The following is a 57,671-nucleotide window of genomic DNA, read 5'->3' on the forward strand; positions in this document are numbered from 1 at the left end:
TCAGAGGAATGGATTTCAGGATGTCGTCAAATGATTGCTGCTGCATGTCTCACCTCTCAAATGCCGAGTGGAATAGACGCACGAAACAGTATAGTCAGAGATGACAACACTTAATGTGAACAGAGCCCAGTCGTTTCGTGACAACTGGAGCACCTTAACACCACATGAAAAAATGGGTTTATTGACTACATTACAAAACGTCGAACTCCATACTGATGAGTTATTTGCTGCATGTGAAAAAGGTTTATCAACAAAAAAACCAAGAAAATGGAAAGAGAGACTACAAAGGCTGCTAGAACAATCGCATTCGTTACTCGACAATATCACTCAGCTAGAGAGTGATACAAGCAAGGATCCAGCCTATCGCTCTGATCATGAAATAAGAGTACAGGATATTGAAAAAACAAAAAACAGCCTAACAACACTTATTTCACAGATAGAACCATTAGTTCAACCGTCAATAGCCCCCACAGCAAAAACAGAACCGAGTAAAAAGACTGATACAGAAAAACCTACTCATACTTTAGATGATGACCTACAGCAAATAGAAGTCATTTTGAAAAAGAAAGAAGAAGAACTAAAAACAATCAAACTAACACAAACCACTGCGATTAATATTGATGAAGTACTTTTAGAAACCCATCGATCTCCTGATGAAATTCATCAACTAGAACAAACTTTTAATCGAAGCATCACTAAAAAAAGAGGTAAATTCACCGAGAGAATTGGGAAAATTGTTCATTTATTGAGTTGTGCATATAAAATCCACGTATCTCAAGAGTATGACATGACTGAATTATGCCAGAATCACTTACACAGACTGGAAATTAAAGCTGAAAGAAATCAAACTTTTTCACGTTTATGGTTTATCTACGCTCACGTAGAACAACTTCAAAGCCAATTCCCACAAATCATGCATCATTTATCTGACATCAAAGAACTGTTTACTGATGATGCATTCAAAAATGCTTGTAAAGTCGCATACGACCTCACAAAAGAAGCTTGTAAACTAAAAGAATCTGAGGCTGAAAAATTAGCCAATATTTTACAAATAACCTTAGAAACTTATACTTTAATTTTTGAGGCTAGAATTAACCACGACATTGAACGGGTCATATATTTAGCTGATTTATTACATCAGACCATGAAAGCATTAGAAAATACAACATTACACCGCTCTGATTGGTATCTAGAAATCTACCAGAAACATCTATCCTATATCATTGATCTTCCAAACTATTGCGAGGTTTGTTTTCATAATAATTACATAAACTCCGATTGTGACCAGACCATTTTCGCACTAGAAAATATCGCAGAAAAAATTGGCATTGAGAAACTGACAGACATACTGAACAAAACCTGTAATGTATTATATAAACGTGGAAACATTTTATTTACTTCACATATCATTATCTGGCAACTCAACAAAAAAATACAACACCCTGGCATCAAAATTTCATTACTAGAAAATACGCAAGAGCTCTATGTAAAACTGACATGGGATCAAACCAAGCATGGCACACAATTCATGGTAGATCACAAGGAACCGTGTGAATTTATGCTTATGCAGGCAGAAACAAAACTTGCACTTGGAAATGCAATGAAAAAGTTTATGATCATGAAAGATGATTATTCCTTTTGGAAAGATGCATTAACATTAGAATCAGATCAATCTAACCATGAATTTTGGATGCAGCGTTTTAACCAGTTCCAACCTGATGCTCACATAGCACAAATTAGAGACTATCTATCAACCTTAAGCAATCAGGAATCAGAATTAACAAAAGTATTTGATTTTTCAGAAAGTCTTATCAATGAGGAATTATCCGCTCAATCCGTTCATGAAACACTAGAAAAACTTTCCGTAGAAAAAACATTAACTCTATTGCATGATACATACTGCAAAATAAAGACAACAGGATTATTGCAACAAAAATACCGCAATCCATCACTAGAAGCGGCATCTGTTCTTGTTAGACATAGTGAAGTACTTCAAGGCATCGGCGACCAAATTTCTCCTGACTACCACACAAACCACGGACAAATCAAAGTGCATCTTCATGCAGCTATAACTGCATACAAGCAGGCCTTATTCATGGAATTATTTTACTATAAGATATTTAAAATACATTTTTCTGAGCAATTCACAGAATTTTATAAAAATACTGATATACCACAACCGAATCCGTCAAGAGTGTTATCATTATGGCAAGCACTGTCTAGAACTCTATTAGAGCTAGACCGTATTGGAGCAGGCAGCAGCGTTGAATATTGCCGCTTCGTTGAGGACACCTTTAGGGACTATCATGAGGAACTTTTTCAACTTGCAACCAAGCAGCCCGGTTTTATCAACGAAAATCTAGACTTTCTTCAGCATAGAGTACGCTGTCTATGTATCGCAGGCCATGATCAAGCATCACTATCAACCTTAAACATATTGCTAAGTGTACTGCCAAAACACCCTGATGGAGTTAAATCTTTGGAAAGGCATTCAAACCCACTACCACCAGGTTTTCTTGATCGCCAGTTCGATCAATGCAGAAGGTATATGAGAAAACTGCTTCAGGCTGTGCAAGAGCAGCCTGTAAATGTGTTAGAAAGTGCCAAAGCATTGGTTGAATTCACCCATGAATTTACAGAAACCCTACAGGCACATGACGTACTCACAAAGGGTTCGTCTTGCCCTGTTAGACTCCAAGCGCAAACTGCTGCTGCCTGCAGCAAAGAGCTAGCAGATACTCGTAATCTATGCCTTGAATACCAACCTTATTTAGCAGGATTAGAAGAAATTCAAAAAAATCTTCAAACTGCTCAATTAAGGACTATCAAAACATTTCCAACTGACATTGAAGATATGACTACAAACATTCAGCAATTTTCAGTTGATGATATTTTAAATATGCTAAATTACTCACTAGATAACATTACAGTTTTTGAAACTGTATTTACTAGGATAACCAATATCAAACCACAACAGCCTACTCATCCATTACCATTAAGAATCATCCAGGATAATTTATTATCACTATCTCAATGCACACAGGACTTCCATAAAAACTACACCTGTCTACACGAACATCTTTGCCAAACATACCAGTACACAGAATTTAAAAATGATTCCGGCGACCACATTGTCAATCTAACAGGAATGATTCAGCGCCTAGGAAAATTATCACTTAACATCCATAATGCTATTGTAAAAATTTCTGAAGTAACAACAGATATATTATTAAATCACAACATGCCACTTAGAGAATGCTATTATAATATAACAACTTTTAGCAACACTGCAGAATGGCTAAAAATCTTATTAAGAATGCCATCAAAAACCGCTAAAAAAACCCAATACACCTTAGTAATACAACCACTAAAAGACCATTTAAAAATCACAAGAGAACTCATAGATAAAGATACTCGACTCTCTAAAACATCACTTCAAAGAAAACCTCGATTTTTGCTCAATACCATTCACATTTTTACACATCAAGTTCCTGACTTACTGATAGCTTGTGATGCTCTATCATCCTATCTTACGTGTTTTAGAAGGGGAAAACCGTTTTTTGATGACGAAAGAAACTGTCCAACTCGTGAAGAGCTAAAAGACACCTGTCAATCCATAATGGAAATCATTAAAGAAAAGCAAAGAGCATGCTCAAAAAAAATACCTAATAGCCAGGAACATTCTTATCAGCAGACTCTCCATCAAATAGTAACATCATTTACATCCTCAATTGACATGTGTGATTCGCTTGCAAAAGATATGCAGCTTGAGCATAGAAATTTATTTAGCAGAGTGATCCCAGTATTAGCTTTACAAAACTTAAGAAAATTTCAAGAAGATTTAAATCGCAGGCTGTTGCACTACAAAGCAACATTACGTGCTCAAGTCAGGGTGACACATAATAGATTATTTTCAGAAGAGCTGGCGCCAGATAGTACTGACAACTAATACTAGATGATAATAAACGTCTTTAATAAATCTCTATTATAACTGCAAACACATCCATAACAATATAATTTCTACTTTGCCTGCCTACAAAAAATTGTCAGAATTACCGACAGTGTACTGAATAAGAAGTAAAACCATGTCACATCAGCAAAACCCAACCTTGGGGGTACTCTTTGGTATCGCCACAGCGGTGATTGGCAGCCTCGCAGGCGCTGCCACTAAACATCTTGCCAGTTCCGTTTCCGTTGCCCAGATTGTCTGTTTCCAATACCTGCTCAGCTGCCTGATTTGTACACCCTGGATTGTTAAGCACGGGCTGAACGGGCTCAGGACACAGCGTATTGGTCAGCACCTGATCCGAGGACTCGCAGGCTGGGCCTGTTTCTATACCTACTATCTGGCACTGGCTCATACGCCCTTGGTTGATGCTGTCCTCCTACGCAATGCTGCGCCCCTTTGGGTTCCGCTGGTTGTGCTCTGCTGGAGTAGAATCATGGTGCCACGCAACCGGTGGCTCCCGATGGGCATCGGTTTTATAGGTGTGATATTGGTCTTGCAGCCAGGTAATGATGATATCGGCTCATGGCATCTTATCGGTGCATTATCAGGGCTGACACTCGCTATTTCCATGGTGGGCACACGCCGGCTTTCTGAAACAGAACCCACCCAAAGAATACTTTTTTATTATTTTTTCATTTCATTTCTGACCAGCGCACCTCTGGCTGCCCATAGCTGGCAACCGATTGCCACCGCTGACTGGCCACTGATGTTTTTTGTCGGCATTTCAATTTACCTGCTGATGTTCTTCTATACCAAGGCCTACAGCTACGCCCCAGCCAGCCTGATCTCGCCCCTGACGTATTTCAGCGTGGTCTTTGCCGGGCTGCTTGGCTGGCTCATCTGGGGCGACAAACCCGGCATGTTGAGTCTTGCCGGCATGAGTCTGGTGATCATCGGTGGACTGCTAACCGTCCTTCTGGGTAAAAAACCATCCTCAAAGTAGGTAAACTATTGTCACGGACTCGTGTCACTGAATAGCTCAAATCCGCATGGCGGCTTCCAACAACGGGTTGGCGCCAGTAAACTTAGCGCTTTTGCAGGAACCGCGACAAGGAATGACTACTCACCAATACATTATCGCCTGGGCCGTCTACCTGGTTGGTGCCCTGGGTTGCCTGGCTGTCTGGTGGCGCATGACACGCCCCTTCGGCCAGGGCTTTCCACGCCGCTTTCTCCGTATGATTGCCGCCTTTGCGATCCTGACACCGGCCATATCGAATCCGGGCATGGGGTTTCTGGGTCCTGCCCTGCTGGTCTGTCTCTTCGATGGACTCTCCCATGGGCCGGAGGCCATGCTGCGTACAGCCCCTCTCGTGCTGATCAGCCTGCTGGTTGCAACGCTCCTGGCGGCGCTTGGCGGCCTGTTTATCAAACCCCCGAAAGACGATCGCAACACGGAACAACCGAAGAACACCAACCGGCCTCGCAAAGAACCTGCTCTGTAAGCTCGTTGTTGATACTATGACAACCGGTTTTACGTGCGCTCTGGCGATTCATTAGCACTGTAGACAAGAAGTCCCGAAGTACGGATAAATCATCATGTGTGAACTGCTTGGCATGAGCGCCAATGTGCCAACCGATATTTGCTTCAGCTTCACTGGCCTGATGCAACGTGGCGGCCGTACCGGCCCCCACCGTGACGGCTGGGGTATCGCCTTTTATGAAGGAAAAGGTGTTCGTGAGTTCCGGGACCCAAACCCGAGCTGTGACTCAGAAATCGCCAACCTTGTACAGAATTACCCGATTAAAAGCCACATCGTCATCAGCCACATCCGCCAGGCCAATGCCGGCCGTGTCTGCCTGGAAAATACGCATCCTTTTATGCGGGAATTGTGGGGGCGTTACTGGACCTTTGCCCACAATGGCCAACTACCGGGCATTAGAAGCAAAGCATTGAAATATTACTTACCGGTCGGCACAACAGACAGTGAGCATGCTTTCTGCTGGCTGATGGATCAGATTCGTGAACGGTTCCCCATTCCCCCCAAACGTCATACGACACTGTGGCGTTTCATTCACCAGTGCTGTGAGCAATTACGGAAATTCGGTGTCTACAATATGCTGCTGAGCGACTCCCGTATACTTGGCTGTTACTGCAGCACCAAACTGTGCTGGATTACCCGCCGAGCCCCCTTTACGACCGCCGAGCTGAAAGATGCCGATGTCACGGTGGATTTCAGACAGGAAACAACCCCTGAAGATATTGTCTCTGTCATCGCTACAGAGCCACTGACTCATAACGAAGAATGGCATGCCATGCATGCTGGCGACATGATTGTGTTCAAGAACGGCGAAACACAAATCATGTTGTAGCCACGAGAATCCGTTTGAATTAGTTAGTGACTTGTAGCATTAGATGAAAAAAGGCGACATAACTGGCAAAGGGTAATGAATGCAGGCCGCCTTTAAAGTCGGCCTGTGAATGACTTACTGAACGTTTTCAAGCCCTGTAAACATACCTTCAAACAAGGGCGATGACAGGTAGCGCTCACCAGAATCCGGCAGAATCACGACAATCTTTTTGCCTTCATTTTCCTGGCGCGCTGCAACACGCAATGCAGCAGCCAGTGCCGCGCCGCAGGAGATGCCGCACAGAATGCCCTCTTCCTTCATCAGGCGATGCGCGGTTTCCATAGCTTCTTCATTGGTGACCTGCTCTACGCTATCAACAAGCGAAAGATCCAGGTTCTTTGGTACAAAACCGGCCCCAATGCCCTGAATCTTGTGAGGAGCGGGTTTTACTTCCTCTCCGGCCAGCGTCTGGCTGATCACCGGAGAGGCCACCGGTTCAACGGCGATACTCGTGATCGCCTTGCCCTTTTCCTGCTTGATAAAGCGGGAAACACCAGTGATGGTACCGCCTGTGCCCACACCAGCCACCAGAATATCAATACCGCCGTCAGTATCTTCCCAGATTTCAGGCCCGGTCGTCTTTTCATGGATGCTTGGGTTGGCGGGGTTTTCAAATTGCTGGAGGAGCAGGTAACGGCCCGGATCGCTCTCAGCGATCTCTTTCGCCTTGGCAATGGCACCATTCATGCCTTTCGCAGGCTCTGTTAATACCAGCGTTGCACCCAGCGCCTTGAGAATCTTGCGGCGCTCCAAGCTCATGGATGACGGCATGGTCAATGTCAGCGGGATTCCACGGGCAGACGCCACGAAAGCCAATGCAATGCCGGTATTTCCACTGGTTGGTTCCACCAGCTCCATGCCGGGCTTGAGCCGACCGGATTGTTCCGCATCCCAGATCATGCTGGCGCCGATACGGCACTTGACGCTGCCGGCAGGGTTACGGGATTCAATTTTGGCGTAAATCTCATAGCCCTTGCCGATGCGGTTCAGTTTCACCAGCGGCGTATGACCGATTGAGAGGGAGTTATCATCATAAATCCGGGACATTATCGAGATCCTTTCTAGTAGGCGTTGATAACAAAAACCACTGAAGTGATGCACCACTATAGGGAAACACCGTATTCATTTGAACGATGAAAAAATAATTTACAAATAACTGAAATGCATATGTAAGCACACTGGAATACAGAATGAACGTGTTAGCGCAGCAGTGTTCATTGTCGGGCTGGTCGGTGTCCGTTTGCAGCAGCGGCAGGGATGCCGCGGTAGCATCGCAAGGCAGGACAGCCTTGTCGATGCGGCGAAAAACGGACACCGACCAGCCCGACTTTCCCGCACCAACCACAACACGAGACATCAAAAACCACTCACAGTCACGAAACAAACGCCTATCCTGACACTGGCAACGATCACCTCCAGACACCTTCCGCCAATTGCCAATAATCAAACGCTTGTTTAAAGTAGCGCCAGATACACTAATAACAAGCATTCAACGCAAGGCCCGGAAGGCCGAAACGACGGAAAGCACATGACATTCAAGAGCACTGACCAGTATATCGCCACCGATGAATTGCGCATGGCTGTCAACGCCGCCGTTACCCTGCAGCGTCCGTTGCTGGTGAAAGGTGAACCGGGTACGGGCAAGACCATGCTGGCAGAACAGGTGGCGCAGTCCCTTGGCAAGCCGCTGATCCAGTGGAACATCAAATCCACCACCCGCGCCCAGCAGGGTTTGTATGACTATGACGCCGTATCCCGCCTGCGCGATTCCCAGCTCGGTGATGACAAGGTTCACGATATCAATAACTACATCGTCAAGGGCAAGCTCTGGGAAGCGTTCACTGCCGATGAACAGGTGGTGCTGCTGATTGACGAAATCGACAAGGCCGACATCGAATTCCCGAACGATCTGCTCCAGGAGATCGACAAAATGGAGTTCTATGTGTACGAAACCCGCCAACTGATCAAGGCGAAACAGCGGCCGATTGTCATCATCACCAGTAACAATGAAAAAGAACTGCCGGATGCCTTCCTGCGCCGCTGTTTTTTCCATTACATTAGCTTCCCGGACCAGGACACCATGAAAGCGATCGTGGATGTCCACTTTCCAGATATCAGCCAGGATCTGGTGAGAGAGGCGCTTGAAGTCTTCTTTGATGTTCGAAAAGTGCCCGGATTGAAGAAGAAACCTTCGACTTCAGAATTGATCGACTGGCTGAAGCTGCTGCTGGCCGATGATGTGCCGACTGACCTGTTGCAACAACGGGATCCCAGCAAGGCGATTCCACCGCTCTGCGGTGCGCTGGTCAAGAATGAACAGGATGTCCAGCTGCTTGAAAAACTGGCATTCATGGCACGTCGAGCAGGACGTTAATCCCATGCTACTGACTTTTTTCGATACCCTGCGCAGCTTCCGTGTGCCGGTCAGTATCCGGGAATACCTGGATCTTGTTGCGGCGCTGAAATCTCATCTTGCCTTCGCCAATATGGACGACTTTTATCATCTAAGCCGTGCGGTACTGGTAAAAGATGAACGCCACTTTGACAAGTTCGACCGGGCGTTTTCCGCCTATTTCGAAGGTCTGGAAGACCTGGATAACCTGCTGGATGCACTCATCCCGGAAGACTGGTTACGTAAGGAATTCGAGAAATACCTTTCTGACGAAGAAAAGGCCAAAATTAACAGCCTTGGTAGCCTGGAAAAGCTGCTGGAAGAATTCCGCAAACGTCTTGAGGAACAGAAAGAACGCCATCAGGGCGGCAACCGCTGGATTGGCACCGGCGGCACTTCACCCTTCGGTGCCTATGGTTACAATCCGGAAGGGATCCGGATTGGTCAGGATGGCGGCCGTAACCAACGTGCGGCAAAAGTCTGGGACAAACGGGAATACCGTAACCTGGACGACAGTGTTGAACTGGGCACCCGTAACATCAAGATGGCACTCAGACGACTGCGTAAGTTTGCTCGAGAAGGCGCCACCGAGGAACTGGATCTGGACGGCACCATTCGCTCCACTGCTCAGTCCGGCGGCATGCTGGACATCAAGATGGTCCCGGAGCGTCACAATAACGTGAAAGTCCTGCTGTTCATGGATATTGGCGGCACCATGGATGCCCACGTCAAAGTGTGCGAAGAACTCTTCTCAGCCATCCGAACAGAGTTCAAGCATCTTGAGTTCTTTTATTTTCATAACTTTATTTATGAATCTGTCTGGAAGGATAACTACCGGCGGGATTCCGAACGCATCCCGACCCTGGATATCCTGCACAAATATGGCAGTGACTATAAAGTGATTTTTGTCAGTGATGCCGCCATGGCGCCTTATGAAGTGACTCATCCCGGTGGCAGTATCGAGCATTGGAATGATGAAGCCGGCTCCGCCTGGATGCTCCGGTTTATGGAGAAATTCCGTAAAATCGCCTGGCTGAATCCCTACCCTGAGAATGCGTGGGAATATACCACCTCAACTACTATTATCCGTGAACTGGTAAATCACGAGATGTATCCTTTAACGGTCAAGGGCATTGAAGATGGGATGCGCTACCTGAGCCGTTAAACACATGTATTCAAGTCATAACTGAAACCAGCCGACCTTAATATTCGCAGGTACAGGCCGTCGTACATATAGGCTGAAATATCAAGTTACTAACAATACCAGCAAAGGGAAAGCCAGCTTCTATGTAGGTTAGCGATTGGGATTATTACTGATTAGCGCCTGTAGAGATTGCCCTGTCAATCTGACACAGTGCACTCTTGTTTTTCGTCACGAGATTTGACAATAACCTTTTACTCTTCAGACATCTGCTTGAGCCTGTTTAGTGCAAAAACCAGAATATCGTCATGTCTGCTTTTTTCTTGCCACAGGTTAGTCGAGCCTGTGTTTTTTAATAACTCACGAACATGAACAGCATTATACATACCCACATCCAACTCTCTTATTTTCTGATACTCCTCGTCATCCATTTTTTGGTATTCCGTTGGCATAATGGCGATATTCACCCTTTTATTTGACTGTAATCTTGCCAGGTTATCTCCCGCATCATTAACGGCCTCTTCACCAACAGTAAAATCAAAAACATAGTCTATTCCATTGCTCTGGAAATAATTTTCAAGGATCCCCAGCATTGCATTCATCGTTTCCATCAAAGCAAGGTTTCTTGATATGACGAGTTTTTTATCTCCCAATTGTTCTTTCGAGGGTATTATCTTTGAAAGCACATTATTACAATATTCCGCATCACGCCGTCCTAATATATATAAACCGTTAACCGGCCGCTGATAAACTCTGCGTAGACATTCTTCCCTTGGCAGCATTAACTCTAAAAAGGCATTAGTCATAAAACACTGCTGCCCTCGCGTCAATATCTTATGAGTTGACTCAGGATAATGCTTTAACAGGTGCTCAGCATACTGCAAGTTACCCAGAACAAATTCCCCAGCAATTTCCACCCCTTCTAGCCCGTCCTGACCCATAGCATTGGAGACAATATGCATATCTCTATCATGAATACTGACTTTGGGTAAGAAATCAACATCTGAACTCACAGTAAACTGTGGATTTTTAGCCAAATCAATTTCATTATGCTTCTGCTCAGACGCTCCTTTATCTCCAACCGTTATCATTGGATGTTTCAAACCAATATAATTCATCCCATCACCATCCTTGGACTTATGAAACCAATAGTAAAAAAACGATAACGTAAAAATACGTTTGTACCATTCTAATAAATCTACACCTATTTCAGATTATCAGTCTATATATTGAAAATATATCGCCCTGCCCTGCATAAATACCGACAGGACAAGGCTTGCTACCGATATCCACTCAATTTATCAGATAACACCTAATGCAATCATCGCATCTGCCACTTTGGCAAAGCCGGCAATATTGGCGCCACGCTGATAATTGATCGTGTCACCATCGCGACCATACTGCAGCATACGGGCATGAATATCTTTCATGATGGTCTGCAAGCGACTATCGACTTCTTCACGGCTCCAGCTCAGGCGCATACTGTTCTGTGACATTTCCAGGCCAGAAACCGCAACACCACCCGCATTTGCCGCCTTCGCAGGTCCAAACATGATCCCTGCCTCGTGGAAGACTTTAACACCCGCCTCACGGGTCGGCATATTTGCCCCTTCAGCCACCAGCCGGCACCCATTACTGACAAGGTCACTGGCGTCGGGCGCATCAATCTCATTCTGGGTGGCGCAGGGGAAAGCCAACTCGGCAGACACTTCCCAGGGACGCTTGTCCGCATGGTATTCAACACCATCGAACGCATCGGCATACTCTTCAATACGGCCGCGGCGCTCAAATTTCAGTGCCTTGATCCATTCCAGTTTTTCCGGTGTGATGCCCTGTTTGTCCAGAATGTAGCCGGAAGAATCAGAGAGCGTCAGTACCTTCGCGCCCTTCTGCAGCAATTTTTCTGCGGCATAGATCGCCACATTCCCCGAACCAGAAACGATTGCTGTCTTGCCATCCAGCCGTTCGCCTTTCACATCCAGCATATTTTCAGCCATATAGACGGCGCCATAGCCTGTCGCTTCAGGGCGAATCAGGGAGCCGCCGACAGCCAGATCCTTACCTGTCATCACCGGTGTCAGCTCGTTGGTCAGTCGCTTGAACTGGCCAAAGAGATAGCTGACCTCACGGCTGCCAACACCGATATCCCCGGCAGGAATATCCGTATGCGGGCCGATATAGCGGTAAAGGTGCGTCATGAACGCCTGACAAAAGTTCATGATTTCAAGGTCTGACTTCCCCTTGGGATTAAAGTCAGAACCACCTTTCGCGCCACCCATGGGCAGCCCGGTCAGACTGTTCTTGAAGGTTTGTTCAAAGGCAAGGAATTTCAGGGTATCCAGAGTGACATCCTTATGGAATCGTATCCCCCCCTTGTACGGTCCAATGCAGTTACAGTGCTGCACCCGATAACCCCGGTTGGTGCGGACATTATGTTCATCATCCACCCAGTTGACGCGGAAGGTAATGATTCGGTCAGGCTCCGTCAGGCGCTCCAACAGATCCATGCGGCGATACCGCGCGTTAGCCTTCATGAAGGGCAGCACATCAGTGGCCAGTTCGTGAACCGCCTGGTAGAAATCTTCCTCGCCAGGGTTCCGGCGGGCAAAACCCGCCATAAAGCATTCCAGCACCTCTTCGGTGCTCATACGTTCAATGTCCATGGATAGTCTCTGTTAAACGGTGAGAAAGGGTTGCTCCAAGAATAGCAGTCAAGCGTCTGGTATTCGGTAATAAATAGTTATGCTTCTGTCATCCGTTGTATTCAGCGAACGGCCATATCCCTGACCGCTGACACAATCGATTCCGTCAGATCAATCTGGTTGCTTTCGTGGCGGATGGTATTGCAGCTGATCACGGTATCAACATACCCTTCCTGCAGCGCCTGCATGGCCCGACCTGCAAACAACGGATGAATGACGATACAGACAGCTGGCTTACAGTCATTCTCCTGCAGAAGTCGGGCAGCCTGTAGAATTGTGGAACCAGTAGAAACAATGTCGTCGATCAGAACGGGGGTGTGATCGCGGTATTCAGCCAGCCTGGACGCCTGCTCTGCTGAGTCAGCAAGACCCACATTCACGTCGCGATCACCATAGCGCTCCTTCGCGAGCACCAGGTAGGGCGCACCACTGAGTTCAGCGACAGCTTTCACCCATTGTTCGCTCTCTTCATCAGGGCCAATCAACACCGGCTTTGCCACTTTTTTCATCATCCAGGGGGCAATGGCGTGACAGGCACTCAATGCTACCGACTCCAGTTGATAAAGCTCATTCAGTGAATGGAAACGATGCAAGTGGGGGTCGACAGTGACCAGCCAGTCAAAGCAGGTTGACAGCATGTGAGCCACGTAGCGGGAAGTCACCGCCTCACCGGGAGAAAAACGGTCATCCTGGCGCATATAGGCCAGGTAAGGCGCCACCAGGCCAATTCTTCGGGCGCCCATTTCCCGAAGGTTTTCTACCAGGAATAACAGGCGCAGCAGTTTGGTGTCAGGATCATTCAAGGCGCACTGAATCACCACATCACGCCCCTGGCATTCACTGGGAACATTCAGCCAGGTTTCCCCATCAGGAAATTGCCGCCATTCCAGTTCACAGGCCTCATAGTCGAGGCTGGACAGCATAGTTTCAAACAATGGACGATTATCATCCATTAAAACCAGCAGCGGCTTGCTCATTACGGGGTTACACCTGTTGTTAGCAATATTAACTGGATAGGCAGAATGCCATGAGTCTAGGAAGAATCCCGCGCATGTAAATAGATGCAGATCAATGCCGAGGCAGGCAGCAAAACGTGATGATAAAAATATCCACCCTATAAGACCAAAGTCCAACAACCCCAAAAACAACCAACATTTCGATAAATAACAGTAACTTAAAGACACATACCAACATACTACCGTTTTGAACCTGCTAATCATTCAGCGGTCTAAATAGTAATAACAGCCACCAATCAACCTGTAAGCAATATATACATTCAGGCAGAACGGATTCCTTGGAGATATTTATGGCAAGTGTAAATAGTGACAGTCAGGTTTACCGACGCCCAAGCATGGGTGCGGATACAACGAATGAAGACGGTACGGCTTCGTTCAATGGAAGGCAAACTACTGAAACCACCGGTATTGCCTATATAAAGCAATGCTTACAAGATTTCGCAAGATGGTGGAGGGACTTACCTGGGCGCATACAAACTTTTTTTATCACACACTGCCGATGCTGCGCATGCGATCCAGATAAAACCCTATTGATTGGCGATACTACGGGCAATGATGAATCAGACATACCAAGCGATAGACGAACAGACAACAATGGAACAGCAGAAGTTATTGTCGACACCTCAGAAGACCCAAGTGACACAGTGTTTCACGACAGGCCTGATGCCCTAACAGATATTGAGCCAACAGGGACATCAAACACCTCCAGCGTCACAGATTTACCATCTCCACTATCGCTGCCAAATCCAAAACCTGAAATCCCATCAACGAAGGGTGTGATCCGCGTAGAAGAGCATGACTTCCAGCTTGAAGCTGATGACGCTATGCCAGAAGACGTCATAAGAAGGCGGTCTGCAGCTTTAACTCTTCCCATGGACCATGATTCCTTGCCACAAAATCAGGAATGGGCTACTAACAAACCAACAGGTATAGTAAGACCTCACCAGCTATCAGTTAGGCTATCATTTCCCAGTACTGAAGGCGAAGCAACAATTAATGTAGTCAATACACCTGCCCCTAATACAGCAGCATTAACTGAAACACCTAAAACAGATGATTTAGAAGACAGTATTGATCCATACCGTAAACAGGAACTGTTAACCGATCCCTCACTTGATAAGCGTAACCAAGATACAACGCACTCATCAATGACAGAAAATCATCTCGATGGTAGGTATCCTCCAACAGAACCGTCAAACCATGATACTCTTGCAATCCCTGATTATTATCCAGAGAAGTGTAATGGCATAGATAATTCAACCAGCAGCTCACATGATGAAATGCCTATTTTCATGGACTCGGAGAGTCGGCCAATCGATTCATCTTCATCTAATAGCTCCGTTGATCAAACACCCTATCAACCCAATGAATCATGCTTACAGGAAGATGCACAAACAGCATGGGCACCCGGTTTAATGCATATTGAAGAAGGTACAACAATAAGTCACCTCTCAATGGATGCTGCAAGCATTTTCTCTACATCAAGCATTGATGCACAAGCGTTTAATGGCTATCGGAAGTTTACAGGCGGAGTTATGCGAAGCCTTACACTGCCTCATGAATGGCAAAAGCCTCATCTCTTATTAAGACGAACGGTAAGCGCTTCTGATCTGACTCTCTTTGATAGCGATAGAGATGATGACTACAGCGTTTGTTCAGAAACAGACATGGAGGCCATAGACAGGCTGAATGACGTTGAAGAAATGCTAGAAATGGAAAGTACTTTATCAGGCTCCTGTACTACGCTTTCGCCGGAGTCACTTTCTTCACGTCATAGTTCTCTTGGGGCTACCATTGGAGCAGCGGCCATGACACCGCCAAAACCTGAAGTTTCCTATGACCGTAATTCGGAAGCTTATCTTCATATGGTGCGCATCTTCGTTTACATGCTAAACCTAACAGGCAAAATAGATCCAAAGAAAGCAGATAAAATAAGTATGAGTGATTACGAAGGTATCAATCCTTTTGAAAAAGGCACGACAAGAATAAAAAAAGAATACATTTGGAAACTGAGGCGTGACGGTCAAGCTTTTTCAAAAATGAGTAAAGCAGCCACTTTCATAAGGGAGTCATTACAACAAGCACAACAGAATTTAGAGCTATACAATTTACTAAAAAAAACTAAAACACTACAAGAAATCAATGCCGAACATCCATTTCCCCGCCTTATTAGCGATCAAACAGATGAGGGAATGAGGATAATAGAAGAAGAAAGACAGAGAGAAGTCCATACTACTTCCAGAGAGCGCTTGGTTGCAGAAAACGTTCCGGCAACCGAAGATGACCTTAATCTCAATAGACACATTGTTGGCTGGTTAATTAAAGACTCTGTAGAAATCATTCTTCTTGATTTTATTGACCATTTAATTGAAGAAAGCAAACGACTAAAAAATGAAGACAAAGTTATGAACAGGCTACGTGGCGGCAACTTCAGTCTAGAAGCAGCAAAAGAGAACTGTATATTGGAGCTTGAATTTAAAGCGCTCGAAGACTTAATGGCAAATGAAAAAATGACTGAAGATGAAGTCAACCATGCCATACAAAGAACAATAGAACTGATGAATCAAATAGAACTATTTTGCCAAAAATACAAGACGAAAAAGCTACCCAGCAAGTTCAAAGAAAAACTCCGTAACAAAACACCGGGACAAATGACACTACCCGCATTAAGAGATGTGTTAGAGGTATTCGAGGCAAGAAAAAACATACTATTAAAAGCCCAGAAAACAGCGACAGATGATGTCAAATCGAGTGAGCAGTCTAAGACAAAATTTGATTAATCAATAAGGGCACTGTCACGGTTGCAGCGCTCATAAGCTGCTGATCATACAATGACGAGTTATCAGCCTCATCCAAGTTTAGCAAAATGGTTTTTGCTCCGTTTTGTTTTGCCTCAAGGACAAATCCCGCTGCCGGATACACATTGCCGGATGTGCCAATGGCAACAAAAAGATCGCAGTCAGCCAGCGCTTCATAGATCGTATCCATATACAGCGGCATTTCATTGAACCAGACAATGTGGGGCCGCAGGTTACCCGGTGCCCCGCAACAGCGGCAACGCGATTCTGGCAGTATATCTCCATCCTGCGGTTCAACCTCACCGGTTACCACACAACGAGCCATCCGTAATTCACCGTGCATATGCAGCAGATTTTTTGACCCGGCCCGTTCATGGAGATCATCCACATTCTGGGTCACCAACAGAAACCGGCCATCAAAACGCTGCTCAAACTCAGCCAGTGCCCGGTGCGCTGCATTGGGCTCGACACAGGCCAATTGCCGTCGGCGCTGATTATAAAAATCCTGCACCAGGGCGGGATTGCGGACGAACCCTTCCGGTGTCGCCACGTCTTCAATCCGGTGATCTTCCCACAGGCCGTCACTGGCCCGAAAGGTTCGCAGCCCTGATTCCGCTGATATGCCAGCCCCCGTCAACACGACCACCGAATGGTATCCCACCATCGTGTGCTTCCACTTATTGTTTCCGTTGATAGACCGTAGAGAAAAACACTTTTTTCTCGCTGTCCGCCGACAGGTTGACCGTCAGTGCTCCATCATCCGCAAGTTCAACCCCCTTGAGCTGGTCGACCCGCAACAGGTCACGGTCCTCATCCATGATCCGCAGCTGCACCATCTCTTTCTTCCGGTTTCGGATCACCAGCTGCCATGAAACAATCAACTGGTTGACCTGTTGGCGCACATCCAGACGGCTGCGCTCAACTTCTACGGTGTAGGCCTCGCCCTGCCCCAGTAACACCTGCGAACCGGCTGCAGACTGATCCATCACGCTTTCACCGGTCATGAACAGCCGACCGTTGTTGTCTTCCTCAAACACACGCACTCTGCCAGCCGGCAGGTCTGCGGGTGCTGTGAATCGAATCATCTGGGTCGGATGCCCCTGCACCGGTCGGTTGCCAGGCTGGGACTGCCCATAAAAACGATATTGGTAATAATGTCCGCCTTTCAAATCATCGATGACCGACAACCGGATTTTCTGCCGACTGCGGGGGGGCAGATTATGGTGTCCCGGTACAGCAGTGAAATACAGGTCCCCTCTGCGCTGCGACTGGTTGTCCATCTCTGCCATGCCGGCCGCATAGCTCCGCGCCATCATCACCTGCGGCACCGCACCGGTATCACCGGATGCCAACTGAATCGCCGCATGACGGTAATCACTGTCAGAGTTGTTGGCCAGCAGGGCGTCATGAATCAACGTCATGCCTTTGCCCTCGCTGTCTGTAATCAACTGATACCAGGTCTGATAGCCCAGGTTCTGATTGATATACGACAATGAAACCGAGCTGGCCGGTTTTTCAAGGCTGAAATCAGCCATCAGGGGAGGCGCCAGGCGCTGACTACCCAGGGGACCACGGTCAAGACTGCGGATCATGACGTCACTATCCGCTGAAAACACTTCCTGACGCCCCGATGCCCATTGCAGGATACCGGTGCCATTACGCCAGTAGACCAGCCGCCCCTTGCTGGGCGCTTCAACGCCGTTGCGATACACCTCAACCTCATTGCCCAGCATGCCGGCAATCAACTGCTCACGGTTGTCCGGCGGCTGAAGCCAGCTAATGCTGTCCGCATACTGATCACCGCGTTTGCTTTCCGTCCACAATTGCAGACTGTCCATTTGCCAGGAATGGTAATCAGGCCGCAAAGACAGTTGACTCTGCCCCTCAGGCAGCTGGGCGGGCACCTTTTGCTCAACGACGCCTTGGTCGGTATAGAGCATCAGCTGGGTTTCCGTGTTATCAACACCGGGTTCCAGATTGATGGGATCCGCTGCCATAACACTGCCCGATATCAAAATGGCAGCCGCCAGTAGAGTGGGTGAGGTTTCACGACAAGCCATAAGAAGTTCCCGCTAATGAACAACCTCTGCAAGTATCCGCTTCCATACTGATTACCGCAACTACCCGAACCTATAACCGAAACCACCACAGATTCAGCCGTAATCCCCTGCAAAAAACAACACTACGTGACGGCCTTGTCAGTAATCGTCGGAACCCTGATTGTTTATCAACCCCTGATCCATTAGGATGCCCGGTTTTACACAAATCATACCAATACTGATGGAAAGCAACGTTCGTTCACCGGGCAACACAACAGGAATCCTGGCCACAGTGCCGGAGCATACCCTGTGGATTCTGGTTGCCCTGCACATACTGGTAATCTCTGCCAGCAACTACCTGGTACAGCTGCCTTTTACCCTGTTTGGCTTCCACGTCACCTGGGGCGCTTTCACTTTCCCGCTGGTCTATGTTGCCACCGACCTGACCGTTCGGGTCTACGGCGCGCACCTGGCACGACGCATTATTGCCCGTGTCATGCTTCCTGCACTGCTGGTGTCGTATGCGATCTCGGTGATGTTCCATGAAGGCACCTTCCAGGGGCTGGGCACACTGACCGAGCTCAACCTGTTTGTGGCGCGTATCGCCTTTGCCAGCTTTTCCGCTTATATGGTGGGTCAGTTGCTGGATGTCACCGTTTTCAACCGCCTGCGCCGACTCAAAGCCTGGTGGGTGGCGCCAACGGCATCGTCTTTTATCGGTAATGCACTGGATACTGTCGTCTTCTTTGCCGTGGCGTTTTACAACAGCAGTGATACCTTCATGGCCACACACTGGGTCGAGATTGCCTGGGTGGATTTTGGCTTCAAGATGCTGATTTCAGGGGTGCTGATGCTCCCGCTCTATGGCGTCATCCTGTCGACCCTGCAGCGCTATATCACCATGGCACCCGCCCAGAAAGCGCCCTCACTCAACAATATCTGATCCATTGTCTGCATGGACAGGTGCATGAAACCTGTCCATGGGCGCACTTCACCCAATCAAATAAAACTATCCCGATCATTAATAGCATTGATTGGGATTATCAGCGCGCGCTCTCCATACTGACCGTAAACCCACGCAAACAGACTCCGGCCTGATAGATCAACCGGGTACAGGGTTACGATTCACCAAGGAGAGACACGATGATTCCTGCCATCAAAGTGAAGGACTATATGCAGACCAGCATTGCGTCTGTATCACCGGACGCTACGCTGTCACAGGTGCTGGATGCCTTCATGCATAACGATTCCGCCGCACTGCCCGTCAGCAACGCCACCGGCCAGCTACTGGGCGTGATCACCGAGCAATCCGTACTGGAACGGGCGATGCTGGCCAGCTACCACTGTGACCTGAATCTTCAGGCGATGGATATCATGGTTACTCCTGAGACCAACGTATCCTCGGAAACGGATATTCTGATGCTGGCAACCACCTTAAAGCATCAGCCTGAAACCACCACATTTGCTGTCGTTGACAATGGCCGCGTGAGTGGCATGATCCGACGGAAGGATATTCTCAAGGCGCTGGCGGCCGGTACCGCAGCCTGCACCCGACACTAAGAATCCATGAAAAGAAAAAGGCAGCGAATGCTGCCTTTTTTGCTGATTACAGGGCGGTGATCAGGAGGAAAAGATAGCGTGCGGCGATCCCTGCACAGATACCCCCAACCGCATGGGCCAGTATCGCCTTCGATGTCAGTATCCGCTTACCGAGTGTATCCAGCATCGCCGTATGGGTACTGAGGAAACCACTCCAGCACATACCCATGGCGGTGAATACGGCAATATCACTGCCAGTGACTATGCCCTGCTTCAGGAACGCTGGCACCATGGAGATGGCTGCGCCAACCGCACCCAGTGAGGTGACCGGAAACGCCACCAGCTCGGGACTTTGAAAGCCAAACAGCAGATAAAACAGGCCAGAGACATGACCCGCCAGTTCCGGTAACAGTGCGACGCCTTCAAAGGCACTGCCGGTATAGCCACCTTCCGGGTGACTAAAGGTCAGCATCATGACAAAGGTGCTGATAATCAGAACACCGGGAATAATCGCCAGCCCCAACTCAACGCCAGACTTACCCCCATCCAGCAGCGAATCCAGGCAGCGCAGCCAAACTGGCTGCTGTGGGCCTTCTTCAGACTCATCATCCGGCAGATCCGACTCAACGACGGAACGATCATCGCTGACTTCATCACGGATAAACCACTGCATCAGCCGAGTTGACACCATGCCACCCACCATTGCACCTGCCAGACCAATCATCGCCGGCTTGAAAAATCCGCCGACCTGGCCTGATGGGCCATCCTGCAGGGTAGCCATAAAGGTTATCACCACCAGTCCCATGCCAAAGGCCGTACCAAAGTTAGTGAGTGAAATCAGCTCACGCTCGGTGAAACCCTTGCTGTAGCGCTCATCTCTGGCCAGGCTAATAATCGCCGGGTTATCAGAGAAAAATGTCATGAGTGCTGCCAGTGACGCGCGGCCAGGCAGGTTGAACAGCGGGCGCATCAGTGGCGCCAGCAGTTTTTCGAGCAGTCCTACAACACCGAACTCCAGCAACAGCCGTCCCAGTGCACCACTGAGAACGGTCACCCCCATGAGATACAGGACAGTATTCAACAACAACTCATGGGCGGTCTTCATCAGGGTATTGAACATGTTCGTCACCCCCATGGTATGCCCGAGGTAACCGAACAGGCCTCCGAGCACCAGCAGCAGGATGACAGGTTCAAGTTGACGACGGGATATACGAAGCGATGGCGTACCGGTTTTTATCAAGAGGAACGTCCTGCGGGTTATCAGCGGGAATGGATGTTGTCATGATCGTGGCAGGCTGGTCGGACGCCAGCCTGCAAGGGGACTATTAAACGCAGTCAGCCCAGGGGTTGTCCATACGCAGCGACACGGATACGTCGCCCAGTTCCACCTGCTCACGGCTCAGGCGGATATCGCTGTCAGTGATGACATTTTCACCAAAACGGTACAACGGTGAGACCGTTCCCGCGCACATGCCCTGCTCATAGGCAGCTACCGCTTCAACAACCGCCTCATTGCGCTGGTGCCAGGCGGTCATGGCGGATTGCCCATGGCGTTTTTCCAGCATGCACTGCACCCGGTGTGGCGCGATGACCATGGCAGTTGCGTTATTACCACCAAAGCCCTTGGCATTCAGGAAGGCTATATCCAGGGCATCACGACCCACTGCCAGATGGTCAGTCACCACGTGCAAACGCGCCTGGTGAACATCATCGGCAATACGGTCGATGCTGGTGATACCGGGAATCAGGCCATGCTGCCAGACACCCAGGGTTGCCATCAGCTGATCGGCGGCGGCCGTAGCGAGCGAGTGACCGACCCGACTCTTGATAGCAGTGACCGGCCAACGCGTGATCCCGAAGGTACGGGCGACTTCATCCAGAATATGGGATTCGGTAATCCGGTTCTGTGGAGTGCCAGACCCGTGCGCCTGAACAAAGGAGTGATTGCGCACCACCTCATCACCAAAGATGCTGCAGGCCAGCGAAACGGCTTTGGCAAAGGTAATGTAATTGCCCGCACCGGGACCCGAAATGGATTGTTTGTGGCCATCAGCGTTCACAAACACATCCGCCACAGCGCCAAGGATAGGCGCTCCGGTTGCCATGGCCAGCTCGTCGTCCATCAGCACGAAAAACTGGGCGGATTCCGCCAGGGTGAAACCGCAGTTCTCACCAAACGGACGACAGGCCCGACGGTAATCCGGGGTGTCATCCTTGCCAAGGTGATCCAGTACCCGCAGGTTCTTGTCAGAGGCCAGCGCCCCCATATTGGTGTAACCGTCAATCACTTCCGGCGTCAGTGGGGCCTCACTGTTGCCAACAATCACCAGCCGCGCACGACCGGAACGGATATCATTGATCCCCTGCCGGAGGTTATACAGGAAGGTCGCACAGGCACCCATATTGGTGCCTGTGCTGCCAAAACTGCCGAGCACATAGGCATTGATGAAATCCGCCGGCATTTCCGCGAAGCCCAGTGGCAGCTGCTTGGAGGTCACCCGCTTACCCTGTAGACGGGCCTGCAGCATGCCGCCGTTGCCGTTATGGTCCAGCTGGCTCATGCTGCTGCCGGCATAGACGGAGATCTGGTCAGGACTGATCTTCTGCTTCAAGGCATCAAACGGCATCCCCAGCGACATCAGGGCATCGGAAGCGCCATAAACGGTCATGGCCAGCCCGCGGGGATGGTTGCGGGACTGATACAGCGTTTCCGGATGAAAGCCGGTCGGCAACTGACCGGCCGCATAGACGGGAGAGGGCTGCGTGGCAGGCACCAACAGTGACTGCTCGCTACCCAGGCTCACCAGCACCCGGTCACTATCGAGTTCCGTCACCTGCCATCCGGCCGGTAACACTTTTGGCAGCTGACGACGACGCAGCACCAGCTGGCTCCCGTCCTGCACCTTGAGCAGGTTATGCAGCGGGGTATGATCAGGATCAAACAGGGTACCATCGAGCTTCCGGATCAATGTAGCATCCAGCAGCCCCTGTTGATCGGCCGGGTTACCCCCGGTCAATGCCGCCAGACTGGACAGGGTATGCGTAGCCTGAGTCTGCCCCAGGGCTTCGAACACGAGGCGACAATAGGCATTGAAGCCGGATGTACGGCCCGCCGGGCCAATGCCCCCCTGGGCAACGATAACGGGTAATCTGGACAACCTAAATAACCTCCGGAAATCCAGTGTCGGAGCGAACTTCGACCCGGGCGGAATCAATGATTCCACCCTCTGAATCAAGTAATGACTAACGTCTTTTATCCATAGTGTATTCAGGCTGGCACCCTACTAATTCTTCATTTTGGCCATATAATTAGACATATTGGCCAAAACAGGCAAAAACCGTGGAAATACCTATCGCCAGTCCTGCCACCCTCTCGGTCTGCATGGTGGCACTGGACCGTATGATCGGCACTAGCATCAGCCTGCCGGCAGAGATGCTGTCTGCCGCGAAAACAATCGGAGACAGCCTGAACGCCAGCTACCCTGACCTGTCACTGGTTACCGCAAGCCATGACAGCACACCGCTTACCCTGAGCGGCGGCCTCCGTCTTCTGCCGGACTGCCGCTACCAGGATATTGATCACTGTAATCTCATCATCCTGCCCGCCCTGTGGCGCAATCCCCGCCCACTCTTGCAGCGCTATCCGGATCTGATGGCATGGTTGCGCGAACGCTACCAGGACGGTGCCCTGATCTGTGCGGCTGGCACGGGTGTTTATCTGATGGCGGGTGCCGGATTACTTGATGGGAAACCGGCCACGACCCACTGGCACTACCTGGATCAGTTTGAGCACCTGTTCCCTCGGGTGATCCTGAAACGCCACCACCTCATTACCCAGAGCGGCCCGCTTTATTGTGCCGGCAGCGTCAACTCGGTCGCCGACCTGATGGTGCATCTGATCAGCCACTTCTTTGATGAAACCGTTGCCGCTCGGGTAGAGCGACAGTTCTCCCCGGAAATCCGTCGGCCACTAAACGATGTGTTTTATTCTTTCGAGCAGGACAGCGCCCATGAAGATGAAACCATCATTACCATTCAGCAATGGCTCCATGAGCACCTCGGTGAAACGGTCAATATGCGCGAACTGGCCGCACACTTCTCCCTGAGCCAGCGATCACTGAATCGCCGCTTCAAGGAAGCAACGGGCGTATCCCCGCTGGAATACCTGAACAACCTTCGGCTGGCGGCTGCCCGGGATCTGCTCAAAACCACCAACCTCAGTATCACGGAAGTTGCCCTGCATACCGGTTTTCAGGATACCGGCTACTTCTGTCGTTTGTTCAAACAGAAAATCCAGGTGACACCGTCCGACTACCGTTTGAGCGTCAGGGGCAAACTGTTCAAACTATAATTGCCCTTTTCAGCGTGACTGACTTACACGCCGTAAACATCTTTACGATTCAGCCACTGATCGCCCCGTCGGGTTGATGATAGACTTCCGCACCACCATTTTTATAGAACCCGACTGTCGGATACCAACAAGGAAATGTCATCATGAGACGCTCTGCCTTTTTGCCCAACATCAAGCAGGTCATGATTGTACTGGTCGCCCTCTTCGCCACCAGCCAGGTCATGGCGCAGACTGCGCTAGGCCAGTGGAAGACGATTGACGATGAAACCGGCGAAGTGAAAAGCATTGTCACCATTCAGGAAGAAGACGGTGTGATCACCGGCAAGGTCCTGCAGATTATGGATGAAGCCAAGCGCCAGGAAGTCTGCAAAAAATGCGACGGAAGCCGTAAGAATCAGCCCATTGAAGGGATGACTATTATCTGGAACATGAAAGACAAAGACGGCCAGTATGAAGACGGCAAGATCCTGGATCCGGAAAACGGCAAGGTTTACTCCGCCAATATGAAAGTACTGGACGACGGCAAGAAGCTGGAAGTCCGTGGTTTCATTGGTTTTGCCCTGATTGGCCGTTCCCAGGTATGGGAAAAGGTCGAAGGCTGATCGACCTCAGGCACTCGCCCAAAACGTGTTCCCTGCCTGTTCAGGGAACACAGTTCCCCAGACGAGCACATTATCTGAACCGAATACAATAACCATATCGATGCCTGGCTTAATTACAGCCACAAAAACGATAAGACCTGCCATGAACTCCCCTAAAATGGGTCAAATTTTAAACCAGTTGATGGCGTAGCTGTCGATGACGAGACATTCAATAATATCTGTATGGTTATACTCATTCCCATCAGGCCTCATCAACAGGTTTAAAACATGACCGAGTTTGTAGGGTTTGATCGGCGCTATCCGTCTATTCAACGTCGCCTTTGTCCTGCGGTCGAACACATGAGCAATGACTTTCTGATAACGAGGCTCTCAAGCATAGAAAAATCAGCGCTGGTTCCCTTTATTTCAGAGAATAGACATTGCTCGTCTATCAGCCACATCAGCTCAAAATCCTCTGGAAATGCCTTGCGGGACTGGTAGTACCGCGACGAACGCGAGATGTCATGTATTCGACACTGGCTGACAATGAATACTTCCGGGTGAAAATGCTCGACCATGGAAAGGCGCTGACTTCTCGTCAGTAATCGAGCTCACGTGCAAAAAATCCCGTTCTACCGTGAGCTTGCCTATATACCGATAGAGGTTGTCGACGTCATCCTGATAACTCTTATCTGTCTTGCCATCCTTACTGTCAAACAGCTCTGGCGCACAATCTAGCAATTCCCGCTTCCAGGTGTTCACCATAGTTGGATGAATCTGGTACCGAGCCAGCCGCTCTGGAGTAGCCTCGTCCCCCTTGATGGCCGCCTGCACGACTTTAGCCTTGAATGCAGGGACAGTAGTGTTTGCATTTTTTTCTCATGATCGCATCGCCCATCTTTTATGGATCAGAGCCTACCCACTGTTTTGGGCGCCGTTTCACCCATAAGATTAAAGATGTAGCTATAAAAATAGGGGTAAGCTTGCAAGCTTCCTACTGAAATGCTATCAATCATCATCCTTCAGATTAATGAATAATAACAGGGTGTTCTAGCAAGGATGAAGACTAAACCAAAGGTTAAACCTACACAGAATACTAGCCATGTGAAAAATGCTGTTGACTTGGCTGATGCAATAACTACAGCAAACAGCTCTAGCTCAGGTTCAGAACAGATTATCGAAATTGATGGCAGTGCAACCATAAAATTAAGTGAATTAAGAGATCAGTTACCAGCCATAAACCCAGCAGTGAAGAACACCCAAATAAAAATATGGAGCAAAGGTGGTGCCACGATTGATGGGGGTGGAAAATACTGCGGGTTTATCGTTCTTAATGGCAATGTAAAATTGCAGAATCTTGTTATTCAGAATATGGCCTCAAAAGGTGCAACAAGTTGCCTGGGAGCGGGTGGCGGGTTGTTCGTTGCAAATACTTCCAGTTATCCAAAAGCCAAGCAATTTGCGCCAGTTGTTCAACTTTGGAATGTGGACTTTCAAAAGTGCTCGGCTGAAGGTGGTGATGGTAATCAGGCACGAGGTGGAGGTGGAGGTGCAGGGGCTAATGTAATGGGAGCCGGGCAAAGTGGCTATTCGGGAGAATCAGCAGAACCTATGACAGCCCCATTATCTCCTTTGTTTCCTAACATTTTTAACATTTTTGGTAATAATAATACCGGCAGCTTTGGTCTCACAACTCAAGGAGGGTTTGGAGCACAAGGTGGTAATGGGGCTCCACGACAAACCGATCCCGGGCCTGGAACTGCTGGTCAGTCTGGCGGCGGGCAAAGTGGATACGGTGCCGGTGCCTCCGGTGGTGGCGGTGGCGGTGGTGGCGGTGGTGGCTGTGGAGCCTACGTTGGAGGAACTCCAATGTCAGGTAGCCCAGGGGCTACTGGTGGTAGTGGTGGTGGATCACATGGCAAGCCGGGCTTTGGTGGAGGGGCTGCAGGTGGTGCAGGATCAGGTAGTTCAGGTTCCCCAGCCTATGGAGAGGAAAATGGTTTAAACGGTATACACGGAGGTAATGGTGGTGCTGGTGGTAACGGGGCCATGAGTGGAGGTGGTGCCGGCTTTGGAGGCGGGATTTTTTTAATGGATCACGCCGATATAACCATTTCCGGCTCAGGTTCGATGGATAACAATCTTGCTAAGGGTGGAGCTCCGAATGGTTCTACTTGTGGGCCTGATATCTTTATGCAGGGTGATGGTACATTAACATTTAACACTCCATTCAATGAAACATACACCATCGGCGGCGGTATATGTGATGAAATGGGTGCAGTAAAACATAATATGGCATCTCCAGTTGATTGTAGTCGCGGTGAACCTGATTATATGCCGGTAGGTGGTTGCATAGATGGGGTAAATGGAAAAGAGGGGATCTGGAGCATTGCCCAGCAAGGGAGCGGAACGGTCAAGATAACGGGTCAAAACTATCTCTCCGGTCATCTTAAAGCTCAAAAAGGAATCATTGATTTAAGTTCCTGCTACGGTATGGGGCATTATGCGGTAATACTAGAAGAGGGTTGTCTATCTCATACTCCAGATTCTGCTGCTCCAGAGACTGGAATGGGCATACTCTCTTTGGATTCTTCTTCATACATAAGATTGAACGGCTACTCTCGTATCATAACTGAAGGCATTAAAAGTGAAGGTCTTCTGAAGATCAGTTTGGAACCAGATGGTTTTGAAGAAGGTAAGGAAGTTACATTAATTACTTCAAAAGAACCTATCGATAAGAGTCTTAAGGTTGATGTCCCCTCAGGTTTTAGTTGCATCACAAACAGCCACTCTATTTGTATTACAAGAAATGGATGACACACAGACATGGCTAGTAACAAAGATTTTTATACACATAAAGCGATCACTCAGCTCAAAAACAGTAAGGGTCAGCCATTTGGCACGTCGATAGCCTCCTACGAAGTGAGACGGCATCAGGATGTATGTAATTTAACTGATAAATTTGCCTATCACATTATAAGTACATATAGAGTCATTATTCCAAATACCAGCTATGACAAAAAGGATAAGTCTGTAAGCTATTACACTCCTGGTGCCAAGGACATTACGAGCTTTAATTACCCAGCGATCGTGTCAAACATGGCTGTGGTGACTTATCAAGGTGCTTCAGAGCAGCCGCAAAATGCAGAGTTACTCAACTATTCACCAAAAACAATTAATTCGTCGGTTCATACATCAACAAGTGATGGTAGTGGTGTGATTTCTTCGACTAGCCACCAGCATACGTCCGGTTCCTCTACGTCACAATCAAACACTTATGGTGCGTCCGTTTCTGTAGGTTTTATGGGTGACATGCTTACAGGTGGAGCTACTGGCAGCTATAGCCACACCTCTGAATCGAGTCATTCCAATTCTGTATCTTCAGGGGACGAATCAGGAAGTAGCAGTAACAGCTCAGAGTCTGATGCGATGAGCGTTAAAGACTGGGCTTGTAATGCTTACATTGATGTTAACAATACGACTCCAACCTGGGTGTGGGGTCAGGAGTATCCATGGAATGTTCTCCAGTACGTCAATACAGGTAACAGTTCGTCAGTAGATATACAACCTGTCATTTTACCAGCATTTCTAACTCCATTGCTTTGTGATGAAACTCAAGCGTTACCACCTAGTCAGTTATCTCAGTTTGGAATTGATTTTACTATGAAATCAGCATGGCTGGTTGAACCTGTTGGATCCAGCGAAGCTACCTTTAAACAAACAATTGAGTATTACATGGCTTCTCATAGTTATGTGGCGGGCTCAGGTTCAGGTAAAGATGTAATCCCCCCCTCTGTTTCAGCTTATATTACTTCTCCTACAAATCTGCCCGTCGCTGATCAAACGATTGATCTTTGCCTTCTTGGTCTTGATCCTATTATCAGTCCAACGGGTCGTGGTCGAAGTAGTGCGATTATTGGGTTTCTTCCACACAGTTTTTTTATAGCTCCAGTACAAGCTACTTCATCAGCCAAACCTGTAAATTTCACAACCCTATCTAGTACCAATAATCTACTCATCAGTGATACAACGCAGTATGGTAGTCTCGCTGCTAACGATGCTGGTGCAGGCTTTAGTGCTTCAGATGCATCCCTTTCTGCCCAGCTCACAGAAAATTGTAAGACTTTACAGCTGACCATCAACTTTAAAATAGCAGATGTTATTAATGACTACACACTCTACATGAAGCACTGGAAAAGCGGCTCAAAGGGTGTTGTGCTTAACATAATTATCAATGGCTATACCGATAATGCACTGACAAAATATGTCGATTCTTCAGAGGCTGAAGGTGGTGAGAGTAACCTCCTGTCAATAGCTCTAAGAGACCTGGATTTTGGTTCCATTGATTATCACGATTATCTAAAACTTGGGCTCAATACCATTGTGGTTAACATAACTCCTATAGATGGGGATGTTGCCAATGGAGGATACCAAGTCAGAGCTATTTCCGTAGAAAAATCATAAATTTTTGAGTGTACGACAATGCCTGGTTTAGGGAAAAATAACGCGCACAAGGGGGGGGCTCCTTCGCTGCCAAAAAAGAAAAAAAATAAAAAAAAGAAAACTATCACTCAGTTAAAGGAAAGTCTGGTGTCAGGCTTGGTCGCTCAAAATGATATACCAACCTTGGAGTTTGAGCGCCCAAACTTTAAGTCTATGAAAGAATATGCTGCAAGACTGGAAGCGGTGCTGGCTACAGGTGATGAATCTTATTTAACTGCAAAACTTGATATCAAGCATGAAGATCTGGCAGCGCCTCACCGTGCTCCTTATTCAAAACTGAGAGACTTGGTTCTTTTTGGTACAAAAGCTGAAGTTGAGAATGTTGTGGACTTACTAACAAGTGCCAGTATAAGGTGCGAAAATGCTTTCAGGAACGTAACATCTGACGATCGATATACTGAATTAGCAGACCTTTATCAGGCAACGCGAATTGAAGTTGAACAAGCGCTAAGTGATTATAAAACCCCTACTTTGAATGTACTAGATAAGTACTCTTCTAAACTGGATTTGATCAAAGCATTGAATAATCTAGCAAGCAATGCACCTGGTTTAGGGCCACACTCTGGAACCAATGCTCCTGTTAGTGACAGGCTACACCTACATTTAACAGACCTGCCGAATGAACCTGTCACACCAAGAGGAAATGCGGCTAATAAAGGGTTTTCGTATGAACCTGTAGCGACGGTGACAGATTCATCTGGAGATAGAAAGGTTGTTTCTGTCACTGGTGCTCACCATTCTTTACAGCCAGGTCAGCACGTGCCGCATTATAAAGATGTTTCTGTCAAACCAGGGATATTAAGAGGTGCCTTGTTTGTTGACCACATGGGTACTGTCTATAAGCCTAAAAATCCAACACAGGCACCGACCGGGGACTTCAATAGTGACTGGGAAGCGGCCTAGTAGTTAACTGCCCCCATTATTTGGGTTAGTTCAGACTTGATCTGACAGTTCACCCTTCAGAAAAGGAGAGGATTAGCAATTCAAAAGATGGGGCAATCACTTGTATCTGAATCATCAAAAAGGTAATCATCATGATTCATACTAAAATCCATCGCATAAACACCGATCTGAGACAGTAATTATGGACACCTCCCTAAGAGAGTAAAATCACTCTTTGAGGTGACCAATGACTACCAGAAAAAACGTAAATATCATTCGCTGGAATTCAAAGCCGAAGCCCTGAAGCTGGCAGAGAAAACCCGTATCCTGTCAGCAGCCAGGGAGTTGGGATTGCAGGATTCCCAGCTCTACACATGGCAATCCGCAGCACCCAGAAAAAAGACGAACAGTGAGCGGGTGTCTGCGTTAACGACCGAGGTCCCCAAGCTCAAGCGTCAGCTGGCGGTATAGGCTGAGGAGCTTGAAATACTAAAATGGCGGCCATCTACTTCGCGAAAAACCAAAAATAGAGCGCTTATGCTTTATGTTCCGAAACAGGAACCGGTTTTCCCTAGCCAGGATGGCTTCTGTTCTACGCGTCTCGCGAAGTGGGTACAACCACTGAGAGAGAGCCAAGTATAGATCCAGTCATCGTGCCGTCAAACTGCAACTCCGCAATAGGTTGATTCTGGAGGATGATGGTCAGCCTTGCTGTCTCAAAACCATTCAGAACAGCATGAAACAACCGAGGCTGGCTCCCAAAGCGGCTCGTCGATTCAGGGTCGCGACGGACAGCAAGCACTCTTTGCCTGTTGCGCCTAACCTCCTCAAGCGTGACTTTGTAGCCACAGCGTCGAGTCATAGGCTGGCCCACGGAAAACACAATGAAAGCTGAGGCTATACATCATGAGCCAATGATGACTCGGGCACAGATGCAGCAGGCTGTGTTTGAATACATTAAAGTCGATTACAATCGAACCCGCCGACACAGTGCATTTGGGTATGTGACTCCCATGAACTCCGAGTTGGCAAAAGCAGCTTAGGCAGATGTCCATTTTTACTGCTTCAGATCAGTTCAAGATCCTGACGGGCTTTCAGAACCGGCGTTTTGTCATACAATATCGCCTCATAGAGAAACGGTTATCGTCAAAGACTGACGTGTAACAGAGCCACAACCTTTTTCAATGGCCGGCAAACACCCAAAACAACATCGGCCACCAGCGACGTATAAACCAATAACAACATTGCAGGTCTGAAAGGAATCAGACCGTGCCACACAACCGGAGCAGCACGCTTATGGATTCAGGCCATCCTACGGAACCGGATGATCCCCCCCGCATCCGTTGCGCGGGTATTACCAAAACCTATCCCGGCGTGATCGCCAGCGACAATATCGCTTTGTCGATTCAACCTGGCGAAATCCATGCCCTGCTGGGCGAAAACGGTGCCGGTAAAAGCACCCTGATGAAAATCCTCTATGGGGTTATTCAACCTGACGCTGGACAGATCTGGTGGGATGGAAAGCTGATCACCCTGAACTCACCGGCCCAGGCCCGGCAGTTGGGCATCGGCATGGTGTTCCAGCATTTTTCCCTGTTTGAGACCCTGACGGTTGCCCAGAATATGGAACTCTCACTGGGCAAACAAAATACCGGCAACCGGAAATCGCTGGCAAAACGTATTCGCGAGACAGCTGAGCAGTATGGCATGCCTGTCGATCCCGATCGTTATGTGCATACCCTGTCAACCGGCGAACGGCAGCGGGTAGAAATTATCCGTTGTCTGATCCAGAATGTCCGCCTGCTGATTCTGGATGAACCCACCTCCGTCCTGACGCCCTCCGAAGTCGACAAGCTCTTTATCGTCCTGCGGCGGTTAAGCCAGGAAGGTTGCAGCATTCTCTTTATCAGTCACAAACTGCATGAAGTGCAGGCGCTCTGCCATACAGCGACCATACTTCGTCATGGTCGTATAACCGGACAGTGCACGCCAAAAACTACTGCGCCACAGGCCATGGCCAGAATGATGGTGGGCGACAACGCCCGCCTGCATACCCGCTATCCCAATAAGACTGGCCGTGAAGCCGCCCTGACCGTAGAACAACTGTCAGAACCTGCTGATCACAGTTTCGGTACGCCCCTTAAAGGTATTAACTTTTCTGCACTGCGCGGAGAAATTCTGGGTATCGCCGGGGTGGCAGGCAATGGTCAGAAGGAGTTGCTGTCTCTCCTCAGCGGTGAGCGACGCACCACCCGAAAACAAAGTATCCAGGTGGCCGATCAGCCTATCGGTCAATGGTCTCCTCGTCAGCGTCGGGAAAACGGACTCTGTGTGGTACCGGAAGAGCGACTTGGGCGAGGCGCGGTGCCTGATATGCACCTTCGGGACAACGCCCTGCTAACCGGCTTTCTGCAGAATACCGTGACAGGCGGTTTTGTCCGCAACAAGCGTGTCACGGCGTTTGCCCACAGAATTATCGAACACTTTGGTGTCAAGACAGCCACCAGCAAGGCAGCCGCCAAAAGCCTGTCCGGCGGCAACCTGCAGAAATTCATCATCGGCCGGGAAATCCTGCAGCGGCCTGAGGTGCTAGTTTGTGCGCATCCCACCTGGGGCGTGGACGTCGGTGCAGCCAACACCATCCATGAGGCCCTGATTGCCCTGCGGGACGCGGGCGCTGCCATCATCGTTGTTTCCGAGGATCTGGATGAACTGTTCCAGATCAGCGACCGCATCGGTGCACTCTGCAATGGCCAACTGTCGCCCATCAAACCGACAGCCGACGTCGATCTTGACGAGGTGGGCAGCTGGATGGCCGGTCTGTTCACCATAAACGACATAACAATAACACCAGCCAGCCCAACCCCAGAAAACCCGGAGAAAAACTATGCGCCTGAGCATTGAACGACGGCCGCAGGATTCCCGGGTGATGGCATACCTTTCACCGGTGTTGGCCACGGTACTGACACTGGCAGCAGGCGTACTCATTTTCCTGTGGCAGGGACAGGATCCCCTGAACGGCCTCTATACGTTTTTTGTTCTGCCTATCAGCTCCTGGTATGGCGTTGCCGAACTCTGCATCAAGGCAGCCCCCATGCTGCTCTGCGCACTCGGACTGGCCCTCTGTTTCAGGGCCAGCATCTGGAACATCGGGGCTGAAGGACAATTCATCATGGGCGCCCTGATTGGCGGTTATGTTGCACTGGAGTGGGTTGAACCACTGGGCATTCTTGCACTCCCCGCCACGCTCCTCTCGGGGGCCGCTGCCGGGCTCGCCTGGGCGGCAATACCTGCCTTCCTGCGTAACCATTGCAATACCAACGAAATCCTGACCACCATCATGCTCAACTATATCGCCCTGAACCTGCTGCTGTACGGGGTGCATGGTCCGCTGATGGATCCCTACGGTTATAATTTCCCGCAATCCGCCCTGTTTGAGGATGCGGTCACGCTACCCGTGCTAATTGAAGGCACACGGCTTCACCCGGGACTGCTGTTCGCACTGCTCGCAGCTGTGGTGGTCTGGGTATTGATGAGCCGTCTGTTTATCGGATTCCAGCTGCGGGTCATCGGGCTGGACCGGGGCGCTGCCGGTTACGCCGGTTTCAGCGAAAAGAAACTGGTCTATTTCAGCTTACTCTTTTGTGGCGCACTGGCCGGCCTTGCCGGCATCAGCGAAGTCGCGGGCCCCATTGGCCAGCTGGTACCACAGGTGTCACCGGGGTACGGCTACGCCGCCATCATCGTCGCCTTCCTGGGACGGTTACACCCGGTGGGTATTACCCTGGCCAGCGCGCTGATGGCACTGGTCTACATGGGCGGAGAGATGGGACAGATCAGCCTGGGCCTGCCGCTGGCGCTGGGCAGCCTGTTTCAGGGAATGCTGCTGATGTTCCTGCTGGCCTGTGACTTTCTGGTCGGCTACCGCCTGTGCCTGAAACGCTCAACCAACGTCGTCCAGCAGGCACCTGCTGCAACCGTCGCCAACGCTGTGGAGGGCTGAGATGGATATCGATCTGCTAACCAGTATTCTGTTTGCCATGGTTCGTACCGGCACCCCACTACTGTTGGTTGCCCTGGGAGAGATGGTCTGTGAAAAATCCGGCGTGCTGAACCTGGGTCAGGAAGGCATGATGCTGATGGGGGCCGTGGGTGGCTTTATCGGTGCCGTGACCACGGGCAGCCTGACCCTCGGTGTCCTGATAGGCATGATGGCCGGTGTCACCATGGCGCTGCTGTTCGGCCTGGTGGCCCTGAACCTGCGCGCTAACCAGGTCGCCACGGGGTTAGCGCTCACCATCATCGGCACCGGGCTCAGCGCATGGATAGGCGGTGATTACGTTGGCCGCGCACTCACGGGCATACAGCCCATGGTGATTCCCTGGTTGTCCGACATTCCCGTCATCGGCAAAGCGTTGTTCACGCAGGATCCCCTGGTCTATGTTTCACTGGGGCTCACCGTGCTGGTGTGGTGCTTTTTCCGCTTCACCCATGCCGGCCTCACAACTCTGGCCGTCGGTGAGAACCCTCACTCGGCCACTGCGGTCGGCCTGCCGGTGATGCCCGTGCGCTATCTCGCGGTGCTCTTTGGCGGTGCGATGGCAGGACTTGGCGGGGCTTACCTGTCCCTGGCATATACCCCTCTGTGGACTGAAAACATGACCGCTGGCCGAGGCTGGATCGCCCTGGCACTGGTGGTTTTCGCCAGCTGGCGAGTCGGACGGATTCTGCTGGGCGCCTGGCTGTTTGGCGCGGCAAGTATTTTGCATCTTGTACTGCAAGGTATGGGTGTCAGTGTGTCATCCAACCTGCTGGCGACGCTGCCTTACGTAGCCACCATCGTCGTACTGGTTCTGCTGTCACAGAACCAGGTACGTAAGCACCTGATGGCGCCCATGTCACTCGGCAAGCCCTGGCACCCCGGTCATTGATCCGGTGGCATCCATCACTGAACAGACAATAACGACAACAAGCAGTCACAACACGGGAGTCACAATGAAAAAACTGCTGAAACAGGCTGCGGCCATGCTGATGACCGCAGCCCTCTCAAGCCTGGCCATGGCCAGTGCGGAAAAGCCCCTGAAGGTAGGTTTTGTCTACGTCGGCCCGGTAGGCGACGCTGGATGGACATTTGGCCATGATGAGGGTCGCCGCGAAATGCTGGAAACCCTCGGTGAAGAGAAAGTGGAAACCACCTTCGTTGAAAGTGTTGCAGAAGGTGCCGACGCAGAGCGGGTGATCCGCACGCTGGCGCAGCAGGGCCACGACCTTATATTCACCACCTCGTTCGGTTACATGAACCCGACGCTGAAAGTGGCGAAGCAGTTCCCTGGCGTCAAGTTCCAGCACGCTACTGGCTACAAGCGGGCGAACAACGTTGGCACCTATTCCGCCCGGTTCTACGAGGGACGTTACCTGACCGGTGTCATCGCCGGCCACATGACCAAGTCCAACACCATTGGCTACGTGGGCTCCTTCCCGATTCCGGAAGTGATCCAGGGTATCAATGCCTTCACCCTGGGACTCCGCGCCGTCAATCCCGCTGCCAAGGTCAAGGTCGTCTGGATCAACAGCTGGTACGACCCAGCCAAGGAACGTGAAGCCGCTGAAAGCCTGATCGCACAGGGTGCTGACATCATTAACCAGCACACCGATTCACCGGCACCCGTACAGGCCGCCCAGGACAAAGGCGTTTACGCGTTTGGCTATGACACCGACATGACCCGGTTTGGTCCCGATGCCCACCTGACTGGCAGCCTGGTGGACTGGTCCGGCTATTACACCGAAACCACCAAAGCCGTACTGGACAAAAACTGGAAAACCGGTGATGTCTGGGGTGGCTTTGCTGCCGGCATGATTGAAATGGCGCCTTACAATAAGGCCATTCCAGCCTCTGTGGTCAAGCAGGTTGAAACACTCAAGGCCGAGTTAACCAGCGGGGAGCTTGGCATTTTTGAAGGCCCCATCAAGGCCCAGGACGGTTCGCTGAAGGTGGCTGCGGGCACCACACTGACCGATCCGGATATTCTTTCCATGAACTGGTATGTTGAAGGGGTTGACGGCAAGCTACCTAAATAAACGACGTTCGCCAACGGTGAAACAACCTGATCACCACCCGGGTGGTCAGGTACAGCCTCAGATAACACGGGTGATACCTCGCCTTTCAAAAGCGCCCCCTGACTCAGACTCTCTTTCAACCAGCTGACCGGCAATGATCACTAATAAAGCAACCGCCTGTTACTTCGGCTCAATCAGCCATTCCAGCCGGCACTGTCCCTGCCCCTCTGGCGCCAGACTCCTCTGGAGGCGCGGCAACAGCGCCGTTAGTTGTTCATCCAGTTGCCAGGGCGCATTAATGATCGCCATACCGGAACCGTGCATACCATAGTCTTCCGCCTGTTCGGTCACCGCCAGTTCCGCCACTAGCAAGTTAGCAAAGGGGATACGGGCCAGCTGCTCCAGCAACCAGCGACTCCGATCACGCTGCCGGGACAGAATGGGGTACCAGATGGCAAAAATCCCTACCGGCCACTTCTTCCAGGCCGACACCACCGCATCCAGCGTATTCTGATAGTCATCCCTGATTTCATAGGATGGGTCAATCAATACCAGACCACGACGTACCGGCAACGGCAAAATCGCAGACAGCCCTTCAAAACCGTCACGATGATGGAGGATGACTCGCTGGTCACGCCCCATATTTTTTCGCAGAACGTCAATCTCGCGGTTATGCAACTCCATCAGCACCAGCTGATCCTGCTCACGCAGCATGGTACCGGCAATGGCAGGGGAACCCGGGTAGTACTGCAGCGCACCCTTCGGATTCAGCTGCCTGATGACAGCGTCGTAGGATGCAAGTTCAGGGTAATCGCCCAACTGAGAAAACAATCGGCCAATACCCGTTTCATATTCTGCCGTTTTACGGGCTTCCTCACTGTCCAGCCGGTACAGACCTGCACCACTGTGACTGTCGACATAGACAAACGGCTTGTCCTTGGCCTTGAGCTTCTCAAGGATCAATGCCTGGGTGGCATGCTTGAGCACATCGGCATGGTTGCCGGCATGAAAACTGTGACGGTAACTGAGCAAAGGCTCTCTCCACTGCGTCAGGGTAAGGCTGAAAAAGGCAGGAGTATAGCGGTAACCCTTCGATCATAGACAGACCGGATAACCAGTACGGTTCCAACGAAAGAAAAACGGCACCATCACAGAACCTAAAGGTGCCACTCCGCACCTATTACAAAACCTTGCCCCATGTCATAACAATCCACGGGATTCGCTGCATACAATCGGGATTTCGCCTGGCCAACAACAACATCCAATTCATGCGCCACCCATAAAAACGACACTGGCCCCTCAGCCTGACCAAGGAATCTCGATGTACCGTATTGTTGTCACCGACCTGGACGGCACACTGCTTAACCAGGAGCACGCCATTTCCGAGACCTCCCGCGCCATGTTCCGCCAACTGAGCGGCGGCATCCGCTTTATCATGGCAACCGGTCGCCCCTGGGGCGATGCCCGTTATTTTCGGGATCAACTCGATATCCCCATGTACCTGATCAGCTCCAACGGCGCTCGCGTCCACAGCCCGGAGGATGATGTGCTGGTCAGTCATGACCTGTCCCCTGACTTGCTGTCAGTGCTCTACGCACTGTCCGAGCAATTTGCTGACGACACCCTGATGAGCGTCAACCAGGAAGACCGCTGGTTTGTCATCAGGGCCTTTCCTGAGCTGGCCGAATATCACCGGGACTCCGGGTTTACCTACCAGGTCAGCACAGCGGCAGACATGCCTCGCATGGGTGTCTGTAAAGTCTTCTTTAATGCCAGAAGTCGTGAATGCCTGCTGCCCCTGGAAGCAATCATCAAGTCGCAGCTCGGTGACCGGGTCAGTATTACCTGGTCATCCCCAGGTTGTCTGGAAATCATGACGGCCGGTGTCAACAAGGGACAGGCGCTGGCCGAGCTGCTGCCGCGACTGCACGCCCGGCCTGGCGACATCATGGCATTCGGTGATGGCCTCAATGACCTGGAGATGCTTACCCTGGCCGGGCGCGGTGTGTGCATGCAGAACGCCGATCCTCTACTGAAGGCCAGACTTCCCAGCCTCGACACAACCCTTTCAAATCACGAGCATGGCGTTGCCCGCTACCTGCGTGATTACTACCTTGGCGAGCGAACAACGGCCTGATGCCTGGCCGCGATACAGCGGTATCGCGGCATTACTCTGCCCGACAGCCATCTCATAGCCTCAATGTAAAGAACTACACTTCATGCCTAGCTAACCGGTGCATTTGGTCTAAGCTGCCTTGCTCTATCAATAAGGAGGCATTCCGTGTCAGCCAAGCATTGCTCGCTCATACTCGTCTGTCTGTACTGCTTGCCGTTTATATCCCTCTGGAGCATGGCTGAGGAGCCTACGCCAAAAAACAGCGAAAACCTGCAACGCAACACCCGACTCCAGCCCTACCTGGGCACCCATAGAACCTATCCAGCCCCCCGCACCATACCCACAGAACCTGCTGGCTGCCAACTGTTACACATCAACCACCTGGGTCGGCATGGCTCCCGCCACCCTATTGAGCTGGATGATGCTCTGCCGCTGGTCAATGAATATGAAACACTGGTCGGCACCCGGCCATTGACCAAAGCCGGCAGCCAGTTACGCGTCGATATCCATCGTATGGCCGACTGGTTGCGCAACAACCCCACACGGATTGCCCAGCTGACCGAGAAAGGGGTCAATGAAGAGCTAGCACTGGGACAACGGGCCGCACGAATGCTCCGGCCTGAGACCCGCAACAGCCAACAACTCAGCATCGCGACGGGCACCAGCCAAACGGACAGGACACAACACAGCCTGAGAATGTTTCAGGAAGGGCTGAACCGGGAACTGGGTGACAACATGCACGTGATTGTCCGCCCGGTGATGCCGGCGAAGAAAATGGCTGAACTACTCACCCCGTTTTACCATTGCCCGCGCCTGGATCGTGTACTCAAGCCCCTGGCGAAATCGGCGACTGCCGAATATATCGCCAATCTCAGTCATTCGCGCCCGGAAGTCACCACCCGATTCGCTGATCAGCTAATCCCCGGCCTGTCAGACGCAAAAGCCATTCGCCTGGCCATTAACCTCTTTCAGCTGTGCCGAATCGAAAACCCTCTGGATAGGTCCTTCGGCATCTGTGACACCTTCACGGACTGGACGACGGACGATAGCTGGCTGGGACTTGTGCAGTGGCTCGGTGATGTGGCCAATCACATTTATTACTACAACATGGGGCCGGCCATCGTCATGGACGATATCCAGCCCAGCATGGGGATGCCTATCCTGCAGCATTTCCTGGATACTACGGATGCGGCTGCGCGGGATGAATCTGATGTCCGAGCCCACTTCCGCTTTGCCCACGACTCAACCCTATCCCCCCTATTGCAGAGCATTGGCATCATCAAAACCCGCGGCGCGGAGGATGAGCGCTACCTCAGCTGGAATACATCCCGTCAATTACCCATGGCCGCCAATCTCTATTGGCAACTCTATGAATGCCGTGAAGGACTCAAGGTCAGGATGTTGGTGAATGAGAAAGTAGAGCCCTTCCCCTTCCCGCCCTGCTCAAAACATGAACTCTGCGACTGGCGGGAAGTCAAACAGCACTACAAACATGCGGATTATCAAGACCGAATGGAAAAAGCCTGTTCCGTTGATGAACACAACGTGCAACCGCTCTCTTCCTCCATTCAGGAACCAGAACTCACAGCGTCAGGCAATATGATTTAGGGAATGATCAAAAATCGCAGGGAAATATCTGGAGAGGGAAGACTGAAAACCAGCCATAAAAAAAGCGGACAATCGATATTGTCCGCTTTTTTTGAAACTGGTCGGAGCGAGAGGATTCGAACCTCCGACCCCCACAACCCCATTGTGGTGCGCTACCAGGCTGCGCTACGCTCCGACGACAACAAAACAGGGCGTAGCCCTTGTCAGCTGCGGGATGCATACTACGTCACCCGCCCTGCTGATGCAAGATAGGGAAATTCCGCAAACCCTCAACAGGTAACAGGTAACGCCTCCTCTTCGATCGGCCAGATCGCCATCGTTCTATCTGGCCGTCATCGCGGATATGTTTGAGGAAGGCCCTAAAAACAGTGAACTGGCCAAGGCCTGGGCTGAAATGCCAGAAGATGCCGGCGACAAGCACAAAATCGCTGACGGTATTGACGCAGAAGCCCTCATGCCGGAAAGCCGGGATTACTACCGCTTCAATGGCTCCCTGACGACCCCGCCCTGTAGCGAAGGGATTCGCTGGCTGGTCATGAAAGAGGCCATCACAGCGTCTGAGCAGCAGATTGAAGCCTTCAAGAGTGTTCTCCACCATCCGAACAACCGGCCACTGCAGTCTGTTAACGCAAGCCCTGTACTCCAGTAGTTTTTCACGCATAACGACGTATGAATGAATACTAAAAACCGGCTAACGCCGGTTTTTAGTATTCACCGATGAAGCGCCATACTAACCGCTCTCTCAGCATGCAGGGTCGTCGTGTCATACAGAGACACGGACGTATGATACGGTTTTACCAGCAAACCGATCTCCGTACACCCAAGGATAATGACTTCAGCGCCCCGAATGGCCAGTTGGTCAATAATATCCAGATATTGCTCGCGGGATTCATCAGTCACCCGTCCCATACAAAGCTCAGAATAAATGATGTTGTGAACGATGATCTGTTCCTGCTCATGCGGCACCAGCACATCAATACCGTATCGGTTTGTGAGCCGGCCTTTGTAAAAATCCTGCGCCATGGTGAACTGCGTGCCGAGCAACCCGACTTTACTGACATTGTCGTTAACCAGTTGTTCAGCGGTGGCATCAGCAATATGAAGCAATGGAATGGAGATAGCCGCTTCAATGGCCGGGACCACCTTGTGCATGGTGTTAGTACACAAAAGCAGAAAGTCCGCCCCGCCCGCTTCCACTGACTGGGCTGCACGGGCAAGAATAACGCCTGCATCGTCCCAGCGCCCCTGCTGCTGAAGGGTTTCGATTTCCTCAAAATCCACACTGTAAAGGCAAAGCTTTGCCGAGTGCAGCCCCCCTAAAGTCTTCCGGATACCGTCATTGATCGCGCGATAATGACTGGCGGTGGATTCCCAACTCATACCACCGAGAAGACCTATGGTTTTCATCAATACATTCTGTCTTTTAGTGTTATCGCAATAGCATACCGCACGCGGCGTGCCTGGCAGCTATAAGACGCTGACAGGCTGTCTAACCATCAATCTATTGGTACAGAGCCCGCTCTACGGTTGCATCGGACGCCAGGATTGTCTTGTAATTCCAGCCTTGCTGATTCCAGTTGGAACCGTAGGTGTATTTAAACACCACATCCCCGCTGTCCAGGTTGTAGGTGATGGAGTACTCCGTGGCATAGGTAGTCATTTTGCCTCCCAGTTTATAGGCCGCCTGCTGGGGGACTTTGAACGTGGTGCCTTCTACCGCCATCATGGCATGTATGGGGGATAACGACGTTTTAAGCTGGTCCACGAAATAATTGGAAAAAACGGAGCGCTGAGTAGACTGCGTATTACCGGCTTCCAGGTTGATCGTCGAATCAAAGCCACCGGAGGCTGCAATTTCCGCTTTTTTCTCTTTCCATTGTTTCAGGTGCACGGCCTGACTGGGATTGTTGGTGACCACTCGCGCATCCTCACCCCGGTAGATTTTCAGACCCTCCTGATCATACTGCAGCAAGGCACGATCCCCTGACTTATCCGTCATGATGTAATGCCCGACCGGCGCCTCGGCAAGCGCGGGCAAAGGTACCATGCCAACCTTAAGCTGCTTGACCATCGCCAGGGCTTTTTCAACAGTATGCGCACTCCCTAACAAGTAAGCGGCCAGCTCGAGTTGTGCAAGATTATTTTTCTGTGCGTCATCCAGTGCCATGTCGCGATAGAACTGGACACTCATCTGGAAACCAGACTCATTCACACCTTCGGTCACCAGGCCAAAGCTTTCAACGGCAAGAAAATCAATATCGACCGTATACGTATCACCGGAGTCCACTCCATGCAGGTTACGGGTATCGCCGGCACGGTAGGTTTTCAGGGTAGGATGTGTGGCATCCATCCAGTCCATGGTACGGGTAATCACCGTGCCATGGTTGGATTTCCAGACCACATTGGAGCAAGCCTCAACCACAGGCGTAATGACCAGGCATGAAGCAACCGCGAAGGTAAACATCGTTCTTTTCATTGTTTTTACCGAATGTCTTGCTGCTAAAAACTTTTGAGGGTGCGTATTTCAGAGCATTTATACCCTTTTCCACACAAGGAGTCAGGCGTATCTATTTCCCAAAAGACGTTATTACAGTAAAAAGTCGTTGTTTTATCCTTTGACTGACCGGAAACCCTTTCTCCAGGAGGCATAAAAAACAGCTTGCAAGGTATTGCTTCGCTTTAGCCTAACCGGTTATTGCCCTGAAGCTGGTGACTCAACATACAACCTTTCAACCCAGATCAATTCACAGGCTCCGTCTCCCGTATCATTGCGGCTCAGGCTGCTGTTCCAATACCAGCCATCATCAGCTTTTACATTCACCAGGTAACCGGATATCTGCACAATACTGCCAGCCACAACATCTTTCAGTTGATCAGCCACATCCGCGCCAGAGGGAATCAGATGCATATTGGCGCTATTGGTTTCAATCTCCCGTCGAGGAATCAGAAACTGATCCACCCGCCAGTAATAAAAACGATTCCGCTGAGATATCCTCACCTGCTCCAGTACTGACGAGTCGGACATTGGCCCCCACCCCAGTGCCAGGTCAACCGGTGAGAGGTCGGCCTCACGGCCGGATCGATAGTCTTCCCGTGACAGCACTCGTGCACGCAAAGAAAACTCAGCAACAGGCGTCAACGCAAATCCATGAAAGGAAAATGCCTCACCATTAGGGACAGGATTCTGGTAAGGTGACTCACTCACCAATACACCCGGTCCATGCTCAACCGGCCGTCCTTGCCGCCATTGGTAAACACTAGCAACCACAATAAAAATTACACCAACCCAGCGCCACATCGCTTTTCTTCCTTATACATTGTGACAGGTTCCATCAGTTCATTTTTCGCCTGCGGTGCAATAACTTTATGCATCAGACCTTGAAGGACCACCAGTCATTGGCTTTTATAAGCTAGCGTTAAAATACTCAATTTTGTCGTTAACCAAGGCTAAAAACAGCCTAACGCGTTAGGCCGATTACCCTCGGTATGCTATGAATCCATTGTATCGATAATTATAAGCTGAAGTTTTTCAGAAGAGTGTAAGTACTCCGCATGTGCTTGATAGTTTTTTGATTGGACGAATATTTGCCGACAGATACCGCATTGCTATCTTCGTGCTTTATGGCTTTTTACATGGCAGGAAGAACGTGCCGCCTTTGTTCTGAATCGCTTACTGCATAAATTACACACAAACGGTTTATAGACTGACGGATGCTGATCGGAAATATGCCGGAGTGGGTGCTATGAGTGGGAGCAGCCGGTAAGCGACAACAGATGCGGTCTGTTGAGCAGAGCTGTCTGGTTGTCGATATGAAAGAGATCTTTGAATCATCAAAGGGCTCCTATGGTAGCCGCCGTATGTCCAGAGCCCTGCGAGCCCTTGAATGTGATATTGCCCGCCACAAAGCCACCAGACTCATGAAAGAGCATGGGTTGTTGACATAACATACCTGTGGATCCGCGAAGGCTGGTTATATCTGGCAGCGGCTGTGGATCTATACTCCCGTATGGTTGTCGGATGGGCGATGAGTTCACGTATGACAACAGATCTACCTCTCCAGACTCTGCGCATGGCCTATTGGGCCAGAAAGCCCGGAACGGGGCTGCTGCACCACTCAGACCTACGCATCCGATGACTATCATGGCTGAGCTGAAAAAGTTCGGTATGGTGTGCAGCATGATCCGAAAAGGGAACTGCTGGGATAACGCTGTCATAGAGAGATTCTTCGGTAGCCTGAAGAGAGAACGAACAGACCACACTATTTACGACTCTCGTAGAGAGGCTGAGCATGACGTTGTTAACCATATCATGTTCTACAACAACCACCGGTTGCACTCTTACCTGAACTACTGCAGCACAGTTGCGATTGAAGAAAAGAATTCGGCAAAAGCGGCTTAATCAGGTGTCCGAAATCGCTTGACCACTACATTATCACCCTTGTGACTGTATCAGTAGATTTTAAATGTATAACGCGAAAAAATCGCTTTTCCTATCTCGACGATTGCTTCATTACGCTGCTCAAATGATGCATTCGTTTGCGTAATATATATGCCCACAATAAACGGGGCATGATTCTCAGCCCAAACGATGGCAGTAATTCCCCGGGAACCTTAGCCACCCGCGCCGGAGCGGTCAGCAATTTTCCAGCCGACCGGCAACACAGAGCGCAGCAGGTTATCAGCTACCTGGTTGTCCTTCATCCACTGCGTGAGTTTTTTTTGCGCCTCGGGTGATAACGCCTTGCCAAACAGCAAGGTATTAAGCGTGGCTGTGATAGCGTTCGGGGTTGTGGTATCACGTGGATCGCCGGGGCGAGCTTCATTAAGTTCGGTTTCGAAACTATCCAGTCGGGTTGTGGTATCGCCCAGGTCACGGAGATACTGCGTTAACGCCTCTGGCCCGCCAGTCTGTTTCAAGATGATATTGGCCGCGGTATTGTCACTCGTCTGCAGGGTGGCGGCACAGGCCTGTTCAAGTGTGATGGTCTGACCCTCGCGTTTTTCCAACACCGGCGACCATATCACCAGCGATGCTTTCTCAACGAGAACCGGATGATCCAGTGTGATCCTGCCTTTGACCACATCATTCAGCAGTTTTGCGCATACAAGGGTTTTGAAGGTACTCATCAACGGGACACGTTTGTCCCCATTGTAGCTCCAGCGCTTTTGTGAGGCCGTGTCATACACTGACACGCCGACATGGGCATCCAGTGTTTTCTCCACATGGTTAATGGCCTGTTCAATGGAATCATTTGAGGCTGCCCACGCCGAAGCGCTAGTCATCAACAGCACCGCAAGTATGCAAATGTTCAAAACGGGAAAACGGCTATTCAATGTCATACGGCTTAAGAAAATCCAGGGGAAATTAACGGCACTTCCTTTTTCCTGCAACTGCAGGCATTAAAAACCGTGCATCAAGGTAATACAGTCTATGACAATCATTGGCTGCCCCGTGATATTGAGGAACATCACACTTATCAGACGATAAGCATTGGTATGACATACTCACAACAGACAACACCGGCCACGCCTGCACGATCACTCAGCTCACATGCAACGCCATACCGGTGATAACGATATACCGCAGTAACTTGCCCACGGTAACCAACAGGACAAACCAACGCAGGCGAATCCGCAGAATCCCCGCCATCACAGTCAACGGATCACCAATCACCGGCACCCAGGCAAACAGCAACGAGGCAATACCGTATTGGGTGAAGCGTTGCTCCGCCCGCAGGAACTCCTCGTCTGACATCTTCAGCCATTTCTGGATCACCCCTTTGCAGGCCCAGTAACCCAGCGCATAGTTAGTCAGCGACCCCAGCACATTGCCTACCGTGGCCACGGTGACCAGCGCGACGGGCGAGAGGCCGCCCAACAGCAACGCACCCAACACCAGCTCTGAGCCGAGGGGTAAAATCGTCGCGGCAAGAAAGGCAGCGATAAACAGACCGAAATAACCAAATTGTGCAAAATATTCCATAGAAGCTGCAATTGCCTGGCGTGCATCACGCGCACCGTAAAATCATCCTGTATACAACGAGAAAGTATTGGCGGGAAGTCTCGGATGGCAATTAATGCACTGTTGATACTTCTTGCATCAACAGTCTCTGGGTGTTGTTTGCAACAAGCAGGAAGTGCTGTCACAGAATCGAATAAATAAGATTGGATGCTCAGACAGGATAAATCTGGCGGTTACTGGGGATATCAAGAACCTTTGTTAATTTGTGCTGACATATGCGCATCAATCACATCAAGCGCCACACTGGTACGATGCACCCCGACTCCACGCTTTTCAGGATCCGGCAGTGTCATGATTGAGCCGATCAGTTGTCCCTTGATCGCCAGCCCGGCTTTCTTCGTGCCACTGGGCGATACAGGATCCCCTTTTATCCGGATATTTTGAATACTGCCTTTTGCCTGGTTCACTCTGGCCTCACCCAGTTTGTTCAATGTCCCCCTGGACAACCCGGCAGGATTGATGGTGATGACACCGCCCAAACGCTCAGGCGCATGCCGTCCCTGCACTGCCGTGTAGGCAAATTCCGCCAGCCCGCCTCCCAGTGAGTGGCCTGAAGCGCTGACAACCGAGTCTGATAAAGGCGGGTGACTTAACAGGAGATCAAACACCGCAGCAGCACTTCGGTACATGGGCGAAGCCATGCCCAACCATTGGGTGATATCGGTTTTAATGGTGCTGCTACGGCCCGTTTCACTTTTTGACCCAGGTTCTGTGCCCGCAAAAATAACCACGACAGCCTCACCTTTGCGTACAACCATGGCTTTCGCATTGTCTGGCGCATGAATCAGTCCCGTGGCTTCATCGTAGCGCATTTGCAACTCAACCGGGAGCTCTTCCTTTTTCAACAACGTACAACCGTCAGGTAGACAAATCTCTTTAAAATCGGGGTCAAACCCCTGATAAGCGGCATCACACAGCATGATGAAGTTGGCGATATTTTCCTGCTTGGCTTTATCCAGCGCCAGAAAATCCGCCAGGCCTCTTGTCTCTGTTACCGGAGAATGTTGAACACGCTTTCTACCACCAGCGTCCGCTGCCCTGACAACAATATCGCCCCTTTGCCTGATGAACTTTTTGTTCAAAGCAACAGCTTTTTTGACATTGTTCTCCAAATGTTTTTCTGACGTAGATTCAGACCGGCTTAACCCCTGCATTCTCCCATCAGTAAAGACTTCCCGCTTCAACCGTTTCTCAAACCGATCCAGATCAGGGGATTCGTTCGCACCACTCAGGATTCGACTGACAACATGCTTTGTATTGTTCAACAGCCTTAACCGGGCAGCCCTCACCTTTTGTTGCGCCACTTTCCTGACACTCAGCGTTTTCTGTGGCACAGGGCTACTGTTTTCAGTATCGGCCTCGTTGGCCAGCTGAACCATAGGCTTGCCATCCGCTTCCGATATGCTGACCCCGTTGCGGCTTGCCTTACTTTCATTCGGAATAACGACAGGATCTATTCCACCCTTTGGAAATATCGGCCCGTTACCCTCAACTTTCCCAGTCATTTTTCAGCAAACTCAAGCTCCTTTTGACCTTTAAATTTTAGCAGGCAGGTGGTTATACCCTTTTGATAGAACGTTAAGTAAACAGAATAAACTCTGAATAAAAATGCACATCAGACATCATCAGCCCTGGGAAAATGCGGCGACTGATGCGCTGATCCACCCCAGCGCCAGCAGGCCGCAGCATTCCAGCCATCTGCTACAGCGTTTCCAGAAAACGCTGACTGATTACCGTGGACACATGCTGGAACACTTCACTCACCCGTGCAGGATCCTGAAGGTAGTCCTTTATGTCATATCCAAGGGTATTCTGTGCATTCAACGGGGTAATATCGGCATACTGCTGCCAGAGAATCTGGCCTTCGCTGTCAGTCAGCACCCCCTTCACGCCCAAGAGAGGATAGAGGGTATGACTGAAACCTTGCGTCTGGCCCAGGCCATAGAGCCGGATCTCAAAACGGAATACGCCTGTATTAGCCGCCTCGCGTTCCGCCAACGTGAAAGCACCGCTGGCCTGTAGTTGTTGCCGGAAAGCCTTGGTGAAAATCACGCCAATGTCACTGGCTTTCATCGTGTTTTCGATCAGGACGCGGTCGGCCTGCCCCGCCTGACCCACAACGGCTCCGGCCAACCCACCCAGGGCAAACTCGGCAGACTCAGCAGGCCCGCTATAAAACACATCGGGCGTCACGGTGACCTCGGGCGAGATCACCACCTGCGCCACCGACTGTCTGGCAGTATCGCTGAGGGGGATGGTTTTTACATTGGAGCAGCCGGTTAGCAGTAGAGTAAAAAAGGTCAGGGCTAACATCGCCTGTTTTAAACCAGTCATATCCTATTATCCATGGTTGGCGTAGACAGAAACTGCACGAGGAGATTTGCAGTGGAAATACATTGGCAGAAGGTGCATCATACCATGCGTTGAAAATCCCTGCGAAACCAGCAATTAAGACATATCGTCGATAATTTCAACGGTGACGAAAATAAGGTTCGATCTTTAGTTATTTTTTCTCTTAGACAGTATTTCTACAACCTGCTTTTCTAAGTGCCATCAACGCCAAAGTTTGAGCTAAACAATCAGATTTGCATAGTAACACTTCAGCGTTTTTAGCACGTCCGCTGTTAGGAACTATATGTACAGCAATCCCAGCTTTTGTTTACCTTCAGAAAATGCTGATAGCGAAAGAGTTCAGGAATATCTATCAGTATTAACGAAAATCATTTAAATGAGATCGTTGACACCATCGTTGAGAACGCTAAAAAGAAAAGGATAACCAGAAATCAAATACGCAGGAGACATCAATGCGTAAGCCCTAAAATATAACCTATAATAATGATACTCAATTTTTTGACGTAAAAACTCGGCAGGGAAACATAATGAGTTTTGGGAAAATAAAAAAACCAAGCTTCAAAAAAACGCCTACTCTACCGGATTCAAATACAAAGCTTACCGCTTTACAAGCAAAAAAAGCCAACGCTTTTATTCATAAAGTAAGCATAATCTGGCATGAAAAAATAAAACCCTTCTTTCTAGTGATGTCTAGCCTTGGGTGGACACCTCAAAAAACAATTAAAGAGAGAATGACAAATCAGGCAACACCCACGACTACCCACACTCCCCCTAAAAAAACAAACTCAACCAGCCATAAAAATGACTCTCAACATACCGAACCAGAAAATCCGGATAACGGAGAAAAGCACAGTGATACAGTGAAAAAAAATGGGGCTACAACTTGCAAAACGTCAAAACCCGAAGCCAAGAAACCATCTGATATGACAGATCAAATGACACGTTCAAGAAAACTGTTCATTAATGAGTTACAAACAGAAGTTAAATCAGGAAAAACTCCTCATGAAACAGCTAAAAAACTAGCCAAACTATGCCCATTATGTGAAGTCGGATCGCAATCAGAATTAGTTACCTTCCTGGAAGATATGATAAAAATAAGGCCAGATGTCTTATGCATTGCACTCAGAGAAGGTTGCACGATAGATTTTTACCCTTTGGATAATGATAAAAAAGATAACATCTGTCATAACTTCTCATTTGACTCTTTAGATAGCACAAAAGACAGTAATTTTGAAACTATTTCCAAAAGACTCAACTTACCGAAAATCATATCCAAAGAAATGAAAAAATTGCGTGGCATTAGAAAATTAAAAACAAGTGACTCGTTTAAAATAGTAGATTTCAAGTCTATCCAAGGGAATCAGTATCAGCTATATAACGGGAGTGACTCTGAAGTTGCAAAAGTAACTCTTTATGGAATGGCTCATAGCTCAAGAGTGGTAGATGGCCAAAAATTTCATAAATTCAACGGAATCTCTGCATTATTTTCAGTGCCGGCACACGAGGATCTAAGTGATCAAATAGACAAAACGGATATTTTAGTTCAAGTAAAAAGGTTACACCTTCCAACTAAAAGAAGCCTCTCTTTTCAAAGAACATTAATGCAGGAAGGGGGCGCTTAAAACCTTGTGTCTATGTGAGCGGCAGGCAAATACCCTATGAATAACACCAACCGCTTACAGTTTACCACGACCATTAGCATTAGGACAATGCTTGCAATGAATCCTTTGCTATTACCTACACTGTAAATTCTCTGGTTTAAGTGGATATGAGATCAACCAAAATCACTTAAAAGAACTGTCACCATCCCCTAAAAATGTCGTGGACGACTTCAATCGTGAGGCTCTGACACTTTCAATTTGCCTGCTCATCGAATAATCCGAGTACATGAAAGACGAATCAGATTGCTGGAATCCCGGACAAAATGCATATGCATCGCTGGCTGAAGCGTGAATCACCACGACAATAATGACTGATTGCATGTCGGACGGCGACGTTAATATCCGACTTAGTTCACCCCTGCCTTTGGCAAGAAAGTGCACATTGACGGATTCACAACCACAGCTCGCTCTCAGTGAATGTATAGGTCGCAGGCTTCTGAGCCGATTACACAGCCCTGAAATACAGCGTTGTCTCAGTGAAACGAAGCCATAAGCGCCAAAACTTCTACTTGATTTGAAAGAAAGGGCAACATTCCATCTCAGGATCATAGGATATGAGGAAGTAGATACTGGATAAGTCATCGGAACAGGGCGGCTCACAATCCTGCAGATAGTCGGATACGGTATCTTTATCTAACAGGGGCTCATCGGTAAAAATGACCAGGGCATAGCCCGCCGGATAAGGCCCGCCTTCACTTGTGCCACCAAGCGCTAAGGCTTTCGCGTGTAATTTATCCACATCTTCTTGACTAGATGCAGCCAATGCGACCATTACACCGTTGCCAACAGTCGCTTCGCTTTCATCAAATGGTTTTGTCACAGTAAATAAAGGCTTCCCTCCGCCGAAGCTCCACGCACTCAATCGATCTGCATCAAATGCCCTTGCAGCACCCATTTCATTAAAAATAATATCGCAAAATGATGAAGCTCTTTCTAAATCATTTGTTCCAATAGTGATATAACCTATCATATCTTTCCTATTTTCTGATGCTCGTTAAACACATAATGCTATGATGTGGGGCACGGCAAGATCATGAAAGCCCTTGCCCTGCAAGGACTTCTGAGGCATCTCCCCGCCGAATCCTGCAATCATCTTCACCCATAGTCACATCAAGCTTCCAGTGCAGTTTATTCTCTATAAACCAGTGCTCCCTAGTCGCTTGTCCCAACTTCTGGTCGTGCTTTAAAGCTGTTGATGACGAGTCACGTTCAGCAAAATCCGTACTGTTATGCTCATTCTTATCAGGACTCATCAACAAGTCTGAATCAGCACCCTATATTTGCATAGGCGAATTTGCCCGCCCCCTTATTATTAATTTCCAAAGACGCTACCGCCCGAAGGTGTGGCCCGATTGGTTAGCGACTGGCGGAGCATGGTCCTCACTAGCTCGTTACTGCACGCCTGTACAATAAAACCACGCCATCTAATCATACTTTGCAGGCTTCAGCCATGTTGCCGGTCAACACGGAGTGGCAGCGCCATAAGTTGCCTTTGTCGCTTAGTTCCCACCACGCGGTTTAGGGATAAAATAAAAACCTTCACAGTCTATTTTTCACGCCTGACCAGGTTTGAACGACTACAGATCAGGTAAAATTTCGTAGGGTGAAAACTAACATCCGCATCAGGATAATTGGCTCCATCAGCGTTCCACACCTCTGACCCTTTCCGCCATAACTCTATGGCATTCGCAACTTCCATCCCCCATCGCCCTTGATCATTTTTTTGAAACACTCCTCAGCTATAACTCCCTCTGGCAGGCAAATATCAAAGATTTTAAGCGTTCAGGAAGCTATTGAGATGGTAGAAAGACTCACTACAGGCGGTATGGGTCAGCCAGAATCAGTCTCCGATCACTATGGCCGACAACCTTTATCACCTATGCCAGATCCGGATCAAGGAACAGATGCTGCCGGTCATCAAGTTCGAAACTCCTTCAAAATACCGTACTGCTGACTTACGATAGCAGCCGTGGTCCAGGAGTTATAAGCATGAAGCCAGTACAACATCAGGATGCGCCCATGAAGAAATACCAGGTCTTTTTTTCGGTGCCATCTGAACGAGGCATACAGTCATTCACATCCAGAATCTTCAAGGCAGAGACCGAAGAACAGGCAGAAGAATTGTTCCTGCAACAAACCGGAAGACCGAAGGACTGCATTCAGAAGGTCAAGATGATATCCGCTGCATAAACGGTCAATCGAATTTCCTGTAGTGACACCTGTAGGGGCCAGTAACGCGTTTAATTACCGGTTTCTACAGTGACCTGCTATGCCCTTTACCAGTCGATAGATGTCATAGATCGGTAATCAGCAAGCCATCATTCTCCGTTCCTCTGTCGGAGATCGCAGACGAGCTGATGGTGAAGATTCTGAACCAGGTCAGATAAGTTGGAATGAAAGGCTAACCGGAAGGATTGCGAAGATGCCTGATCGCATCAGAAATTATCTGAGCCAATAACGAATATAAAAGCCCAGTAGAAAGCGCCGCCTGTAACCATTGTACAGGTAGTCATCATGAAAACGCTTGATGGAAACATATAGACAAAAAACCCCGCCATACGCGAGGTTTAGAGATATTTTGGACATTACTGAACGACTATTTGGTCGGAGCGAGAGGATTCGAACCTCCGACCCCCACAACCCCATTGTGGTGCGCTACCAGGCTGCGCTACGCTCCGACACATCCGCGAGGCTTGCCCTCACGACGGGTGCGAATCATACCCAAACCACCGTCCCGAGGCAACCTCGATTCGCACACTCCCTGCCGGTTTTCCTGCCTATTCTTCCGGTAGCTGATCAGCCTGCGAGGCCTGCGTTTCGGTGATGGCGTCCAGTGCGCCCTGCCAGAGTTCCATACGCGCAGAAATCGCCTGACGCGCCATCACCAGTGCCCGGGCCATGCCTTCCTCGGTACCCTGGGTTAGCAGTTGCAGGATCGCTTCTGCCGCCGGGCCGTGCTCGTCGCCATCCAGCTCAATATGGCGCTCCAGGTACCACATCATGCCCGGGATGCTGGCCGGTTCAATGCCCCACTGCGCCAGCAGCGCGGAGAACATCTCTGGAATGGCATCCTCTCGCCCGAACAGGAAATAACTGGCCACATCTGCGCTGCTGCCCTCAATGGCCACGGTCAGGGTATCACTCACGAAAGCCCGCACATGGGCCGGTATGCCGTTGGCGTGAATGGCAGTCTGCCAGGGTACGCCGTTGTGCAGGGCGTCGTGGAACGCCTCGAACACGGAGGTATCCGCGCCGATCTCGCGCATGGCCTCCAGGTACATGGTGAGATGGCTGGCCGGGTGGCCGTGGCGGTCTTTGTCGGTTTCCTCGCAGAGGATGATCTCGTTGATAAACCGTGCCGCGTTGGCATCCACCGGTGTGCGCCAGGGCAGCGCCATGCCGGTCAGGTCATGCTGCAGGCGTTTGGCCAGGGACATGAAATCCCACACGGCAAACACGTGGGTTTCCATGAAGCTTGCCAGCTTCGTCCGGGTATCAATCGTTTCGTACAACGAATGGGAAAACAGCCGTTGCCGATAGTGTGCCAGTTCCTTGTCAAACATGTTGCGTCCGTCCCTGTTGGCCCCAGTGGTTGTGCACTGCGGTTACTATCGACAGCTTCCCTGACTCCCATGACCGGCAGTTCCGGCCAATTTTTTTACATGTTTTTTATCAACGAGTTAGCATACTGAACGTTGCCACCCCTCCGTTTTTTCTGTCACCAATGGCGATATCGAACGTCAATGCTTTGCAGATGACAAAAAACCGAATAGGCCGTCATTCCTACCCGGCTCTGGTCATTGAGAGAGTTAATGCAGGAAACGGAGATGTTCATTTAGCAGCCAGTTAACAACCTCCAATTTCCAACAAAAACGTGCAGCGATGACATTGTTCATCACGCAGTACAGTACAAACCATCGATAGCATAAAGCAGCTCGTTAAGACTATGCCCAAAGCGACTCAGGATGCTGGAAAAAGCAGGTGAAAAAAAATAGCGATAGGCGCCAAAGCATCTATCGCTATTCTCTCAATGAAAACCAAACCGGTCAGTAACGACCGTCAAGCATGGTTTTAAAAATCGTAACGTATCTTGGCCTGCAGGCTATCTGACTTAAACCCGGATGCCCAACGATGCTCATAGTTAACAGACAGACTCAGATGATCATCCATCCAGTAATCCACACCGAGGCCAGCCATATAAGAGGTTTGCTCAGGGTCTACACCGATGGAACGCAGGGTCAGCGACTGATTAAATACTTCTGCGGTCAAGGTGGAGTCCACGGTATCCCCCGCAAAATCGTGGTACACCATGAAGCTCGCTTCCGGCAGCAGGATGCCACCCTCCACATCGAACAGGTGACTCAAACGCACCCCTGCACCCAGCTCCTGAACCGTGAAGTCATCAGACTTAACCTGAACCGGTGATGAGCCATCACTGAACGTCTGGGTATAAGAATCCGTTTGCAGCAGGCTGTATTCCAGGCTGACCCGAGGCTCTACCAGGGTATCGTTGTTATTGAACCAGAGCTCTTTACCGCCCGTTACCAGCAGTCCATATTGCTTGCTGTCGTAGTCGGCACTTCCTTTGACACTGCCGGTGTAGCTGGTGCTATCGGTATTGTTTAGACCAACATTCAGCACAGAGTCCACAAACCAGTCACCCTGCTGCCAGTTGCTGTAGAGACTGAGCTGGTAACTTTCGATATCGCTGCTGGACGAAGAATTCTTAACATTCACATCCGCTGAGGCGTAGCTGAAGGAACTGCCCACCGTGTAAGCGTCATTCAGGTCGACATCCCCGCCCAGGCTGAAGCCGGTCAAACGACTCTTGTAGCCGTTGTAGCTGACACCCTTGCTGGTCTGACGGCCCTGATCCGCTTCTGACGCGATAGCCTTGAGCCAGATGCCGCCTTCCTCAACCAGGTCACCTGCTGCAACCCCCGAACGACCACCGTTCCGCAGGCTGGCCAGGTGGGCAAGTATATTACTGAACACTTCCCCCTGCATCTGTTCCGTGGCAGCCACTACAGCGGCCAGCGCGCTGGTATCGGTATTCGGATACTGCTGTTTCAGGTAATCCACCAGCCCATCAACATCGGAAATCGACAGCAGTTTTTCATTATCAATAAAGTCTGCCGCGTTTTCCTGGCTCATGCTGGTGAGATAGCTTTCCAAAAAGCCCGCAACCAGTGTGACGGTCGCATCATTGGTGTTATCCCCTACCACACCACTCAGGTCGGTTGTGGACACGGTGACATCAATATTCGGGCCATCGCTGGCCCCGGCATCCACCGCTGTATAGAGAATCGAAGAAGACGCTATCGTCGGCGTACCACTGATGCCGCCAACAGCACTCAGCACCCGGTATTGCTCGGTGTCGCCATAGGCAAAATCGCCGCGATAGTCGGGTGTTACCAGGACAGAAGAGCCATCAGAGAAAGTCGCTTTGGGAGTTGTGACCGTGACCAGTTCGGATGCATTTTCATCCCCCTTTCTAATAACCTGGGACGAAAGCGATAGTCTTGCAGTTGGACTTTGGTTCTGAAGGTTATTTTCAGACCCCAAAGTTACAGCCAACGTACCCTGCTGGTTCAAATCAATTTCATAGGATACATTACCGCCAGCACCAATCTTTAAACGACCGGTATCAGTAATAGTCAGCGCACTTGTAGTCGCATCTGCAATAAACGCATTGTAATCAGCCTCCGAATAATTTACGTATTCTACTCCGTTGTAATTGCTGTAATAAGGCTGAACACCGACAATATTACCTGTTAACTCTGCACTTCCTGTCACCTGCATTGTTAAGGCGGCTTCAATATCACCATTCACCTGGCCACCAGCAAAAATGAAGGTATTACCGGTATCCCTAAATTCTAAATCTCCGTTTATAGTACCGGTATTGATGAATGTATGCCCTCCTCCCTGAATTCTTACAGCTCCATCACCATCATTATCATCCGCAAGAGATGTCACGGTGCCACTATTAGTAACCGTACCAATGGTGCCTCCATCACTAGTCCGAATATAAAGTCCGTGCTCGGTCTGAGAAACAAGCGTCCCGGAATTTAATACATCTCCGATTGTGCCTGCCTCAGCAAAGACGTACAACGCATCTTGTATAGCGTTTATTGTTCCGGTATTAGTCACAGAACCAACCTGACCACCTTCAGCACCATTACCCGCCTCGGTATTAACGTGCAGACCCCAGTAGCCAGACTGAATATTACCACTATTAGTGACAGAACCGACTGAGCTATTTTCTCTTGCAAATATAACCACGGCATCATCGTCATTACCGCTCTGTATAGAGCCGGTGTTGACCACACTTTCAACGCTACTCGTACCATAGAGACCGACAAATATGCCTCGGGAATCTGAGGACTGAATAGTACTGCGATTTTCAATAGCACCTGCCTGACCACTGCCACCGAGCGTTACATCAATCCCGTTATCCTCAATTTTGATCTCACCTTCGTTGATGATATTTCCAATAATGCCTGTTGCGTGCTGAGAAAAGTCACCTATTACAATCCCATCACCTGTAGAATTAATAGAGCCTGTATTCAGAATATTCCCAATATTGGGCTGACCATCTGCAAATGGATTTGTAGCATCAACATTAAGACCGGGACCACCACTCGAATCATCGATAGCCCCTTCAATCGTCACATTGCCAACACGTCCATTGCCGTCGTTATCCGGTGTTGCACTGACAGTGACCGCTGCACAGGTTTCACCCTGATCGGTAGTGATGACAACATCACCGCCTTCCGAAGCAGGGCTTCCCGAACATTGAGCTGCAGATGCATTAGAAACAGACAGAGAAGTAACAGCGGCGATAGCGAGGCTCAGTAAAGAGCGATTAAAACCTTTCTTTACAGTCATAATACGCACTTCTTTCTTTTTATTGACACTTTCGTCCGAGTATATAGAAAGGCCTTGGGCGAACCAAAAGAATCTTTTTTAATTTCGCAAGTTTTTTGTAAAGCTGCTTCAAATCTAGCGCCACCTGCTCCACCCCAACAGTGACAGACTCCGTCTCAATAACAGGATACGTTAAACGGGTTTCCCCATTGCGTGATCCAACCCCATGCGAAAACGACACGGCATATACAGACCGGACAGCCCCGCCAGTACGGCTGCCAATCCCAACAAAAGCACCGGCACCTGTAGAAACCCCTGTCCACACAACAGTTCCATAACATAGGGAGACACACCGCCAAACAGGGAAATCCCCAGGTTATGACTGATAGCCAGACCGGAATAACGCACCGGGGTATCAAACAATTCCGTTATCGCCGCCTGGTAACAGCCGTTGATCAATGAGGCTGGCAAGACCGTCACCATCAACAATACCCAAAAGTGACCATCCATCAGGCAGTGGATTGCTGGCAACATACACAACAGCAACACGGCACAACCGGTAAGAATCACCCTGCGACGCCCGATCCTGTCGGACACTACGCCCGCACAAAACGTACCCGCCGCCAATAACAACATGGCAGTTGTCGTAAATCCGTAAGCACTCAGATGGCTGTAATGCAGAT

At 49.7% G+C, this 57,671-nt stretch carries 47 protein-coding genes, 2 tRNA genes and 4 pseudogenes (1 of these 53 running past the window's edge); 27 read left to right on the top strand and 26 right to left on the bottom strand.

The window, feature by feature from the left end:
- The first annotated feature begins 100 nt into the window (after nt 1–100).
- The 4 genes from KHS78_RS00005 to KHS78_RS00020 all read left to right on the top strand — a co-directional run bounded on the left by KHS78_RS00005 (nt 101) and on the right by KHS78_RS00020 (nt 6,322).
- Entirely contained in the window at nt 101–3,949 is a 3,849-nt protein-coding gene (locus KHS78_RS00005) for a hypothetical protein (RefSeq protein WP_211824004.1), read from the top strand.
- Between the two features lie 136 nt (nt 3,950–4,085).
- Nucleotides 4,086–4,952 carry a DMT family transporter gene (locus KHS78_RS00010; protein WP_211824006.1) on the top strand — a complete coding sequence of 289 codons (867 nt, stop codon included), beginning with the start codon at nt 4,086–4,088 and terminating at the stop codon, nt 4,950–4,952.
- 112 nt (nt 4,953–5,064) lie between these two features.
- Nucleotides 5,065–5,454, top strand: a complete 390-nt coding sequence (locus tag KHS78_RS00015; protein WP_211824008.1) for a hypothetical protein — start codon at nt 5,065–5,067, stop codon at nt 5,452–5,454.
- 94 nt (nt 5,455–5,548) lie between these two features.
- Nucleotides 5,549–6,322, top strand: coding sequence for a class II glutamine amidotransferase (locus KHS78_RS00020; protein WP_211824010.1), 774 nt, complete (start codon nt 5,549–5,551; stop codon nt 6,320–6,322).
- A 114-nt stretch (nt 6,323–6,436) separates the two neighbouring features.
- Here KHS78_RS00020 and cysK read toward each other — a convergent pair whose 3' ends face one another.
- Both cysK and KHS78_RS00030 read right to left on the bottom strand, forming a co-directional pair.
- The gene (gene cysK, locus KHS78_RS00025) at nt 6,437–7,408 is read right to left on the bottom strand and encodes a cysteine synthase A (protein WP_211824012.1); all 972 of its coding nucleotides are present in this window, start codon (nt 7,406–7,408) and stop codon (nt 6,437–6,439) included.
- Nucleotides 7,392–7,718 carry a hypothetical protein gene (locus tag KHS78_RS00030; RefSeq protein WP_211824014.1) on the bottom strand — a complete coding sequence of 109 codons (327 nt, stop codon included), beginning with the start codon at nt 7,716–7,718 and terminating at the stop codon, nt 7,392–7,394. The genes cysK and KHS78_RS00030 overlap by 17 nt, the downstream gene beginning before the upstream one ends.
- A 171-nt stretch (nt 7,719–7,889) precedes the next feature.
- Here KHS78_RS00030 and KHS78_RS00035 point away from each other — a divergent pair, with 171 nt between their 5' ends.
- Together KHS78_RS00035 and KHS78_RS00040 are read left to right on the top strand one after the other, a co-directional pair.
- Complete coding sequence (locus tag KHS78_RS00035) at nt 7,890–8,735, top strand: AAA family ATPase (RefSeq protein ID WP_211824016.1); 846 nt, start codon at nt 7,890–7,892, stop codon at nt 8,733–8,735.
- Between the two features lie 4 nt (nt 8,736–8,739).
- The gene (locus tag KHS78_RS00040; protein WP_211824018.1) at nt 8,740–9,918 is read left to right on the top strand and encodes a vWA domain-containing protein; all 1,179 of its coding nucleotides are present in this window, start codon (nt 8,740–8,742) and stop codon (nt 9,916–9,918) included.
- Between the two features lie 230 nt (nt 9,919–10,148).
- Here KHS78_RS00040 and KHS78_RS00045 read toward each other — a convergent pair whose 3' ends face one another.
- The 3 genes from KHS78_RS00045 to KHS78_RS00055 all read right to left on the bottom strand — a co-directional run bounded on the left by KHS78_RS00045 (nt 10,149) and on the right by KHS78_RS00055 (nt 13,573).
- The gene (locus KHS78_RS00045; RefSeq protein ID WP_211824019.1) at nt 10,149–11,012 is read right to left on the bottom strand and encodes a hypothetical protein; all 864 of its coding nucleotides are present in this window, start codon (nt 11,010–11,012) and stop codon (nt 10,149–10,151) included.
- 183 nt (nt 11,013–11,195) lie between these two features.
- The gene (gene gdhA / locus KHS78_RS00050) at nt 11,196–12,557 is read right to left on the bottom strand and encodes an NADP-specific glutamate dehydrogenase (protein WP_425513946.1); all 1,362 of its coding nucleotides are present in this window, start codon (nt 12,555–12,557) and stop codon (nt 11,196–11,198) included.
- A 101-nt stretch (nt 12,558–12,658) separates the two neighbouring features.
- Nucleotides 12,659–13,573 (bottom strand): ribose-phosphate diphosphokinase, encoded by a 915-nt coding sequence (locus KHS78_RS00055; RefSeq protein ID WP_211824021.1) that lies wholly within the window; start codon nt 13,571–13,573, stop codon nt 12,659–12,661.
- A 329-nt stretch (nt 13,574–13,902) separates the two neighbouring features.
- Between KHS78_RS00055 and KHS78_RS00060 the strand changes: the two genes are divergently transcribed.
- Nucleotides 13,903–16,392, top strand: coding sequence for a hypothetical protein (locus KHS78_RS00060; RefSeq protein WP_211824023.1), 2,490 nt, complete (start codon nt 13,903–13,905; stop codon nt 16,390–16,392).
- Here the strand turns inward: KHS78_RS00060 and cobB are convergent.
- Nucleotides 16,373–17,074 carry a Sir2 family NAD+-dependent deacetylase gene (gene cobB, locus KHS78_RS00065; RefSeq protein ID WP_211824025.1) on the bottom strand — a complete coding sequence of 234 codons (702 nt, stop codon included), beginning with the start codon at nt 17,072–17,074 and terminating at the stop codon, nt 16,373–16,375. The two genes, KHS78_RS00060 and cobB, sit on opposite strands and share 20 nt — an antisense overlap.
- A gap of 13 nt (nt 17,075–17,087) precedes the next feature.
- Nucleotides 17,088–18,470, bottom strand: coding sequence for a DUF4139 domain-containing protein (locus KHS78_RS00070; protein WP_211824027.1), 1,383 nt, complete (start codon nt 18,468–18,470; stop codon nt 17,088–17,090).
- Between the two features lie 220 nt (nt 18,471–18,690).
- Here KHS78_RS00070 and KHS78_RS00075 point away from each other — a divergent pair, with 220 nt between their 5' ends.
- On the top strand, nt 18,691–19,392 hold the full coding sequence (locus KHS78_RS00075; RefSeq protein ID WP_211824029.1) for a 7-cyano-7-deazaguanine/7-aminomethyl-7-deazaguanine transporter: 702 nt from the start codon (nt 18,691–18,693) through the stop codon (nt 19,390–19,392).
- Nucleotides 19,393–19,592: 200 nt separating this feature from the next.
- A complete protein-coding gene (locus tag KHS78_RS00080; protein ID WP_211824031.1) occupies nt 19,593–20,009 on the top strand; it encodes a CBS domain-containing protein in 417 nt (138 codons plus the stop codon).
- A gap of 46 nt (nt 20,010–20,055) precedes the next feature.
- Here KHS78_RS00080 and KHS78_RS00085 read toward each other — a convergent pair whose 3' ends face one another.
- Both KHS78_RS00085 and KHS78_RS00090 read right to left on the bottom strand, forming a co-directional pair.
- Entirely contained in the window at nt 20,056–21,228 is a 1,173-nt protein-coding gene (locus KHS78_RS00085; protein ID WP_211824033.1) for a nucleoside recognition domain-containing protein, read from the bottom strand.
- Between the two features lie 85 nt (nt 21,229–21,313).
- The gene (locus tag KHS78_RS00090; protein ID WP_211824035.1) at nt 21,314–23,146 is read right to left on the bottom strand and encodes a beta-ketoacyl synthase; all 1,833 of its coding nucleotides are present in this window, start codon (nt 23,144–23,146) and stop codon (nt 21,314–21,316) included.
- Nucleotides 23,147–23,328: 182 nt separating this feature from the next.
- Between KHS78_RS00090 and KHS78_RS00095 the strand changes: the two genes are divergently transcribed.
- Nucleotides 23,329–24,339, top strand: a complete 1,011-nt coding sequence (locus tag KHS78_RS00095) for a GlxA family transcriptional regulator (protein ID WP_211824037.1) — start codon at nt 23,329–23,331, stop codon at nt 24,337–24,339.
- Nucleotides 24,340–24,482: 143 nt separating this feature from the next.
- The gene (locus tag KHS78_RS00100) at nt 24,483–24,941 is read left to right on the top strand and encodes a DUF2147 domain-containing protein (RefSeq protein ID WP_246505958.1); all 459 of its coding nucleotides are present in this window, start codon (nt 24,483–24,485) and stop codon (nt 24,939–24,941) included.
- A gap of 6 nt (nt 24,942–24,947) precedes the next feature.
- Here KHS78_RS00100 and KHS78_RS00105 read toward each other — a convergent pair whose 3' ends face one another.
- Nucleotides 24,948–25,085, bottom strand: a complete 138-nt coding sequence (locus tag KHS78_RS00105; RefSeq protein WP_211824039.1) for a hypothetical protein — start codon at nt 25,083–25,085, stop codon at nt 24,948–24,950.
- 357 nt (nt 25,086–25,442) lie between these two features.
- Nucleotides 25,443–25,754, bottom strand: coding sequence for a hypothetical protein (locus KHS78_RS00110; RefSeq protein WP_211824041.1), 312 nt, complete (start codon nt 25,752–25,754; stop codon nt 25,443–25,445).
- 225 nt (nt 25,755–25,979) lie between these two features.
- On the opposite strand from KHS78_RS00110, the gene KHS78_RS22190 reads away from it, so the two are divergent.
- From KHS78_RS22190 to KHS78_RS00150, 8 genes and pseudogenes are all read left to right on the top strand, one after another.
- Nucleotides 25,980–27,737: a hypothetical protein gene (locus KHS78_RS22190; protein ID WP_246506034.1), complete on the top strand. Its 1,758-nt coding sequence runs from the start codon at nt 25,980–25,982 to the stop codon at nt 27,735–27,737.
- 9 nt (nt 27,738–27,746) lie between these two features.
- Nucleotides 27,747–29,384, top strand: a complete 1,638-nt coding sequence (locus tag KHS78_RS00120; RefSeq protein ID WP_211824043.1) for a hypothetical protein — start codon at nt 27,747–27,749, stop codon at nt 29,382–29,384.
- 18 nt (nt 29,385–29,402) lie between these two features.
- Nucleotides 29,403–30,326: a hypothetical protein gene (locus KHS78_RS00125; protein ID WP_211824045.1), complete on the top strand. Its 924-nt coding sequence runs from the start codon at nt 29,403–29,405 to the stop codon at nt 30,324–30,326.
- A 219-nt stretch (nt 30,327–30,545) separates the two neighbouring features.
- Nucleotides 30,546–31,348 (top strand): annotated as a pseudogene (locus KHS78_RS00130) (transposase).
- Nucleotides 31,349–31,574: 226 nt separating this feature from the next.
- Nucleotides 31,575–33,209, top strand: a complete 1,635-nt coding sequence (locus KHS78_RS00135; protein WP_343216848.1) for an ABC transporter ATP-binding protein — start codon at nt 31,575–31,577, stop codon at nt 33,207–33,209.
- The gene (locus KHS78_RS00140; protein WP_211824047.1) at nt 33,193–34,308 is read left to right on the top strand and encodes an ABC transporter permease; all 1,116 of its coding nucleotides are present in this window, start codon (nt 33,193–33,195) and stop codon (nt 34,306–34,308) included. The genes KHS78_RS00135 and KHS78_RS00140 overlap by 17 nt, the downstream gene beginning before the upstream one ends.
- A 1-nt stretch (nt 34,309) precedes the next feature.
- Nucleotides 34,310–35,236 carry an ABC transporter permease gene (locus KHS78_RS00145; RefSeq protein ID WP_211824048.1) on the top strand — a complete coding sequence of 309 codons (927 nt, stop codon included), beginning with the start codon at nt 34,310–34,312 and terminating at the stop codon, nt 35,234–35,236.
- A 64-nt stretch (nt 35,237–35,300) separates the two neighbouring features.
- Nucleotides 35,301–36,383 (top strand): BMP family ABC transporter substrate-binding protein, encoded by a 1,083-nt coding sequence (locus tag KHS78_RS00150; protein ID WP_211824050.1) that lies wholly within the window; start codon nt 35,301–35,303, stop codon nt 36,381–36,383.
- Between the two features lie 159 nt (nt 36,384–36,542).
- Here KHS78_RS00150 and KHS78_RS00155 read toward each other — a convergent pair whose 3' ends face one another.
- Nucleotides 36,543–37,394, bottom strand: coding sequence for a 23S rRNA (adenine(2030)-N(6))-methyltransferase RlmJ (locus tag KHS78_RS00155; RefSeq protein ID WP_211824052.1), 852 nt, complete (start codon nt 37,392–37,394; stop codon nt 36,543–36,545).
- A gap of 289 nt (nt 37,395–37,683) precedes the next feature.
- Between KHS78_RS00155 and KHS78_RS00160 the strand changes: the two genes are divergently transcribed.
- Both KHS78_RS00160 and KHS78_RS00165 read left to right on the top strand, forming a co-directional pair.
- Nucleotides 37,684–38,499: a Cof-type HAD-IIB family hydrolase gene (locus tag KHS78_RS00160; protein ID WP_211824054.1), complete on the top strand. Its 816-nt coding sequence runs from the start codon at nt 37,684–37,686 to the stop codon at nt 38,497–38,499.
- Nucleotides 38,500–38,643: 144 nt separating this feature from the next.
- Nucleotides 38,644–40,086, top strand: a complete 1,443-nt coding sequence (locus KHS78_RS00165; RefSeq protein ID WP_211824055.1) for a histidine phosphatase family protein — start codon at nt 38,644–38,646, stop codon at nt 40,084–40,086.
- A gap of 98 nt (nt 40,087–40,184) precedes the next feature.
- Here the strand turns inward: KHS78_RS00165 and KHS78_RS00170 are convergent.
- Nucleotides 40,185–40,261: transfer RNA gene (locus KHS78_RS00170), tRNA-Pro, on the bottom strand.
- A 141-nt stretch (nt 40,262–40,402) separates the two neighbouring features.
- Between KHS78_RS00170 and KHS78_RS00175 the strand changes: the two are divergent.
- A pseudogene (locus KHS78_RS00175) lies at nt 40,403–40,735 on the top strand (carbonic anhydrase family protein); the annotation flags it as partial.
- 62 nt (nt 40,736–40,797) lie between these two features.
- On the opposite strand, the gene KHS78_RS00180 reads toward KHS78_RS00175, so the two are convergent.
- The 3 genes from KHS78_RS00180 to KHS78_RS00190 form a co-directional block, all read right to left on the bottom strand.
- The gene (locus KHS78_RS00180; protein WP_211824057.1) at nt 40,798–41,493 is read right to left on the bottom strand and encodes an aspartate/glutamate racemase family protein; all 696 of its coding nucleotides are present in this window, start codon (nt 41,491–41,493) and stop codon (nt 40,798–40,800) included.
- Nucleotides 41,494–41,587: 94 nt separating this feature from the next.
- A complete protein-coding gene (locus KHS78_RS00185) occupies nt 41,588–42,562 on the bottom strand; it encodes a linear amide C-N hydrolase (protein WP_211824058.1) in 975 nt (324 codons plus the stop codon).
- Nucleotides 42,563–42,778: 216 nt separating this feature from the next.
- Entirely contained in the window at nt 42,779–43,384 is a 606-nt protein-coding gene (locus KHS78_RS00190) for a hypothetical protein (RefSeq protein ID WP_211824059.1), read from the bottom strand.
- A gap of 449 nt (nt 43,385–43,833) precedes the next feature.
- On the opposite strand from KHS78_RS00190, the gene KHS78_RS22385 reads away from it, so the two are divergent.
- The 3 genes from KHS78_RS22385 to KHS78_RS00205 are packed head-to-tail and all read left to right on the top strand — an operon-like array spanning nt 43,834 to nt 44,485.
- Nucleotides 43,834–44,031, top strand: a complete 198-nt coding sequence (locus KHS78_RS22385; RefSeq protein ID WP_211824060.1) for an IS3 family transposase — start codon at nt 43,834–43,836, stop codon at nt 44,029–44,031.
- Nucleotides 44,032–44,063: 32 nt separating this feature from the next.
- Nucleotides 44,064–44,222 (top strand): DDE-type integrase/transposase/recombinase, encoded by a 159-nt coding sequence (locus KHS78_RS22615; RefSeq protein ID WP_425513950.1) that lies wholly within the window; start codon nt 44,064–44,066, stop codon nt 44,220–44,222.
- Between the two features lie 5 nt (nt 44,223–44,227).
- The gene (locus tag KHS78_RS00205; RefSeq protein ID WP_211824061.1) at nt 44,228–44,485 is read left to right on the top strand and encodes an integrase core domain-containing protein; all 258 of its coding nucleotides are present in this window, start codon (nt 44,228–44,230) and stop codon (nt 44,483–44,485) included.
- A gap of 50 nt (nt 44,486–44,535) precedes the next feature.
- Here the strand turns inward: KHS78_RS00205 and bla are convergent.
- From bla to KHS78_RS00225, 4 genes and pseudogenes are all read right to left on the bottom strand, one after another.
- Nucleotides 44,536–45,426: pseudogene (bla, locus tag KHS78_RS00210) on the bottom strand (class A beta-lactamase).
- 202 nt (nt 45,427–45,628) lie between these two features.
- Entirely contained in the window at nt 45,629–46,069 is a 441-nt protein-coding gene (locus tag KHS78_RS00215) for a YqaA family protein (RefSeq protein WP_211824063.1), read from the bottom strand.
- Nucleotides 46,070–46,293: 224 nt separating this feature from the next.
- Entirely contained in the window at nt 46,294–47,613 is a 1,320-nt protein-coding gene (locus KHS78_RS00220) for a Tle-like phospholipase domain-containing protein (RefSeq protein WP_211824065.1), read from the bottom strand.
- Nucleotides 47,614–47,809: 196 nt separating this feature from the next.
- A complete protein-coding gene (locus tag KHS78_RS00225) occupies nt 47,810–48,442 on the bottom strand; it encodes a hypothetical protein (RefSeq protein ID WP_211824067.1) in 633 nt (210 codons plus the stop codon).
- A gap of 545 nt (nt 48,443–48,987) precedes the next feature.
- On the opposite strand from KHS78_RS00225, the gene KHS78_RS00230 reads away from it, so the two are divergent.
- Nucleotides 48,988–50,082, top strand: a complete 1,095-nt coding sequence (locus KHS78_RS00230; RefSeq protein ID WP_211824069.1) for a hypothetical protein — start codon at nt 48,988–48,990, stop codon at nt 50,080–50,082.
- Between the two features lie 544 nt (nt 50,083–50,626).
- Here KHS78_RS00230 and KHS78_RS00235 read toward each other — a convergent pair.
- Together KHS78_RS00235 and KHS78_RS22200 are read right to left on the bottom strand one after the other, a co-directional pair.
- Nucleotides 50,627–51,091, bottom strand: coding sequence for a VOC family protein (locus KHS78_RS00235; protein WP_211824071.1), 465 nt, complete (start codon nt 51,089–51,091; stop codon nt 50,627–50,629).
- 76 nt (nt 51,092–51,167) lie between these two features.
- Nucleotides 51,168–51,296 (bottom strand): annotated as a pseudogene (locus KHS78_RS22200) (ISAs1 family transposase); the annotation flags it as partial.
- A gap of 814 nt (nt 51,297–52,110) precedes the next feature.
- On the opposite strand from KHS78_RS22200, the gene KHS78_RS00245 reads away from it, so the two are divergent.
- Nucleotides 52,111–52,311 carry a hypothetical protein gene (locus KHS78_RS00245; protein ID WP_211824074.1) on the top strand — a complete coding sequence of 67 codons (201 nt, stop codon included), beginning with the start codon at nt 52,111–52,113 and terminating at the stop codon, nt 52,309–52,311.
- Nucleotides 52,312–52,722: 411 nt separating this feature from the next.
- On the opposite strand, the gene KHS78_RS00250 is transcribed toward KHS78_RS00245, so the two are convergent.
- The 4 genes from KHS78_RS00250 to KHS78_RS00265 all read right to left on the bottom strand — a co-directional run.
- Nucleotides 52,723–52,799 (bottom strand) — tRNA-Pro (locus KHS78_RS00250).
- Nucleotides 52,800–52,898: 99 nt separating this feature from the next.
- On the bottom strand, nt 52,899–53,684 hold the full coding sequence (locus KHS78_RS00255; RefSeq protein ID WP_211824076.1) for a DUF3050 domain-containing protein: 786 nt from the start codon (nt 53,682–53,684) through the stop codon (nt 52,899–52,901).
- Nucleotides 53,685–54,192: 508 nt separating this feature from the next.
- A complete protein-coding gene (locus KHS78_RS00260) occupies nt 54,193–57,009 on the bottom strand; it encodes an autotransporter family protein (RefSeq protein WP_211824078.1) in 2,817 nt (938 codons plus the stop codon).
- A 171-nt stretch (nt 57,010–57,180) separates the two neighbouring features.
- Nucleotides 57,181–57,671, bottom strand: partial view of an MFS transporter gene (locus KHS78_RS00265; RefSeq protein ID WP_211824080.1) — the 3' end only. Its footprint extends 763 nt past the window's final position; only the last 491 of its 1,254 coding nucleotides appear in the window; its start codon lies off the right edge, out of view — the gene reads right to left on this strand; it ends in the stop codon at nt 57,181–57,183.

Source organism: Kistimonas asteriae (assembly GCF_018263925.1).
Taxonomy (GTDB): Bacteria; Pseudomonadota; Gammaproteobacteria; order Pseudomonadales; family Endozoicomonadaceae; genus Kistimonas; species Kistimonas asteriae.

Excerpts from the sequence above, each read along its gene's own strand:
- KHS78_RS00040 (WP_211824018.1), top strand. The coding sequence starts at position 8,740 with ATGCTACTGACTTTTTTCGATACCCTGCGCAGCTTCCGTGTGCCGGTC.
- KHS78_RS00145 (WP_211824048.1), top strand. The coding sequence starts at position 34,310 with ATGGATATCGATCTGCTAACCAGTATTCTGTTTGCCATGGTTCGTACC.
- KHS78_RS00100 (WP_246505958.1), top strand. The coding sequence starts at position 24,483 with ATGAGACGCTCTGCCTTTTTGCCCAACATCAAGCAGGTCATGATTGTA.
- KHS78_RS00105 (WP_211824039.1), bottom strand. The coding sequence starts at position 25,085 with ATGGCAGGTCTTATCGTTTTTGTGGCTGTAATTAAGCCAGGCATCGAT.
- KHS78_RS00245 (WP_211824074.1), top strand. The coding sequence starts at position 52,111 with ATGAAGCCAGTACAACATCAGGATGCGCCCATGAAGAAATACCAGGTC.
- KHS78_RS22190 (WP_246506034.1), top strand. The coding sequence starts at position 25,980 with ATGAAGACTAAACCAAAGGTTAAACCTACACAGAATACTAGCCATGTG.
- KHS78_RS00260 (WP_211824078.1), bottom strand. The coding sequence starts at position 57,009 with ATGACTGTAAAGAAAGGTTTTAATCGCTCTTTACTGAGCCTCGCTATC.
- KHS78_RS00215 (WP_211824063.1), bottom strand. The coding sequence starts at position 46,069 with ATGGAATATTTTGCACAATTTGGTTATTTCGGTCTGTTTATCGCTGCC.
- KHS78_RS00030 (WP_211824014.1), bottom strand. The coding sequence starts at position 7,718 with ATGTCTCGTGTTGTGGTTGGTGCGGGAAAGTCGGGCTGGTCGGTGTCC.
- KHS78_RS00015 (WP_211824008.1), top strand. The coding sequence starts at position 5,065 with ATGACTACTCACCAATACATTATCGCCTGGGCCGTCTACCTGGTTGGT.
- KHS78_RS00220 (WP_211824065.1), bottom strand. The coding sequence starts at position 47,613 with ATGACTGGGAAAGTTGAGGGTAACGGGCCGATATTTCCAAAGGGTGGA.
- KHS78_RS00010 (WP_211824006.1), top strand. The coding sequence starts at position 4,086 with ATGTCACATCAGCAAAACCCAACCTTGGGGGTACTCTTTGGTATCGCC.
- KHS78_RS00120 (WP_211824043.1), top strand. The coding sequence starts at position 27,747 with ATGGCTAGTAACAAAGATTTTTATACACATAAAGCGATCACTCAGCTC.
- gdhA (WP_425513946.1), bottom strand. The coding sequence starts at position 12,557 with ATGGACATTGAACGTATGAGCACCGAAGAGGTGCTGGAATGCTTTATG.
- KHS78_RS00230 (WP_211824069.1), top strand. The coding sequence starts at position 48,988 with ATGAGTTTTGGGAAAATAAAAAAACCAAGCTTCAAAAAAACGCCTACT.
- KHS78_RS00045 (WP_211824019.1), bottom strand. The coding sequence starts at position 11,012 with ATGAATTATATTGGTTTGAAACATCCAATGATAACGGTTGGAGATAAA.
- KHS78_RS00180 (WP_211824057.1), bottom strand. The coding sequence starts at position 41,493 with ATGAAAACCATAGGTCTTCTCGGTGGTATGAGTTGGGAATCCACCGCC.
- KHS78_RS00225 (WP_211824067.1), bottom strand. The coding sequence starts at position 48,442 with ATGACTGGTTTAAAACAGGCGATGTTAGCCCTGACCTTTTTTACTCTA.
- KHS78_RS00140 (WP_211824047.1), top strand. The coding sequence starts at position 33,193 with ATGCGCCTGAGCATTGAACGACGGCCGCAGGATTCCCGGGTGATGGCA.
- KHS78_RS00020 (WP_211824010.1), top strand. The coding sequence starts at position 5,549 with ATGTGTGAACTGCTTGGCATGAGCGCCAATGTGCCAACCGATATTTGC.
- cysK (WP_211824012.1), bottom strand. The coding sequence starts at position 7,408 with ATGTCCCGGATTTATGATGATAACTCCCTCTCAATCGGTCATACGCCG.
- KHS78_RS00060 (WP_211824023.1), top strand. The coding sequence starts at position 13,903 with ATGGCAAGTGTAAATAGTGACAGTCAGGTTTACCGACGCCCAAGCATG.
- KHS78_RS00005 (WP_211824004.1), top strand. The coding sequence starts at position 101 with ATGACAACACTTAATGTGAACAGAGCCCAGTCGTTTCGTGACAACTGG.
- KHS78_RS00125 (WP_211824045.1), top strand. The coding sequence starts at position 29,403 with ATGCCTGGTTTAGGGAAAAATAACGCGCACAAGGGGGGGGCTCCTTCG.
- KHS78_RS00070 (WP_211824027.1), bottom strand. The coding sequence starts at position 18,470 with ATGGCTTGTCGTGAAACCTCACCCACTCTACTGGCGGCTGCCATTTTG.
- KHS78_RS00255 (WP_211824076.1), bottom strand. The coding sequence starts at position 53,684 with ATGTTTGACAAGGAACTGGCACACTATCGGCAACGGCTGTTTTCCCAT.
- KHS78_RS00150 (WP_211824050.1), top strand. The coding sequence starts at position 35,301 with ATGAAAAAACTGCTGAAACAGGCTGCGGCCATGCTGATGACCGCAGCC.
- KHS78_RS00160 (WP_211824054.1), top strand. The coding sequence starts at position 37,684 with ATGTACCGTATTGTTGTCACCGACCTGGACGGCACACTGCTTAACCAG.
- KHS78_RS00075 (WP_211824029.1), top strand. The coding sequence starts at position 18,691 with ATGGAAAGCAACGTTCGTTCACCGGGCAACACAACAGGAATCCTGGCC.
- KHS78_RS00190 (WP_211824059.1), bottom strand. The coding sequence starts at position 43,384 with ATGTGGCGCTGGGTTGGTGTAATTTTTATTGTGGTTGCTAGTGTTTAC.
- KHS78_RS00235 (WP_211824071.1), bottom strand. The coding sequence starts at position 51,091 with ATGATAGGTTATATCACTATTGGAACAAATGATTTAGAAAGAGCTTCA.
- KHS78_RS00055 (WP_211824021.1), bottom strand. The coding sequence starts at position 13,573 with ATGAGCAAGCCGCTGCTGGTTTTAATGGATGATAATCGTCCATTGTTT.
- KHS78_RS00185 (WP_211824058.1), bottom strand. The coding sequence starts at position 42,562 with ATGAAAAGAACGATGTTTACCTTCGCGGTTGCTTCATGCCTGGTCATT.
- cobB (WP_211824025.1), bottom strand. The coding sequence starts at position 17,074 with ATGGTGGGATACCATTCGGTGGTCGTGTTGACGGGGGCTGGCATATCA.
- KHS78_RS00080 (WP_211824031.1), top strand. The coding sequence starts at position 19,593 with ATGATTCCTGCCATCAAAGTGAAGGACTATATGCAGACCAGCATTGCG.
- KHS78_RS00035 (WP_211824016.1), top strand. The coding sequence starts at position 7,890 with ATGACATTCAAGAGCACTGACCAGTATATCGCCACCGATGAATTGCGC.
- KHS78_RS00205 (WP_211824061.1), top strand. The coding sequence starts at position 44,228 with ATGGCTGAGCTGAAAAAGTTCGGTATGGTGTGCAGCATGATCCGAAAA.